Below are 57339 nucleotides of genomic sequence, written 5' to 3'. Positions count from 1 at the left end.
CGTCCTTGTCGCCGCCGGAGGGCTTGACGGCGCCCCGCAGCCGCGACCAGATGTCGTTGTTGGCGACGGTCGCGCAGGCGATCAGCGCGCCGGACGAGGTCGACATGACGGCGGCGAGCGCGGCGGCGAGCACCAGGCCCCGCACACCGATGGGGAGCTCGTCCTTGACGATGGTCGCGAACGCGGCGTCGGCGCTGGGCAGCTTCGGGTACATGACCTTCGCGGCGGTGCCGATGACGGCGCCGGCGACGGCGTAGACCAGGCAGTAGGTGCCGGCGACGGTGCCGCCGACGCGGGCGACCTTGTCGCTGCGGGCGGTGAACACGCGCTGCCAGATGTCCTGGCCGATCAGCATGCCGAACGTGTAGATCAGCACGTACGTGAAGATCGTCTCGCCGCCGATGCCCAGCGGGTCGAAGTACTCGGTGGGCAGCTTGGCCTTCATCTCGCTGAAGCCGCCGGCCTTGATGACGGCGATCGGCAGCAGCAGGAGCAGCACGCCGATGGTCTTCACCACGAACTGCACCATGTCGGTGAGGGTGATGGACCACATGCCGCCGAGCGTCGAGTACGCGACGACGATCGAGCCGCCGAGGATGATCGCGATAGTGCGGTTCATGTCGAACAGCACGTCGAAGATCGTGGCGTAGGCGATGGTCGAGGTGACGGCGAGCATCAGCGTGTACGCCCACATCACGATGCCGGAGATGAGCCCGGACCGGCCGCCGTAGCGCAGGTCGAGCATCTCGGAGACGGTGTAGACCTTCAGGCGGGCGATGCGCGCCGAGAAGAACACGGACAGCGCGAGCAGGCCGAGGCCGATGGTGAAGACCATCCACGCGCCGGACAGGCCGTACTGGTAGCCGAGGCCCACACCGCCGATGGTGGAGGCGCCGCCGAGGACGATCGCGGCCATGGTGCCGGAGTACATCATCGGGCCGAGCCTGCGGCCCGCCACGAGGAACTCGCTCTTGGACTTGGCGCGGCGCATGCCCCACCAGCCCATGGCCAGCATGCCGGCGAGATAGACGACGATCACTGTGTAGTCGACGGCCATAGGGCCCTCCTTCGCGCACCTCGGTGGCGTGACGTGCAGATGGGGGTGGGTGACCGGCCGTGGGGACATCCGCCCGTACCCGAGGCCTGCGGTCGGCACGACCTTAGGTGGCCTGAAAGCAACGCTGAAGTGTACTTTTTATCCACTCTCCCGTGACTGGATGGAGAAAATATCCACCATGCCGGACGCAACCCGGCCTGCGGGGGGCCCGACAGCACCGTCGGGGCCTCCCGCACCGGCCGTTCCGCCGACCCCGCCGGTGCCGCTCACCGCGCTGCTCGCCCGCGAGGACCTGGGCCTGCGCCAGATCGCGGGCCCGCCCGTCGGCCCCGACACGGTGATCCACTGGGCGCACACGTCCGAGATGGCCGACCCGTACCCGTATCTGCTCGGCGGCGAGCTGCTCCTGACCGCCGGCGTGCACGCGACGGAGGCCGCGGGAACAGGCCCGTACTACGACGACTACGTGGCGCGGATCGTCGCGGCGGGCGGGGCGGCGCTCGGCTTCGGGGTCGCGCCGGTGCACGACACGGTGCCGCGCTCCCTGGTCGAGGCCTGCGAGCGGCACGGCCTGCCGCTCCTCGAGGTGCCGCCGCACTCCACGTTCAGCGGAGTGACGCGCGCGGTGTGGCAGCTGATGGCCCAGGCGCGCCACGCGGAACTGCGCCGCGTCAGCGAGGCGCAGCAGGGCCTCGCCACGGCGGCGGCGCGCCCCTACCCGGTGCCCGCGGTGCTGCGGCAGCTGGCGCAGCGCACCGGCGGCTGGGCGGTGCTCACCGCGCCGGACGGCACGGAGGTCGGCCGGGCGGGCCCCGACCCGTCGGCCGAGGTGAGCGCGGCGATGGCGCAGCTGATGCGGATCGTGCGCCCAGGCGAGACCCGCCTCTTCCCCGCGCCCACATCGGCGGCGGACACGGTGGGCGGCGCGCAGCTGGCTGCGTACGCGCTGGGCGGCGGCCAGGGCTACGCGCTGGGGACGGCGGTCGGCCACCGCGACCCCGGCGACCACACCATCGCGGGGGTGGCGGTGGTCCTGCTCTCCCTGCTCACGGGCGAACACCAGACGACGGCCGAGGCGGCGCGCTCGGCGGCCCTGGTCCGGCTCCTGCTCGGCGAGGAGCCGGCCGCCGTAGCGGCGCTGCTCGGCGACGGCACCTGGCGGGTGGTCCACGCCGCACCCGACCGTCCGTCCCCTCCCTCCGTCTCCCTCGGCACGCCCCTCCTCGACGCGACCGACTCCCTCGTACGCGCCCTGCTCCCCGCGGACCAGGAGGTCGTCGCCCAGGAGGGCTGGGTGATGGGGGTGAGCGGCGCGGCGCCCACGGACGACCTGGCGGCGGCCGACGCTCAGGCCTCGCGCGCCCTGACCCGGGCGAAGGCGACCCGCGCCCCGCTCGTGCACCACCACTCGGACGCGCGCGGACTCGCCTCGCTCCTCGACCCCGGGGAGGCGACGGCGCACGCCCGGACGCTCCTCGCCCCGATCGCGCACACGCCCGCGCTGACCGAGACACTGCGTACGTGGCTGTCCCTGCACGGGAGTTGGGACCGTACGGCGACCGCGCTCGCCGTCCACCGCAACACCGTGCGCCAGCGCATCGCGAAGTGCGCCACACTCCTGGACACCGACCTGGACGACCCCGATGTGCGCATGGAGCTGTGGTTCGCCCTGCGCCACGCAGAGTGACGCCCGTCCCACCCCCCGGGACATCGGGGCCCGTCACAGCGCCCGACGGCACAATGGGGGGCATGCCGATACCCGGGATCCCCAGCCGCGCCGCGCTCGTCGACCATCTGATCCGCACCCGCATCGCGGGCGACGTGGCCACACCCCGCGACAACAACCTCTCCCACTACCGCAGGCTCGCGAACGGCGACCGCCACTACTGGTTCGGCCTGGAGCTCGGCGACCGCTGGACCGACGAGCAGGACGTCCTCGCGGTGATGGCGGAGCGTTGCGGCGTGAACGACGACCCCGAGTACCGCTTCGGCCAGGACACCATCGACCCGCAGCTCACGGTCGACGCCCTGGACCGGATGGGCGCCCGGCTGCGCAAGGCGGCAGCCGGCAAGGAGCGCGTCCTGTTCGCGACGGGCCACCCGGGCGGCCTCCTCGACGTGCACCGCGCGACGGCCGCGGCGCTGCGCGCGGCGGGCTGCGAGATCGTCGTGATCCCCGAGGGCCTGTCGACGGACGAGGGCATGGTCTTCCAGTTCGCGGACGTGGCGGTGCTGGAGCGCGGCGCGACCCTTTGGCACACGCATTCCCCGGACCCCATGGCGCGGATCCTGGACGGCCTGGAGCGCGAGGGGCGCCCGCTGCCGGACCTGGTCGTCGCCGACCACGGCTGGGCGGGCTGCGCGGGGCAGCGGGGCATCGACTCCGTCGGGTACGCGGACTGCAACGACCCGGCGCTGTTCATCGGCGAGGCGGAGGGCACCCTTCAGGTGACGGTGCCGCTCGACGACCACGTCACGAGCCCGCGCCACTACGACCCGATGACGGCCTATCTCCTCGACGCGGCGGGCCTCAGCCCCACGGGTTGAGCCCCTCCTCGCGCCGCTGCGCGAAGCCGGGCGTCGGGTCGAGGTAGACCCGGGTCACGTTCGGGAACCGCTCGCGCAGCCGGCGGGCCGCCTCCTCGCAGGCCCACTCGATCTGCGCGGCGGTGGAGGTGTCGCGCAGGTCGACCTTCGCCGCGACGAGCGCCTCGCGCGGCCCCTGGACGAGGGTGGTCAGTTCGAGTACGGCCTCGATGTGCTCGACGCCTGCGAGGATTTTGCGGATCTCCAGGCGGACCGGCTTGGGCAGCGGGCGCCCGATGAGGAGTTCGGCGTTGGACCGTCCGAGGACCCAGGCGACGTACAGGAGCAGCGCGCCGATGCACAGGGAGGCGATGGCGTCCCAGACGCCGGAGCCGGTGAGCTGACCGCCGAGCAGGCCGCCCGCGGCGAGGAGCAGACCGACGAGGGCGGCCGAGTCCTCCATGACGACGGCTTTGACAGCCGTGTCGGGGGTGCGCTGCAGATACCGGCCCACGGGCGCCCCGATGCGCTCGGCCTCGCCCCGGGCCTGCTTGATCCCCGTACGCAGTGAGAAGCCCTCCAGGAGGAAGGCGAGGGCGAGGACGATGTACGAGATGAGCGGGTTGCCGAGCTCCTCGCCGGCGATCAGGGTGTGGATGCCGTCGTAGATCGAGAAGACGGCGCCGCCGACGAACGTGGCGACGGCGGCGAGCATGGCCCAGATGTAGCGCTCGGGCCCGTAGCCGAGGGGGTGTTCCTCGTCCGCGGGCTTCTCGCTGCGCTTCAGCGCGGTGAGCAGCAGCACCTCGGTGACCGTGTCGGCGACCGAGTGGGCGGCCTCCGAGAGCATGGCGCTCGACCCGCTGATGATTCCGGCGACGGCCTTGGCGAGGGCGATCCCGAGATTGGCGGCGGCCGCCACGAGGACGGTGGTGACGCTCTCGCCCCCGCCGTCCTCCCCCGCGTCCCCGGCCGTCCCACTCTGCTCAGCGCTCGTGCCCATGCAGGTGACGGTATGTCCGATCGCCACGCGCCGCGAACCACGCGGGCTCACCGCGGGACGCGGACGACGCCCTCCTGGATCACGGAGATGGCGAGCTGTCCGTCGCGGGTGTAGATGCGGGCCTGGCCGAGGCCGCGCCCGCCCGAGGCCGACGGCGACTCCTGGTCGTACAGGAGCCATTCGTCGGCGCGGAACGGCCGGTGGAACCACATCGCGTGGTCGAGCGAGGCGCCGACCACGTCGCCCACGGCCCATCCCCCGCGCCCGTGCGCGAGCAGCACGGAGTCGAGGAGTGTCATGTCGGAGACGTACGTGGCGAGGCAGACGTGCAGCAGCGGCTCGTCGATGACGCCGTGGAGCTTGCCGTTCGTACGGAACCAGACCTGCGAGCGCGGCTCCTGCGGGGTGCCCACGCTGCCGAACGGCGGCGCGTCCACGTACCGCAGGTCGACGGCCTCGCGCGCTTCGAGGAGCCGCTCGGCGACGCCGGGCTCGACGAACGCGTCGGCGTAGCGCGGCAGCATCTCGGCGGCGGTGGGCAGCGTCTCGGGGTCGGGCGCGGGCGGCATGGCCGCCTGGTGCTCGAGCCCGTCCTCGTACGTCTGGAAGGACGCCGAGAGATGGAAGATCGGCTGCCCGTGCTGGACGGCGACGACGCGGCGCGTGGTGAAGGAGCGCCCGTCGCGGATCCGGTCGACCGTGTAGACGATGGGCGCGCCCGGGTCACCGGGCCGCAGGAAGTACGCGTGCAGCGAGTGGGCGTGCCGGTCGCCGGGGACGGTGCGCCCGGCGGCGACGAGCGCCTGGGCGGCCACCTGTCCGCCGAAGACCCGGGGGACGACGGCGGAACGGGACTGCCCGCGGAAGATGTCCTGCTCGATCTGCTCCAGGTCGAGCAGATCGAGCAGGGACTCCAGTGCCTGATTCATACAGCCAGTTCTACAGAAGGCGGAGGGACGGGTGGGTTACAGGCCCATGTCCTTCGCGATGATCGTCTTCATGATCTCGCTGGTGCCGCCGTAGATGCGGTTGACGCGGTTGTCCGCGTACAGGCGCGCGATCGGGTACTCGTTCATGAAGCCGTAGCCGCCGTGCAGCTGGAGGCAGCGGTCGATGACGCGGTGCGCGACCTCGGTGCAGAACAGCTTGGCGCTGGCGGCCTCGGCGGGGGTCAGCTCGCCCGCGTCGAGGGCCTCGAGGGCGCGGTCGGCGACGGCCTCGGCGGCGTCCACCTCGGCCTGGCAGGCGGCCAGTTCGAACTTGGTGTTCTGGAAGGAGGCGACGGGCTTGCCGAAGACGGTGCGCTCCTGGACGTACTCCTTGGCGAACCGGACGGCGGCCTTGGCCTGCGCGTAGGCGCCGAAGGCGATGCCCCAGCGCTCGGAGGCGAGGTTGTGGCCGAGGTAGTAGAAGCCCTTGTTCTCCTCGCCGAGGAGGTCCTCGACGGGGACCTTCACGTCGACGAACGCCAGCTCGGCGGTGTCGGAGGTCTTCAGGCCGAGCTTGTCGAGCTTGCGGCCTATGGAGTAGCCCTCGGACTTGGTGTCCACCGCGAAGAGGGAGATGCCGTGGCGGCGGTCCTCGGCGGTGGGCGCGTCGGTGCGGGCGCAGACGATCACCTTGTCGGCGTGGACGCCGCCGGTGATGAAGGTCTTGGCGCCGTTGAGGACGTAGTGCGTGCCGTCCTCGGAGAGCTTGGCGGTGGTCTTCATGCCCGCGAGGTCGGAGCCGGTGCCCGGCTCGGTCATCGCGAGGGCCCACATCTCCTCACCGGAGACGAACTTCGGCAGGAAGCGCTTCTTCTGCTCGTCGGTGGCGAGCATCTTGATGTACGGGAGGCCGAGCAGCACGTGCACGCCGGAGCCACCGAACTGGACGCCCGCGCGCGAGGTCTCCTCGTACATCACCGCCTCGAACTTGTACGAGTCGATGCCGGCGCCGCCGAACTCCTCGGGCACGCGGATACCGAAGACGCCGAGCTCGGCGAGCTTGTAGTAGAAGTCGCGCGGGGCCTGTCCGGCCGCGAACCACTCGTCGTAGACGGGAACGACCTCGGCCTCGATGAAGGCGCGGATGGTGTCCCGGAACGCCTCGTGGTCCTCGTTGTAAACGGTACGGCGCACGACCTGCTCCTTCGGAAACGGCATCACTGCACGACTAAGCGCTTGCTCAGCTTAGGTTACCCGCCAGTTTCTGGAGCGTCCAGAGACGCACGTCACGCCTGGGCCGCCTCAAAGGCCCCGCGCGCCATGCGGTGCAGCAGCCCTGCTGTCGCCTCGCGGCCGGGCAGTCCGCCGGACCTGCCGAGGTGCGGGGTCGAATTGAGCAGGCCGAAAACCGCGTGCACCGCGGCCCTCGCGGGCTGCTCGACCAGGCCCGGATAGACCTCGCGCACCGCCTCGACCCACAGCTCGACGTACTGGCGCTGGAGCTGGCGCACCAGCTTGCGGTCGCTGTCGCGCAGGCGGTCCAGCTCGCGGTCGTGCAGGGTGATCAGGGGGCGGTCGTCGAGGGCGAAGTCGATGTGCCCCTCGATGAGCGAGTCGAGCAGCGCCTCGGGATCGCCGCCGTCGGACTCGGCGAGACGGCGCTTGCCGCCGGTCAGGAGCCGCCCGCTGATGCCGACGAGCAGCTCGGCGAGCATCGCGTCCTTGCCCGCGAAGTGGCGGTAGAGCCCGGGGCCGCTGATGCCGACCGCGGCACCTATCTCGTCGACGCCGACCCCGTGGAACCCGCGCTCGGCGAACAGCCGCGCGGCCTCCTTGAGGATCTGCTCGCGGCGGGTGGGGGCGTCGGTTCTGGTGGCCATGAAGGTAATTCTAGACAGCGACGTTAGCGGTCGTTAACCTGAGGGAAACGCGTTAACGCTCATTAACCGAGCGGGAGCCGAACGACGCGAGCCGAATGAGGGGACTGCGCGATGCAGGAGGCACCGGAGCTGACGAGCGCGGCGGACCCCGCGTCGGAGGCCTGGAAGGCCAACGAGGCGGCGCACGAGGCGCTGGCCGACGAGCTGCGCGGCAAGCTGGCCGCGGCCCGGCTCGGCGGCGGTGAGCGGGCCCGCGCCCGGCACACCGCGCGCGGCAAGCTGCTGCCGCGCGACCGCGTGGACACACTGCTCGACCCGGGCTCCCCGTTCCTGGAGCTGGCGCCGCTCGCGGCCGACGGGATGTACGGGGACCAGGCTCCGGCCGCCGGGGTGATCGCCGGGATCGGGCGGGTCAGCGGCCGCGCGTGCGTGATCGTCGCCAATGACGCGACGGTCAAGGGCGGCACGTACTACCCGATGACGGTGAAGAAGCACCTGCGCGCCCAGGAGGTGGCCCTGGAGAACCGGCTGCCGTGCGTCTACCTGGTGGACTCGGGCGGCGCCTTCCTGCCGATGCAGGACGAGGTCTTCCCCGACCGCGAGCACTTCGGGCGGATCTTCTACAACCAGGCGCGGATGTCGGGCGCCGGCATCCCCCAGATCGCGGCGGTCCTCGGCTCGTGCACGGCGGGCGGCGCGTACGTCCCGGCGATGAGCGACGAGGCCGTGATCGTGCGCAATCAGGGCACGATCTTCCTGGGCGGCCCACCCCTGGTGAAGGCCGCCACCGGCGAGGTCGTCACCGCCGAGGAGCTGGGCGGCGGCGAGGTGCACTCCCGGGTGTCGGGCGTCACGGACCATCTCGCGGAGGACGACGCGCACGCGCTGCGGATCGTGCGGACGATCGTCTCGACGCTCCCGGAGCGCGGCCCGCTGCCCTGGTCGGTCACCCCGGCGATCGAGCCGAAGGTGGACCCCGCGGGGCTGTACGGCGCGGTGCCGGTCGACTCGCGCACCCCGTACGACGTGCGGGAGGTCATCGCGCGTGTGGTGGACGGTTCGCGGTTCGCCGAGTTCAAGGCGGAGTTCGGGCAGACCCTCATCACCGGCTTCGCCCGCATCCACGGCCACCCGGTCGGGATCGTCGCGAACAACGGCATCCTGTTCTCCGAGTCCGCCCAGAAGGGCGCGCACTTCATCGAGCTGTGCGACCAGCGCGGCATCCCGCTGGTGTTCCTGCAGAACATCTCGGGCTTCATGGTGGGGCGGGACTACGAGGCGGGCGGAATCGCCAAGCACGGCGCCAAGATGGTCACGGCCGTCGCCAGCACCCGCGTGCCGAAGCTGACCGTCGTCGTCGGCGGGTCGTACGGGGCGGGCAACTACTCGATGTGCGGCCGGGCCTACTCGCCGCGCTTCCTGTGGATGTGGCCCAACGCCAAGATCTCCGTGATGGGCGGCGAGCAGGCCGCCTCCGTCCTCGCGACCGTCAAGCGCGACCAGCTGGAGGCGCGCGGCGAGTCGTGGCCCGCCGAGGACGAGGACGCCTTCAAGGCGCCGATCCGCGCCCAGTACGAGCACCAGGGGAACGCCTACTACGCGACGGCCCGGCTCTGGGACGACGGCGTGATCGACCCGCTGGAGACCCGGCAGGTCCTCGGCCTCGCCCTGACCGCCTGTGCCCACGCGCCACTGCCGGAGAAGTCCGGCGGCTTCGGCGTCTTCCGGATGTGAGGGGAGGGACCCCATGAGCATGTTCGACACCGTTCTTGTGGCCAACCGCGGCGAGATCGCCGTCCGCGTCATCCGTACGCTGCGGGCGCTCGGCATCCGCTCGGTGGCCGTGTACAGCGACGCGGACGCCGACGCCCGCCATGTGCGCGAGGCCGACACGGCGGTCCGCATCGGGCCGCCGCCCGCGGGCGAGAGCTACCTCCGCGTGGACCGGCTGCTCGAGGCGGCGGCGCGCACGGGCGCGCAGGCCGTCCACCCGGGCTACGGATTCCTGGCGGAGAACGCCGCCTTCGCACGGGCCTGCGCCGACGCGGGCCTCGCCTTCATCGGCCCCTCCGCCGACGCGATCTCCCTCATGGGCGACAAGATCCGCGCCAAGGAGACCGTGCAGACGGCCGGCGTCCCGGTCGTGCCCGGCTCCTCCGGCAGCGGGCTCACCGACGCCCAACTCGCCGACGCGGCACGGGAGATCGGCATGCCCGTGCTGCTCAAGCCGTCCGCGGGCGGCGGCGGCAAGGGCATGCGCCTGGTGCGTGACGAGGCGCTGCTCGGCGACGAGATCGCGGCCGCACGGCGCGAGGCCCGCGCCTCCTTCGGCGACGACACGCTGCTCGTGGAGCGCTGGGTCGACCGCCCCCGGCACATCGAGATCCAGGTCCTGGCCGACGGCCACGGGCACGTGATCCACCTGGGCGAGCGCGAGTGCTCCCTCCAGCGCCGCCACCAGAAGATCATCGAGGAGGCGCCGAGCGTCCTCCTCGACGAGGCGACGCGCGCGGCGATGGGCGAGGCCGCGGTGCAGGCGGCCCGCTCGTGCGGGTACCGCGGCGCCGGCACGGTGGAGTTCATCGTGCCGGGCAACGACCCTTCGTCGTACTACTTCATGGAGATGAACACCCGCCTCCAGGTGGAGCACCCGGTCACCGAGATGGTCACGGGGATCGACCTGGTGGAGTGGCAGCTGCGGGTCGCGGCGGGCGAGCAACTCCCTTACCAGCAGGCCGACATCACGCTCACCGGGCACGCGGTCGAGGCGCGGATCTGCGCGGAAGACCCTTCGCGAGGCTTCCTTCCCTCCGGCGGCACGGTCGTCTCGCTGCGCGAGCCGCAGGGCGACGGGGTGCGCACCGACTCCGGCCTCAGCGAGGGCTCGGAGGTCGGGAGCCTGTACGACCCGATGCTGTCGAAGGTCATCGCGTACGGGCCCGACCGGGCGACGGCGCTGCGCAGGCTGCGCGCGGCCCTCGCGGACACGGTGACGCTCGGCGTCGCGACGAACGCCGGGTTCCTGCGCCGGCTGCTCGCCCATCCCGCCGTGGTCGGGGGCGAGTTGGACACGGGGCTCGTGGAGCGCGAGGTGGACGGTCTCGTCGAGAGCGAGGTCCCGGCGGAGGTGTACGAGGCGGCCGCCGCGGTCCGCGAGACCGCCCTGGCACCGTCGGGGTCCGGCTGGACCGACCCGTTCTCGCAGCCGAACGGCTGGCGCCTGGGCGGCACGCCCGCACCGCTCGGCTTCGACCTCAAGGTGCCGGGCCACGAACCCGTCACCCACGCCACGAGCAGCGCCCACACCGTCACCCAGGACCGGGTCACCCTCCACCTGGACGGGCTCACCCACACCTTCCACCGGGCCGGTGACTGGCTCGGCCGTGACGGCGACGCCTGGCACGTGCAGGACTTCGACCCGGTGGCGGCCTCGTTGACCGGCGCCGCGCACTCCGGCGCCGACTCCCTCACCGCGCCGATGCCCGGCACGGTCACCGTGGTGAAGGTGGCCGTCGGCGACGAAGTGGTCGCAGGACAGAGCTTGTTGGTGGTCGAGGCGATGAAGATGGAGCACGTCATCTCCGCCCCGCACGCCGGCACCGTGGCCGAACTGGACGTCACACCGGGCACGACCGTCGCGATGGACCAGATCCTCGCGGTCGTCACACCGCACGAGGAGACGACGGCATGAGCACCCCCGCATCCCCCTCATCCCCCACCTCCCCCGTACCCACCGCCCTGCCCATGGTCGTGCCCTCCCAGGACCTGCCCGCGCGCGTGCGGATCCACGAGGTCGGCGCGCGCGACGGACTGCAGAACGAGAAGGCGACGGTCCCCACAGAGGTGAAGGCGGAGTTCGTGCGCCGCCTCGCTGCCGCGGGCCTGACCACCATCGAGGCGACCAGCTTCGTGCACCCCAAGTGGGTGCCCCAACTGGCGGACGCAGAAGCCCTGTTCCCGCTCCTCCAGGACATCCAGCCCCGCCCGCACCTGCCCGTGCTCGTGCCGAACGAGCGGGGTCTGGACCGGGCCCTCGCGCTCGGGGCTCGCCGCGTCGCCGTGTTCGCCAGCGCCACGGAGTCCTTCGCCAAGGCCAATCTGAACCGGACGGTGGACGAGGCGCTCGCCATGTTCGAGCCGGTCGTGACCCGCGCCAAGGAGAGCCGGGCGCATGTGCGCGGCTATCTCTCCATGTGCTTCGGGGACCCCTGGGAGGGCGCCGTCCCGGTCCACCAGGTCGTCCGGGTCGCCAAGGCCCTGATGGACATGGGGTGTGACGAGCTGAGCCTCGGCGACACGATCGGCGTCGCGACGCCGGGCCACGTCCAGACGCTCCTGGCCGAGCTCAACGAGGAGGGCGTGCCGACGAACGCGATCGGCGTGCATTTCCACGACACGTACGGCCAGGCCCTGTCCAACACCCTCGCGGCGCTCCAGCACGGAGTGACCACCGTGGACGCCTCCGCGGGCGGCCTCGGCGGCTGCCCGTACGCGAAGAGCGCCACCGGAAATCTCGCCACCGAAGACCTCGTGTGGATGCTTTCGGGCCTCGGTATCGAGACCGGGGTCGACCTGGGCCGTCTCACCGCCACCAGCGCGTGGATGGCCGAACAGCTGGGCCGGCCCAGCCCGTCCCGCACCGTCCGCGCCCTCGTGAAGACGGCACAGCCCCTACAGGAGCAGTGAACAAGATGGACCACCGCCTGAGCAGCGAGCACGAAGAACTCCGCCGCACCGTCGAGGAGTTCGCGCACGACGTCGTCGCCCCCAAGATCGGCGACTTCTACGAGCGGCACGAGTTCCCGTACGAGATCGTGCGGGAGATGGGCCGCATGGGCCTGTTCGGGCTGCCCTTCCCGGAGGAGTACGGCGGGATGGGCGGCGACTATCTGGCCCTCGGGATCGCCCTGGAGGAGCTGGCGCGCGTCGACTCGTCCGTGGCGATCACGCTGGAGGCGGGCGTCTCGCTCGGCGCGATGCCCCTCCACCTGTTCGGGACCGAGGAGCAGAAGGCTGAGTGGCTGCCGCGGCTGTGCTCGGGCGAGATCCTCGGTGCGTTCGGCCTGACCGAGCCCGACGGCGGCTCGGACGCGGGCGCGACCCGTACGACTGCGAGGGTCGACGAGGCGACCGGCGAGTGGGTGATCAACGGCACGAAGTGCTTCATCACCAACTCCGGTACGGACATCACCGGTCTGGTCACGGTCACGGCGGTCACCGGCCGCTCCCCCGAGGGCAAGCCGCAGATCTCCTCGATCATCGTGCCGTCCGGCACGCCGGGCTTCACGGTGGCGGCGCCGTACTCGAAGGTCGGCTGGAACGCGTCGGACACGCGTGAGCTGCACTTCGACGACGTACGGGTCCCCGCGGCGAACCTGCTCGGCGAACAGGGCCGCGGATTCGCCCAGTTCCTGCGGATCCTGGACGAGGGCCGCATCGCGATCGCCGCGCTGGCGACCGGTCTGGCGCAGGGCTGTGTGGACGAGTCGGTGAAGTACGCCAAGGAGCGGCACGCGTTCGGCCGCAACATCGGCTCGTACCAGGCGATCCAGTTCAAGATCGCCGACATGGAGATGAAGGCGCACACGTCCCGCCTCGCGTGGCGTGACGCGGCCTCGCGGCTGGTGAGCGGGGAGCCGTTCAAGAAGGAGGCGGCGCTCGCCAAGCTCTACTCGTCGACGATCGCGGTCGACAACGCGCGCGAGGCCACGCAGATCCACGGGGGCTACGGCTTCATGAACGAGTACCCGGTGGCCCGCATGTGGCGGGACTCCAAGATCCTCGAGATCGGCGAGGGGACGAGCGAGGTGCAGCGCATGCTGATCGCGCGGGAGCTGGGCCTGACGGGCTGAGAGGGCGGCGACGAGGGGGCCCTCTGGACAACAACTTAGGTTAGGTTAACCTAAGCCAGAATCCGGCCAGCGGCCCTCCGTTCGTCACGAAAGCAGCCACTGTCATGCCCAATGCCCGTCTCACCACCCCTTCCCGTCGCGGCATCCTCGCCGCGGGCGGCGCCCTCGGCCTCGGGGCCGCACTCGCCGCCTGCGGCAGCGATTCCAAGGACAGCGGCTCGGGCCCCAAGTCGGGCAGCGCCAAGTCCGGCCCCTGGTCCTTCAAGGACGACCGCGGCACGACGGCGAAGAGCGACAAAATCCCGGCGAACATCGTCGCGTTCACCGGTGTCGCCGCCGCCCTGTGGGACTACGGCATCGAGTGCAAGGGCGTCTTCGGTCCGACGAAGACCTCGGACGGCAAGGCCGACGTCCAGGCCGGCGACATCGACGTCGACAAGGTGACGATCATCGGCAACGAGTGGGGCCGCTTCAACATCGAGAAGTACGCGGGCCTCGCCCCGGACCTCCTCGTCACCACCGTGTACGACACCGCCGGCACCCTCTGGTCCGTCCCGCTGGAATCGAAGGACAAGATCCTCAAGCTGGCCCCGAGCGTCGGCATCTCCGTCTACGACCGCCAGATGACGCAGCCGCTGCAGCGCCTGCTCGCCCTCGCCGAGTCGCTCGGCGCCGACGTGAAGGCCGACAAGGTCGTCAAGGCCAAGCAGCGCTTCGAGGCCGCGGCCGCGCGCCTGCGCAAGGCCGCCAAGGCGCACCCCGAGATCAGGGTCCTCGTCGGATCCGCGAGCCAGGACATCTTCTACGTCTCCGGCACGAACCTCTCCGCCGACCTGGAGTACCTCAAGTCGCTCGGCGTGAACTTCGTCGAGCCGTCGGAGAAGGCGAAGAAGGCGTCCGGCGGCTGGTTCGAGAACCTGAGCTGGGAGAACATCGACAAGTACCCGGCCGACATCATCATGATGGACAACCGCACAGCCACCATTCAGCCCGCGGACCTCGAGAAGCCCACCTGGAAGAAGCTGCCCGCCGTCAAGGCCGGCCAGGTCATCCCGCGCGTCACCGAGCCCATCTACTCGTACGCCAAGTGCGCCCCGATCCTCGAGGACCTCGCCGAGGCCATCGAGAAGGCCAAGAAGGTCGGCTGACACACATGACGGCGACGACCGAGTCCCCCGCGATCGCACCCTTCCGATTCTTCGACCTCCAGGTAGCGCGGACGCGGCGGCTCGGTCCGTCGCTGCAGCGCGTGACGTTCACGGGGCCCGACCTCGTGGACTTCCACGCCGGAGGCCGCGACCAGAGCCTGTCGCTGTTCCTGCCGCAGCCGGGCCAGGAGGCTCCCGTCCTGCCGGCCGCCGAGCCGGGCGACGACGGCCGCGCCTGGCACGCCGCGTACCGGGCGCTCCCGGACGACGTGCGGGCCGTGATGCGCTCGTACACGGTCAGCGGGCAGCGCCGCACGCCCGGCGAACCCGGCGAGGTCGACATCGACTTCGTCCTGCACCACGACGGCCCCGGCGGCGCGGGCCCCGCCTGCGTCTGGGCCGAGGCGGCGAAGGCCGGCGACCGCGTGACGGTCCTCGGCCCGGCGGTCGCCGACAACACGGCCGTACGCTGCCGCCCCCACGAGGGCGCCGACCACGTCCTGATGTGGGGCGACGAGACCGCCCTGCCCGCCGCCCTGGGCATCCTCGCCTGGCTGCCGCCGGAACTGCCCGCGCATGTCTGGCTCGAGGTCCCGCACCGCGAGGACATCCCGGCGATCGAGACCTCGGGCGACGTCACCGTCACCTGGCTCGTGCGTGACGAGAATGCGCCGTCCGCGCCGGACGCGATCCGCGCGGCCGAGCTGCCGGACGCGTCGAGTCCGTACGCCTGGCTCGCGGGCGAGTCAGGAACGATGAAGGAGCTGCGCCGCCATCTCGTGCGCGAACGCGCCTACGACAAGCGGTCGGTGACGTTCGTCGGCTACTGGCGCAAGGGGCTCAGCGAGGACGGGCTGCGCGTCACCGAGGCCCAGGAGGCGGCCGCCGAGGACTGACGGGCAGCACCTTCCGGCCACTCGAGAGGGGCGGGGTCGCAAGCACAACTTAGGTTAGGCTAACCTAAGTCAAGTGCTGGGACCTCGCCCCTTTTCCCATGCCGCCCGTCTTCCCCGCTCACCCGCATTCCTGCCCCCACCCGGAGGACCGTTCATGCGCTCGCACCTGCTCAACGACACGACCGCGGAGCACTACCGCCGTTCCGTGACCGAGGGAATCGAGCGGGTGGCGGCCAAACTCGCCACCACCGACCGGCCGTTCACCGGGGTCACGGTCGACGAGCTCACGCCCCGCATCGACGCCGTCGACCTGGACAAGCCCCTCCCCGACACCACCGCGGCCCTGGACGAGCTCGAAGAGGTCTACCTCCGCGACGCGGTCTACTTCCACCACCCGCGCTACCTCGCCCACCTCAACTGCCCGGTCGTCATCCCGGCCGTGGTCGGCGAGGCCGTGCTCTCCGCGGTCAACTCCTCCCTCGACACCTGGGACCAGTCGGCCGGCGGCACCCTGATCGAACGCAAGCTCATCGACTGGACCACGAGCCGCATCGGCCTCGGCCCCGCCGCCGACGGCGTCTTCACCTCCGGCGGCTCCCAGTCCAACCTCCAGGCGCTGCTGCTCGCCCGCGACGAGACCAAGTCCGAGAACGCCGAACACCCCACGAAAATGCGGGTGTTCGCCTCCGACGTCAGCCACTTCAGCGTCAAGAAGTCCGCCACGCTCCTCGGCCTCGGCCCCGACGCCGTCGTCACCATCCCCGTGGACCGCGACAAGCGGATGCAGACCGTCGCCCTCGCGCGGGAGCTGGAGCGCTGCCGCGAGGAGGGCCTCGTACCCATGGCGGTCGTCGCCACCGCCGGAACCACCGACTTCGGCTCCATCGACCCGCTCCCCGAGATCGCCGGGCTCTGCGCCCAGTACGGCACCTGGATGCACGTCGACGCCGCGTACGGCTGCGGACTCCTCGCCTCCGTCAAGAACCGGCACCTCCTCGACGGCATCGAGCGCGCCGACTCCGTCACCGTCGACTACCACAAGTCGTTCTTCCAGCCCGTGAGTTCGAGCGCGGTCCTGGTCCGGGACGCGGCCACCCTGCGGCACGCCACGTACCACGCCGACTACCTCAACCCGCGCCGCATGGTCACCGAGCGCATCCCCAACCAGGTCGACAAGTCCCTCCAGACGACCCGCCGCTTCGACGCGCTCAAGCTGTGGATGACGCTGCGCGTGATGGGCGCCGACGGTGTCGGGCAGCTCTTCGACGAGGTGTGCGACCTGGCCGGCAAGGCCTGGGAGCTGCTCGCCGCGGACCCCCGGTTCGACGTCGTCGTCGAGCCGCAGCTGTCCACCCTCGTCTTCCGCCACATCCCGGCCGGCGTCACCGACCCCGCCGAGATCGACCGCGCCAACCTGTACGCCCGCAAGGCCCTGTTCGCCTCCGGCGACGCCATCGTGGCGGGCACCAAGGTGGGCGGCCGCCACTACCTGAAGTTCACCCTGCTCAACCCCGAGACCACCGTCGACGACATCGTCGCGGTCCTCGATCTGATCGCCGGCCACGCCGAGCAGTACCTGGGAGAGAACCTTGTCGAAGCTTCCTGAGTCCCCTGATCCCCTCGACTTCATCGGGATCGGCCTCGGCCCCTTCAACCTCGGCCTGGCCGCCCTCACCGAGCCGATAGCCGAACTGAACGGTGTCTTCCTGGAGTCCAAGCCGGACTTCGAGTGGCACTCGGGGATGTTCCTCGAAGGCGCCCACCTCCAGACCCCGTTCATGTCGGACCTGGTCACGCTCGCCGACCCGACCTCCCCGTACTCCTTCCTGAACTACCTCAAGGAATCGGGGCGGCTGTACTCCTTCTACATCCGCGAGAACTTCTATCCCCTGCGGACCGAGTACAACGACTACTGCCGCTGGGCCGCCGCGAAACTCACCAGCATCCGCTTCGGCACGACCGTCACGCAGGTCTCGTACGACGAGGCCGCCGAGGTGTACGTCGTGAGCACCGAGGGCGGCGAGACCTACCGCGCGCCGCGCCTCGTCCTCGGCACCGGCACTCCGCCGCACATCCCCGAGCCCTGCCGGGGCCTCGGCGGCGACGCGATCCACAACTCCCGCTATCTGCACCACAAGCAGGAGCTCCAGCAGAAGGGCTCGATCACCCTCGTCGGCAGCGGCCAGTCCGCCGCGGAGATCTACTACGACCTCCTCAGCGAGATCGACGTCCACGGCTACCGCCTCAACTGGGTCACCCGCTCCCCGCGCTTCTTCCCCCTCGAGTACACGAAGCTGACGCTGGAGATGACCTCTCCCGAGTACGTGGACTACTTCCACGCGCTGCCCGAGGAGACCCGCTACCGCCTGGAGACCCAGCAGAAGAACCTCTTCAAGGGCATCGACGGCGACCTCATCAACGAGATCTTCGACCTGCTCTACCAGAAGAACCTGGCCGGGCCCGTCCCCACCCGGCTGCTCACCAACTCAGCTCTGCAGAGCGCGAGTTACGAGAACGGCACGTACACGCTCGGCCTGCGCCAGGAGGAGCAGGGCAAGGACTTCGAGCTGCGCACCGACGGCCTGATCCTGGCCACGGGCTACAAGTACGAGACGCCCGCCTTCCTGGAGCCGGTCCGTGACCGGCTCAACTGGGACAGCCGGGGCCGCTTCGACCTCGCCCGCAACTACTCCGTCGACACCACGGGCCGCGGCGTGTTCGTCCAGAACGCCGGCGTGCACACGCACTCGATCACCTCGCCCGACCTGGGCATGGGCGCCTACCGCAACGCGTACATCATCCGTGAGCTGCTCGGCGCCGAGTACTACCCCGTAGAAAAGACCATCGCGTTCCAGGAGTTCGCCGCATGACCTTCGCAGTCCGCACCCTCGACCCCCTAAAGGACGCCGAGCTCGTCCACGGCTGGGTCACCCACCCCAAGGCCGCGTTCTGGCTGATGCAGGACGCGAAACTGCAGGACGTGGAGCGCGAGTACATGGCGATATCCGCGGCTGCCCACCACGACGCGTTCATAGGTGAACTCGACGGAGTGCCTGCATTCCTGATGGAGCGTTACGACCCGGCGCACGTGGAGCTGGTCGGCCTGTACGACCCCGAGCCCGGCGACATCGGCATGCACTTCCTGGTCGCCCCCACCGACTCCCCGGTGCACGGCTTCACGCGCGCCGTCATCACGGCCGTCATGGAGCACCTGTTCACGGACCCGTCCGTGCGGCGTGTCGTCGTCGAGCCCGACGTGCGCAACACGGCCGTGCACGCCCTGAACGAGGCCGTCGGCTTCGTCCCCGACCGCGAGATACAGAAGCCGGAGAAGATGGCGCTGCTGAGCTTCTGCACGCGCGAGCAGTTCGAGAGCGCCACCGCAGGGAGCACCGTATGACCCTCGCCGACACCGCCACCCACCTTTCCCCCGAGCGCTGGGCTCAGGCCAACCGCCTGCTCATCCGCAAGGCGCTCGCCGAATTCGCCCATGAGCGGCTCCTGACGCCCGAGGAGACCGACGGCGCGGGCCGGTACACGGTCCGCAGCGACGACGGCCTCACGCGCTACCGCTTCACGGCCCGGCGCCTGCGCCTCGACCACTGGCAGGTGGCCGCCGACTCCATCACCCGTCACCGCGACGGCACCGAACTCCCGCTCAGTGCACTGGAGTTCTTCATCGAGCTGAAGACCTCGCTCGGCCTGAGCGACACGATCCTGCCGGTCTACCTGGAGGAGATCTCCTCCACCCTCTCCGGCACCTGCTACAAGCTCGCCAAGACCCCGGTCACCGCGGCCTCCCTCGCCCTCGACGGCTCCTTCCAGGAGATCGAGACGGGCATGACCGAGGGCCACCCCTGCTTCGTCGCCAACAACGGCCGGCTCGGCTTCGGCGTCCACGAGTACCTCTCGTACGCCCCCGAGACCGCGAGCCCGATCCGGCTGATCTGGCTGGCGGCGACTCGGGAGCGGGCCGCGTTCACGGCCGGTGTCGGGCTCGACTACGAGTCCCACCTGCGCGCCGAGCTCGGTGAGGAGACCCTCGCACGGTTCACCGCCACGCTCACGGACCAGGGCCTGGACCCGGACGACTACCTGCTGATCCCCGTCCACCCCTGGCAGTGGTGGAACAAGCTGTCGGTCACCTTCGCGGCCGAGGTCGCCCAGCGCCGTCTGGTGCTCCTCGGCGAGGGCGACGACGAGTACCTCGCGCAGCAGTCGATCCGCACGTTCTTCAACGCGTCGCACCCGGAACGGCACTACGTGAAGACGGCCCTGTCCGTCATCAACATGGGCTTCATGCGCGGCCTGTCCGCCTCGTACATGGAGGCCACGCCGGCCATCAACGACTGGCTCGCGCAGCTCATCGAGAACGACGAGGTCCTCAAGGCGACCGGCCTGACGATCATCCGCGAGCGCGCCGCCGTCGGCTACCGGCACCTGGAGTACGAGGCCGCGACCGACCGCTACTCCCCGTACCGCAAAATGCTCGCCGCCCTGTGGCGCGAGTCGCCCGTCCCGTCCCTGGCCGGCGGGGAGCGCCTCGCCACGATGGCCTCGCTGCTCCATGTCGACGCCGACGGCCGCTCGTTCGCCGCGGCCCTCGTCGAGCGCTCGGGCCTGACGCCCGCCGAGTGGCTGCGCCCGTACCTGCGGTCGTACCTCACGCCGCTGCTGCACAGCTTCTACGCGTACGACCTCGTGTACATGCCGCACGGCGAGAACGTCATCCTGGTGCTCGGCGAGGACGGCACGGTCCAGCGGGCGATCTTCAAGGACATCGCCGAGGAGATCGCCGTCATGGACCCCGACGCGGTTCTCCCGCCGGGCGTCGACCGCATCCGGGTCGAGGTTCCCGACGACCAGAAACTGCTGTCCGTCTTCACGGACGTCTTCGACTGCTTCTTCCGCTTCCTGGCGGCGAACCTGGTCACGGAGGGCGTGCTCGACGAGGACACGTTCTGGCAGGCGGTCGCCGACTGCGTCCGCGACTACCAGGAGTCGGCGCCCCAGCTCGCCGACAAATTCCGGCAGTACGACATGTTCGCCCCGGAGTTCACGCTGTCCTGCCTCAACCGGCTCCAGCTGCGCAACAACGAGCAGATGGTGGACCTCGCGGACCCGGCGGGGGCCCTCCAGCTGATCGGGACACTGCCGAACCCGATCGCGTAGACGTGAGTGGGGCTCCCCAAGACGGTCCTTGGGAAGCCCCACTCGCCTACCGGCGTCCTAGCTCGCCGGCCAGGGCACCTGCGTCGACTTGTAGTAGCCGATGCCGAGCGCGTCCCAGCGCGGAGCCTGCGCCGCGAGCCGCACCTTGTACGTGTTCCAGTCGTGCGTGGCCTGCGGGGACCAGCCGAGTTCGGCGACACCGGGCAGCCTCGGGAAGGCCATGTACTCGACCTGCGCGGAGGTCGACAGGGTCTCCGACCACAGCGGCGCCTCGACGCCCTGGACAGCCGACGCCGGAACGCCCGGAAGGTAGCTGCCCGGGTTCCAGTCGTACGAGCGCTGCACCTCGACGTACCCGGCCCAGGCGAGGCCGAGCGGGGTGTCCTTGTTGTACTTCATGTCGAGGTAGAGACGGTCGGCCGGCGACATGACGATCCCCGTCCCCTTCTGCGCCGCCGCCGCGACCTGCGCCTTCTCGGCCGCGCTGGTCCCGTCGAGACCCCAGTACTGGGCGAGGGCGCCCTTCGCCGGGGTGGCGCCGGTCAGCTGATGCCAGCCGATCACGGTCTTCCCGTACTTGGCGACGATCGGCTGCACCTTGTCCATGAACGCGACGTAGTCCTCATGGCTGGTGGAGTGCGCCTCGTCGCCGCCGATGTGGAGGTACTTGCCGGGCGTGATGGCGGCAAGCTCACGGATCACGTCGTCGACGAAGTCGTACGTGCGGTCCTTGTTGACGCACAGCGAGCTGAAGCCGACGTTCGTGCCGGTGTAGAGCGGCGGCGCGACACCGTCGCAGTTCAGCTCCGCGTACGAGGCGAGCGCCGCGTTCGTGTGGCCCGGCATGTCGATCTCGGGGATGACCTCCAGATACCGCGAGGCGGCGTACTGGACGATCTCCTTGTACTGGGCCTTGGTGAAGTAACCGCCCTGCCCGCCGCCGACCTGCGTGGACCCGCCGTACGTGGCGAGCTTCGGCCAGGAGTCGATGGCGATGCGCCACCCCTGGTCGTCACTCAGGTGCAGATGCAGCTTGTTGACCTTGTACAGGGCGAGTTCGTCGATGTAGCGCTTGACCTTGTCGACCCCGAAGAAGTGCCGGGAGACATCGAGCATGGCGCCGCGGTAGCCGTACCGGGGGCTGTCCTCGATGGTGCCGCCCGCGACGAGCCACGGCCCGGTCTGCTTGCTGCTCTTCTCCACCTCGGCGGGCAGCTGCTGGCGCAGGGTCTGCACGCCGTGGAAGAGACCGGCGGCCTTGTGGGCGGTGATGGTGACGGAGCCGCGGCCGGACACGAGCCGGTACCCTTCGGCCCCCAAGTCCTTTGCCCTGCCGCTGAGTTCGAGACGTATGCCGTCGTCGCCGCCCTGGCCCGTGATGGGCAGCCGGTAGCCGGTGGAGGGCCTGAGCACGCCCGCGAGGTAGTCGGCGACGCGCTGCGCCTCCTTCGAGTCCCGCTCGACGCGGATCCGCGTCTTCGAGGTGATCTCGTACGCCGGTCCGCCCGCGGCCACCGAGGCCGGAGCGGGCACCACCTGGCCCAGCGGGGTCGCGGCGGCGGATCCCGAACCCGGTGACGGGGCGGCGCCGACGGCGGACACCCCCGCGGCCGCGACGAGCAGCAGCGACCCGAACAGCCGGGCGGTCCTGCGGCGCTGCTTCTGTTGCTGTCTCACAAACGGTCCCTTCGACGAGCGACTGGGTCGTGGATCGCGGGGGGTTTCACATCTGTGCAGCCGAACAGTCACCATGGGTACCGTCCGCCCCATGAGCGGGTCAAGGGTGTAGACCAATTCTCACCGGGTGGATGACGGAATCCCGGGAGTGCCCGCCCCTTCGGGAAGGGGCGGGCCCCACAACAGGCCGGCCTCAGCCACGCCGCACCTTGCGCGCGACGACGAAGCGGTCGATCTCCTCACCGGTCTCCGCGAGGCCCCGCACCGTCAGCTTCGCCGTGTGGCCCGCCGGCGCCGGCTCCACGTCGACGCGCAGGAACGAGTAGTTCGTGTAGCGCACGCGCGACCAGTCGACGGTGATGTTCTTCTTGCTGCCGTCGGGCTGGACCACGAAGGACGTGAAGGGATCGATCTCCTTCTCGTGCCCCTCGTACGTGTCGTCGACCGGGAACGCGTACAGGCTCCGGCCCGCGGCGCCCGCGGTGACGTAGACGATGCCGTCGGTCTCGGGGTACGCCGTGCCGCCGATCGGCAGCTCCTTGGTGACCCGGTCGCCCTTGAGCACGTCGGTGCGCTCGTAGACGTGGTTGTGCCCGTTGATGACGAGGTCGACGGTGTACTTCTCGAACAGCGGCACCCACTCCTTGCGCACACCGCCCTCGGAGGCGTGGCTCGTGGCGGTGCAGTACGCGCAGTGGTGGAAGAAGACCACGACGAAGTCGATGTCGCGGTCGGCGCGGAACTTCTTCAGCTGCCGCTCGAACCACGAGGTCTGCGTGCCCCCGGACAGGCCGAGGTTGGCCGGGATCTCCCAGGACACGTCGTTGGCGTCGAGCGAGATGACCGCCGTGTTGCCGTGCACGAAGGAGTAGACGCCGGGCAGGTTCTTCGCGTCGGGGCCGTTGTCCGGCAGGGTGAAGCGGGCCTGCTGGCTGCCGTAGCCGTGCGGCGCGTACCAGGCCTCCATGTCGTGGTTGCCGTACGCGACCATCCACGGCACCTGCTTGGCGACGGACTCCGTCTGGGCGAGGAACTGGTCCCAGGTGCGGGCGTCGAACGTGTCGCCGGTCTGGCCCGAACCCGACGGGTCGGCGTAGGCGATGTCTCCGGCGTGCAGGTGGAACGCCGGGTTCTGCGCCAGGATCAGGCTGTCGTTGGCCAGCGCGTGGTAGCTGACGCCCTGGTCGCCGAAGGCCGTGAAGGTGAACGGCTCGCGGTGCGAGGGCGCCGTCCTGAAGGTGCCGAGCGTGCCGGCCAGGTGCGCGGCCGCCGGGTCGAAGCCGTCGTGGCCGACGCCGTAGTAGTAGGTGGTGCCGGGGCGCAGCCGGGTCAGCTGGGCGTGGAGGTAGTACTGGGTGTGGTCGGCGCCGGTGCCGACCCCGGCCGGGGTGTAGAGGGGCCGGACCTCGGCCTCGATCTTCCGCGACAGGTCCCAGGGGTGGACGCCGACGCGGATGTACGGGTTCTTGACGGCGACCGGGACCTGCCAGGAGACGGTCATCTCGGTACGGGCGTCCGTGCCGTAGGCGAGGTGGCGGGCGAAGGGCGCGACGAGCGCGCCGTCGACCTTCTGGGCGGCGGCTACGTGGCCGGGGGTCCGCCCGGTCTGCGCGGGGACGGCGGCGCTCGCAGCGCCCGGCACGAAGGCGCCGCCCGCTATCGCGCCCAGGGTGACGGCGCCGCCGCGCATCATCGTGCGGCGGGAGAACTTGCTGCGCAGGTACTCGTGCTGCTCGGCCAGGCTCCGGTCGGCAAGCTGCTCGGGTACGCCCATACGGGGAATGTCCATGACCGGAAAAGTTGCTCGGGTCACTCATCCCGGCCGGATACGGCATGTGAACGCAACGGGAACAAGCGGCATGGCGCCCTTCAAACCTTGACCACAGCTGTCCCAAGAACCCCGGCGCCCACGCCGGATGACGCACCCCTGCCCGAAATCGGGCAGAATTCTTGCGAACCGTCCCCTCATCCTCCAGGATCATCCGAGTGCACGACGAACTTGTCGATCATCTGACGCGCAGTTCGCCCCTGAACCGGGGCGAGGCACTGCGGGTGATCCAGGACGTGCTCGCCTACTTCGACGAGACGACCGACGTGTTCGTCCGTCGCCGCCACCGCGAGCTCCAGGGTCAGGGCCTGGTGAACGCGGAGATCTTCGAACGGATCTCGGCAGACCTGAAGTACCGCGCGGTCGCGCCGCCCGAGCTGTCTCTGCGGCAGCTGCGGCGCATCGTCTACGGCTAGAGGGGATCAGTACACATATGTGCGGAATTGTCGGTTACATCGGTAAGCGTGACGTGGCACCGCTGCTGCTCGAGGGGCTGCAGCGCCTGGAGTACCGCGGCTACGACTCCGCGGGCGTCGTCATCACCAGCCCGAAGGCCGGCGGCCTGAAAATGGTGAAGGCCAAGGGCCGCGTGCGCGACCTGGAGGCCAAGGTGCCCGCCCGCTTCAAGGGCACCACGGGCATCGCCCACACCCGCTGGGCCACCCACGGCGCACCGTCCGACGAGAACGCGCACCCCCACATGTCCGCGGACAACAAGGTCGCCGTCGTCCACAACGGCATCGTCGACAACGCCTCCGACCTGCGCGCCAAGCTGACCGCCGAGGGAGTCACCTTCCTCTCCGAGACGGACACCGAGGTCCTCACCCACCTCATCGCCCGCTCCCCCGCCGAGAAGCTCGAGGACAAGGTCCGCGAGGCGCTCCGGCTGATCGAGGGCACATACGGCATCGCCGTCCTGCACGCCGACTTCCCCGACCGCATCGTGGTGGCCCGCAACGGCTCCCCGGTCGTCCTCGGCATCGGCGAGAAGGAGATGTTCGTCGCCTCGGACATCGCCGCCCTGGTCGCCCACACCCGCCAGATCGTCACCCTCGACGACGGCGAGATGGCCACCCTCAAGGCCGACGACTTCCGCACCTACACGACGGAGGGCACGCGCACGACCGCGTCGCCGACGACCGTCGAGTGGGAAGCCGCCTCGTACGACATGGGCGGCCACGACACGTACATGCACAAGGAGATCTTCGAGCAGCCGGAGGCGGTCGACCGCGTCCTGCGCGGCCGCATCGACGAGCGCTTCTCCGCCGTGCACCTGGGCGGTCTCAACCTCGACGCCCGCGAGGCGCGCAGCGTGCGCCGCGTGAAGATCCTGGGCTGCGGCACCTCGTACCACGCGGGCCTGATCGGCGCGCAGATGATCGAGGAGCTGGCCCGCATCCCCGCGGACGCCGAGCCGGCCTCCGAGTTCCGCTACCGCAACCCGGTCGTCGACCCCGACACCCTCTACATCGCGGTCTCCCAGTCCGGCGAGACGTACGACGTCCTCGCCGCCGTGCAGGAGCTGAAGCGCAAGGGCGCCCGCGTCTTCGGCGTCGTGAACGTCGTCGGCTCGGCCATCGCCCGCGAGTCGGACGCCGGCGTGTACGTCCACGCGGGCCCCGAGGTGTGCGTCGTCTCGACCAAGTGCTTCACCAACACCACGGTCGCCTTCGCCCTCCTCGCCCTCCACCTCGGCCGCATCCGCGACCTGTCCGTCGCCGACGGCAAGCGGATCATCGAGGGCCTGCGCAAGCTGCCCGGGCAGATCACGCAGATCCTGGAGCAGGAAGAGCAGATCAAGAAGATCGCCGAGGAGTACGCCGACGCCCGCTCGATGATGTTCATCGGCCGGGTCCGCGGCTACCCCGTCGCCCGCGAGGCCTCGCTCAAGCTCAAGGAGGTCTCGTACATCCACGCCGAGGCCTATCCCGCCTCCGAGCTGAAGCACGGCCCGCTCGCCCTGATCGAGCCGGCGCTCCCCACGGTCGCGATCGTCCCGGACGACGACCTGCTGGAGAAGAACCGCGCCGCCCTCGAGGAGATCAAGGCCCGTTCCGGCCGCATCCTCGCGGTCGCGCACCAGGAGCAGGAGAAGGCCGACCGCACGATCGTCGTCCCGAAGAACGAGGACGAGCTCGACCCGATCCTCATGGGCATCCCGCTCCAACTCCTCGCCTACCACACGGCGTTGGCCCTGGGCCGCGACATCGACAAGCCCCGCAACCTGGCGAAGTCGGTCACGGTCGAGTAGAGCGCTCCGTAAGCATGCGCCCCTGAAAGGGGCGCGGGGCTGTGACATTGTGCGGCTCCGCCGCGTGGGCGCGACCAGCCCCCACACAGCCGCACCAGACAAACCAAACAAGAGAACGGGTCCCCGCACGCGCCACCAAGCGCACAGGGACCCGTTCTTATTGGGGGGCCGGGGCGCCCATTCCCCGGCCCGCAGCTGTCAGCCGGTGGCCGTCACCCCCCGGCCGGCAGCACGCCCCGGCAGGGCCGTGGGCAGCCCGCCCAGCGCGGCCGTCGCCGCGTACCAGGCGAGGAGCCCGCCCACCGCGGCGAACCAGCCGCCGACCTTGGCGAGCCCGGCCGTGTCACCGAACGCGGCCACGGCGAGCAGCAGCAGGGCCACGCACAGCGCCCCGTACGCCCCGCGCACCAGGGTCCCGGAGCCGGACGCCCCGAGGGTCAGGCTCAGCGCGAGCATCGCGAACAGGAGCATGAACAGCCCTTGCGCGTTGGCCGACATGGCGTCGCCGGCCGTGACACCCCAGGTGAACCAGAACGCGCCGAGCGCGGCGAAGGCCGTACCCGTCGAGGCGTCACTGGCGCGGTAGGCGAGCAGACCGGCGACGAACAGGGCGATGCCACCGACGTACGTCGCGAGGGATACGGCATTCGCGGCCGTCACACCGCCGATCACTTCGGTATGACCAAGGCCGAAGGCCAACAGGGTGAGTCCCAGGGCGAGATGGCCGAGAGTGGAGGTCGTGCTTCCCGCGGAGACGTCTTTGTCCACGGCGGGCTCCCTTCATGCGGGTGCAGTTGTGCTGCGCGCGGTACTGGGCCCTGCGATGGTCCAGCGACCGGTATGTACCCTTCACAAAGGCACAAAGCACCTCTACGCGCGAGTAGGATTTACCCATCTCGCCTGGGGCCGAAGGGAGTTAAGGGATGACGATGACCGGGCGCCTGGCGCGCCGCGCGAGCCGTCCCGCGACCGAGCCGAAGATCCGCCCGACGATCCCGTGCGTGGAGCCGACGACGATCGCGTCGGCCTCGTACTCCCGGCCCACCTCTTCGAGTTCGTGGCAGATGTCGCCGCCGCGCTCGACCAGGATCCAGGGCACCTCGGACAGATAGTCCGCACAGGCGAGTTCGAGACCGAGCACCTCGGTGCGGTGGTCCGGCACATCCACGAAGACCGGCGGCTCGCAGCCCGCCCACACCGTGGTGGGCAGCCGGTTGGCGACGTGGACGATGATCAGGCCGGAGCCCGAGCGGTATGCCATGCCGATGGCGTAGGCGAGGGCCCGCTCGCTGGAGGTCGAGCCGTCGAAGCCGACGACCACTCCGTGCTTGAAGGCGGGATCGCAGGACTGACGTGTTTCTTCCGCCGCCTGGGGGGTCGCCGAGGGATCGGCGACCTGCCGCTTGCGGTCCGCGGGTTCAGGGAATTCGTGACCGGCCATGGGTATCTCGGCGATTAGGTCCTCTGGATCCTCGGCGGATCCTCGATGGAGGGACGACAGGGAGCGGCGGAGCTGTGTCCGGGAATCATCTTCCCAAGCCCATACCCCCAAGGGTACGGCGACACTCCTCCTCTGCCCAGAGTCGTCTGCCCGGTTAAGCGCACGCTCCGCGGCGTTCAGGGGAGCATGCCCGAGGCCGCGCCCGTATGGCAATGGTTGCTGCCTCGTACAGACGGTTTGGGTACGGTCCGGGAGCCCCCGGTTCGGCCGAGTGACCGGCCGGACCACCACGCGTTGAACGTGCGTACCCACAGCAACAGGGAGCGCGCCGTGCCCGGACCGTCCATCGTGTACCCGCCCGACGCCGCTTCAAGCGAGCGGCGGCCGCCCGAGGACGCGCACGAGGGCCGGCGGGAGACCACGGAGCCGTCCGGCACGGACACGGTGAGCGACGTCGTCCGCTGGGCCGCGTTCAGCTGCGTCCTGGTCCCGGTCGTCCTGGTGGGATACGGGATCTCACTGGCCGGGGCGGCGGGCGCGGCGCTCGGCCTCGCCGCGGTGACCGGGGCCTGCCGGGCGCTTCTGCGCCAGTCCGAGCGGTGCGCGGCGCGGCCGACTCCGGTACGGTCCTGCGGCCATCGGGGCCGGCGCGGCGGGACGGTGCCGGGGGCGCGCAAGGGCGGTCGCCGCACGGGATGATGTGCGCCGGAGGGCTGACTGGTTTCCGCGCACTACCGCGTATATTTTCAGCCAACTTCGCCCGGCCGTGCATTTCTTGCCGTCACCCGCCTCCAACCCCCGTGCCACCAGGCATGAAAGGACCGCAGAAGGCGCTTGCACCCTACGGGGACCGGCCACTGAGTTGAGGCGCACTTCCCTGCAACGCCCCTGAGTGCCACGCTTCGTGATCGAATGCTTCACGCCAAGTTGCCATGTCGACAATGTGCCGGATCCCCAACTGGTCACGACGGGACCACCGGACGCAGTAGATTCGATCATGACTGTCCATCGGCGGGGGACTCTGCAGGACCGAGGGGAAACGTGCTGGAGCGACAAGCCCGTCACACTACTAAGGGCGCCGCGACCACCGAGGGGGACTTAGCGGGATGAGCCACGACTCCACTGCTGCGCCGGAGGCGGCAGCTCGGAAGCTTTCCGGGCGACGCCGCCGGGAAATAGTCGCGGTGCTGCTGTTCAGCGGCGGACCCATCTTCGAAAGTTCCATTCCGCTCTCCGTGTTCGGCATCGACCGCCAGGACGCGGGGGTTCCGCGTTACCGGCTGCTGGTGTCCGCCGGTGAGGAGGGCCCGCTGCGCACGACGGGCGGCCTCGAACTCACCGCACCCCACGGGCTCGACGCGATCTCGCGGGCGGGCACCGTCGTCGTGCCCGCGTGGCGGTCGATCACCTCGCCGCCCCCGGAGGAGGCCCTCGACGCGCTGCGCCGCGCGCACGAGGAAGGCGCGCGCATCGTCGGCCTCTGCACCGGCGCCTTCGTGCTCGCCGCGGCCGGCCTGCTCGACGGCCGCCCGGCGACCACCCACTGGATGTACGCGCCGACGCTGGCCAAGCGCTACCCGTCGGTCCACGTGGACCCGCGCGAGCTCTTCGTGGACGACGGTGACGTCCTGACGAGCGCCGGGACCGCGGCCGGCATCGACCTGTGTCTGCACATCGTGCGCACGGACCACGGCAACGAGGCGGCCGGAGCGCTCGCCCGCAGACTCGTGGTCCCGCCGCGCCGCAGCGGCGGCCAGGAGCGCTACCTCGACAGGTCTTTACCTGAGGAGATCGGCGCCGACCCGCTGGCCGAGGTCGTCGCCTGGGCGCTGGAGCACCTCCACGAGCAGTTCGACGTGGAGACCCTCGCCGCGCGCGCCTACATGAGCCGCCGCACCTTCGACCGCCGGTTCCGCTCCCTGACCGGGAGCGCTCCCCTGCAGTGGCTGATCACCCAGCGGGTGCTGCAGGCCCAGCGGCTCCTGGAGACCTCCGACTACTCGGTCGACGAGGTCGCCGGGCGCTGCGGCTTCCGTTCACCGGTCGCCCTGCGCGGGCACTTCCGGCGCCAGCTCGGCTCGTCCCCGGCCGCGTACCGCGCGGCCTACCGGGCGCGCAGGCCGCAGCCGGAGAAGCCGGTGGAGATCGCGGCGGCGCCGGGGCCGGAGACCCCGGTCCCGGCCCAGTCACGGCGCACCGCGGCGGCCGGAACCTACCCGGGACCCACCGCCTCACTGCCGACAGATCCGGGCAAACCGAGCTCGGACGCGTATGCGGCGGGGCGCGCGAGTCTGCCGGGGCAGAGGAGTGCGCCGTAGGGTAAGGCGCATGAACGATCGCATGGTGTGGATCGACTGCGAGATGACCGGGCTCTCGCTGGCGAATGACGCGCTCATCGAGGTGGCCGCACTGGTCACCGACTCTGAGCTGAACGTACTCGGCGACGGCGTGGACATCGTGATCCGCCCGCCGGCCGAGGCCCTGGAGACCATGCCCGAGGTGGTGCGGCAGATGCACACCGCCTCGGGCCTCCTCGACGAGCTCGCGGGCGGCACGACGCTCGCCGACGCCGAGGAGCAGGTCCTCGCGTACGTACGCGAGCACGTCAAGGAACCGGGCAAGGCGCCCCTGTGCGGGAACTCGGTCGGCACCGACCGCGGATTCCTGCTGCGGGACATGCCGACGCTGGAGGACTACCTCCACTACCGGATCGTCGATGTGTCCTCGGTCAAGGAACTGGCGCGCCGCTGGTACCCGAGGGCGTACTTCAACAGTCCGGAAAAGAACGGCAACCACCGCGCGCTCGCCGACATCCGCGACTCCATCGTCGAGCTGCGCTACTACCGCGAGGCGGTCTTCGTCCCGCAGCCGGGACCTGACTCCGACACCGCGAAGAAGATCGCGGCCAAGCACGCGCTGCCTGCGGAATAGCGCCTCGCACCGCATTTCCGACCCCTGTGTACGGGGTCCGGAAAAGGGGTGCACGAGCACCCCTTCGGACCCTGTACACTTTTTCTCGGCCGGTCGGAAGAACGACATACGACCGGACATGGTGGGTGTAGCTCAGTTGGTAGAGCACCTGGTTGTGGTCCAGGTGGCCGCGGGTTCAAGTCCCGTCACTCACCCTGAATGATCAAGGCCCCGGTTCGAAAGAACCGGGGCCTTGATCGTTGTGGCGCCCCGCGCCGCTCAGGACGACACGCACGCCTGAGGCCGACGCGCACCCCTCAGGACGAAGCGCGCTCCACCAGTTCGTTCGGGAGGACCAGCCGGCGGCCGTCGAGTGTGCGGGACGCGGCCGGGCGGCGGTCGGCGATCTCGGCGAGGAGCAGGTCGATCATGGCGCGGCCCATCTCCTCGATGGGCTGGCGGACGCTGGTCAGGGGCGGGTCCATGTGCCGGGCGATCGCCGAGTCGTCGTAGCCGACCAGGGCGACGTCGTCGGGGATACGGCGGCCCGCCTCGCGCAGCACCTGGCGGGCACCGGCAGCCATCACGTCCGACCCGGCGAACACCGCGTCCACCTCGGGGCAGCGCTCCAGGAGCTCGGTCATCGCGCGCCGGCCGCCCTCCTCCGTGAAGTCCCCCGGCACGATGAGCCGCTCGTCCACCTCACGGCCGGCCGCCTCGACGGCGGCGCGGTAGCCGTCGACGCGGCGCTGGGCGCCGTACACGTCGAGCCGGCCGGTGATCGTGGCGATGCGGGTACGGCCGCGGCTCAGGAGGTGCTCGACGGCCGAATATGCGCCCGCGAAGTTGTCGGAGTCCACCGAGGGCAGCGTCTCGGCGGCGGAGCGGCGGCCGCTGATGACTGAGGGGATCTCCAGCTGGCTGAGCAGATCGGGGAGCGGGTCGTCGGCGTGGACGGACACCAGCAGGACGCCGTCGACGCGGTGTGCCGCGAGGTACTGGGCGAGGCGCTGCCGCTCCCGGTCGTTGCCCGCGAAGATCAGCAGGAGCTGCATCTCGGTCTCGGCGAGCTCGGCACCAACGCCGCGCAGCATGTCGGAGAAGTAGGGCTCGGCGAAGAAACGTGTCTCCGGTTCGGGCACGACGAGGGCGATGGCGTCGGTGCGGTTGGCGGCGAGAGCGCGGGCCGCCGTGTTCGGCACATAGCCGAGCTCGGCGACGGCGGCCTCGACCGTGGCGCGGGTCGCGTCGCTCACCCGGGGGGAGCCGTTGATCACCCGGGAGACCGTGCCCCGGCCCACGCCCGCCCGGGCCGCGACCTCCTCAAGGGTCGGACGCCTGCCGTGAGTGCCGCGAGCCGCCATGACTCCCACCTCCCCAAGTCTCACGCGGAATCTAACAGCCCGATAACCGCACCAAGTTGCCGCTGCCGGGCGTCTTGACACCCCCGGGCCGAGCGACGACCCTTCAACACATCACCTATGGGAGCGCTCCCACTCTACTGGGCGTATACAGAAGCCGCACGTTCCCCGCCCGAGCCGCACGTGAACGAACGGGCGTGGCAAGGCAGTTGGCCGGGGTTGGCACTTCAGAGCAAGTGAGTACTTTGGAGGACGCAATGCGCACGACTGCCCGCACGTCCCGACGCGCGATGACCTTCGCGGTCGTCGCCGCCCTGGCCACAGGGCTGCTCGCCGGATGCGCGACCGATGACGACTCAGGATCCGACGGCGGTTCGAGCGGGGGTGCCGGCAACAAGGGCGGCACCACGGTCACGATCGGCACGTTCGGCGTCTTCGGCTACAAGCAGGCCGGGCTCTACGACGAGTACATGAAGCTGCACCCGGGCGTGACGATCAAGGAGAACGTCACCACCCGCACCGACGTCTACTGGCCCAAGACCCTCACCCGGCTGCAGGCCGGATCCGGCACGGACGACATCCAGGCGATCGAGGTCGGCAACATCGCCGAGGCCGTCCAGACGCAGGCCGACAAGTTCGTCGACCTCGGCAAGGAGGTCGACACGTCGCAGTGGCTGGACTGGAAGAACGCCCAGGCCACCACCAAGGACGGCAAGCTCATCGGGCTCGGCACGGACGTCGGCCCGATGGCGATCTGCTACCGCAAGGACCTCTTCGAGAAGGCCGGTCTGGAGACCGACCGCACCAAGCTCGCCGCGCAGTGGAAGGGCGACTGGAACAAGTACGTCGACCTCGGCAAGCAGTACATGAAGAAGGCGCCGGGCGGCACCAAGTACGTGGACTCCGCGTCCTCCGTCTACAACGCGGCGCTGGGCGGCGAGAAGCAGCGGTACTACGACAAGGACGGCAGCGTCATCTGGGACAAGTCCACGGGGGTGAAGAAGTCCTGGAACGCCGCCATGGAGGTGGCGACCAGCAACATGTCGGCCAAGCTGAAGCAGTTCGACAAGCCGTGGGACCAGGGCTTCGCCAACGGCACCTTCGCCACGGTGGCCTGCCCCGCGTGGATGCTCGGCTACATCCAGGAGAAGTCCGGTGACTCCGGCAAGGGCAAGTGGGACGTGGCGGCCGCGCCGACCGCGGCCAACTGGGGCGGCTCGTTCATCGGTGTGCCGACGGCGAGCAAGCACCAGAAGGAGGCCATCGCCCTGGCGAAGTGGCTGACGGCGCCCGCGCAGCAGGCCAAGGTCTTCGCCAAGCAGGCCAGCTTCCCGTCGACACCTTCGGCATACGCCGGCCTGAAGCCGCAGGCCGCGACGACCACGTTCTTCTCCGGCGCGCCCCTGACGCAGATCTTCTCCGACTCGGCGAAGACCATCCCGGTCCAGGTCTTCGGCGTCAAGGACCAGCCGATCGGCACCGCGATCACCGACACCGGCATCCTCCAGGTCGAGCAGAAGGGCAAGTCGCCCGCGCAGGGCTGGGACGCGGCCACCAAGGAAGTCAAGGACGTGCTCGACCAGTGACCAGCTCCGACGAGGCTCTCGCGCAGTCCGCGACGAGCGCCGACACCGCGCCCGGCTCCCAGGAGCCGGGCGCGGCCCGGGGCGCTCAGGGTCGCGGCACGGCGCCGACGGGCGCCGGCACCTGGCGCAGCCGGCTGTACCGCTGGGACATGAAGGCGTCCCCGTACGCGTTCATCTCCCCCTTCTTCATCATCTTCGGCGCCTTCTCACTGGTGCCGCTGCTCTACACCGCCTGGTACTCGCTGCACCATGTGCAGCTGTCGAACCTGGACGGCCAGACCTGGGCGGGCCTGGACAACTACACGAACCTCTTCCAGTCGGACTTCTTCTGGAACGCGCTGAAGAACACGTTCACCATCGGCGTGATCTCGACCGTGCCGCAGCTGATCGCGGCGATCTGGCTCGCGCACATGCTCAACTACCGGCTGCGCGGCTCCACCGTGTGGCGCGTCGTCATGCTCACCCCGTACGCCACCTCGGTGGCGGCGGCGACGCTCGTCTTCGTGCTGCTCTTCTCGCCCGACACCGGCATGATCAACTGGGCGCTCGACCTGGTCGGCATCGACCCGGTCAACTGGCGTGAATCCGACTGGGGTTCGCAAGCAGCGGTCTCCTCGATCGTGATCTGGCGGTGGACCGGATACAACGCGCTGATCTATCTGGCGGCGATGCAGGCCATCCCGGCCGACCTGTACGAGTCGGCGGCCCTGGACGGCGCGAACCGCTGGCAGCAGTTCCGGCACGTGACCATTCCGATGCTGCGTCCGACGATCCTGTTCACCGTCGTCGTCTCCACGATCGGCGCGACCCAACTCTTCGGCGAACCCCTGCTGTTCGGCGGTGTCAGCGGCACCAAGGGCGGGTCCGAGCACCAGTACCAGACGCTCGGCCTGTACATGTACGACCAGGGCTGGATCGTCGGCAACCTCGGCAAGGCGTCCGCGATCGCCTGGTCGATGTTCCTGATCCTGCTCATCGTGGCCGCGATCAACCTGCTGATCACCCGACGGCTGAGGAAATCCCAATGACCACCATCACCGACGCGACACCGCCTCAGGTCGCCGGGCAGGACGCCGATCCGCCGCGCAGGCGACGGATCCTGGGCGCCGGCAAACAGTTGCACGCGGGTCCGGTCACCTACGTCGTACTGATCCTGTTCGCCGTGATCTCGATCGCCCCGCTGCTGTGGACGGCGATCGCGGCCTCGCGCACCAACACCCGCCTCGCGCAGACACCACCCCCCTTCTGGTTCGGCGGAAACCTGTTCAAGAACCTGGAGACCGCCTGGAGCCAGGCAGGCATGGGCACCGCGATGTGGAACACCATCCTCGTGGCCGCGACCATCACCGTCGGCACGGTGCTGTTCTCCACACTCGCCGGTTTCGCCTTCGCCAAACTGCGTTTCCGGTTCTCGACCACGCTGCTGCTGATGACCATCGGCACGATGATGATCCCGCCGCAACTGGCCGTCGTACCCCTGTACTTGTGGATGACGGACCTGGGCTGGGCGAACCACCTCCAGACGGTCATCCTGCCGACCCTGGTCAGCGCCTTCGGCACGTTCTTCATGCGGCAGTACCTGGTCCAGGCGCTGCCCACCGAACTGATCGAGGCCGCGCGGGTCGACGGCGCGAGCAGCCTGCGGGTCGTCTGGCACGTGGTCTTCCCGGCGGCCCGCCCCGCGATGGCCGTGCTCGGGCTGCTCACCTTCGTCATGGCCTGGAACGACTTCCTGTGGCCGATCATCGCGCTCAACGGAGAGAACCCGACGGTCCAGGTGGCCCTCAACCAACTGGGCACCGGCTACATCCCCGACGACTCGGTGATCATGGCCGGAGCCCTGCTCGGCACACTGCCCCTGCTGATCGCGTTCCTGCTGTTCGGCAAGCAGATCGTGGGCGGCATCATGCAGGGCGCGGTAAAGGGCTGACGTTTTTCGGGGGGCCGCCGCAAGCGGCGGCCCCACCCCACAACTTCCTACCGATGGGAGCGCTTCCATGCCTAAGCCCATTACGCAGACACCCACAACAGATCCCACCCCCACATCCACCGCCACCTTCCCGCCGAACTTCATCTGGGGAGCGGCGACATCGGCGTACCAGATCGAGGGGGCGGTGCGGGAGGACGGCAGGACGCCGTCGATCTGGGACACGTTCAGCCATACGCCGGGCAGGACGGCGGGCGGTGACACGGGCGACATCGCGGTGGACCACTACCACCGCTACAAAGACGACGTAGCCCTGATGAAGGACCTGAACCTGGGCACGTACCGATTCTCGGTCTCCTGGCCGAGGGTGCAGCCCACGGGCAGGGGCCCGGCGGTCCAGCGGGGCCTGGACTTCTACCGGCGCCTGACGGACGAACTCCTGGCCCAGGGCATCAAGCCGGCCCTGACGCTCTACCACTGGGATCTGCCGCAGGAACTGGAGGACGCGGGCGGCTGGCCGGCACGCGACACGGCGTACCGCTTCGCGGAGTACGCGGGCATGGTCGGCGAGGCGCTGGGCGACCGGGTGGACCTCTGGATCACGCTCAACGAGCCCTGGTGCAGCGCGTTCCTGGGCTACGGCTCGGGTGTGCACGCGCCGGGCAGGACGGAACCGGCGGCAACGCTCCGAGCGGCCCACCACCTCAACCTGGCACACGGCCTGGCAACACAGGCCCTGCGCCAGACGCTGCCACCCCGGGCAGAAGTAGCAGTAAGCCTCAACTCCTCTACAGTCAGGCCCCTTTCACCCACCAATGCCGCCGACAACGACGCCCGCCGGCGCATCGACAACCTGGCCAACGGCGTGTTCCACGGCCCGATGCTGCACGGGGAGTACCCGGCGGACCTGATCACGGACACCGCAGGCATCACGGACTGGTCCTTCATCCACGCCACCGACCTGGCGGCGATCCACCAGCCGCTGGACGCGCTGGGCCTGAACTACTACACCCCGTCCCTGGTCTCCTCGGCCCCGTCAGCCCCGACAACCCGATCCGACGGCCACGGCGCGAGCGACCACTCCCCCTGGCCAGGAGCGGACGACGTCGCCTTCCACCAATCCCCGGGCGAGCGCACGGAGATGGGCTGGACCATCGACCCAACGGGCCTGCACGACCTGATCATGCGCTACACCAGGGAGGCGCCGGGCCTGCCGCTGTACATCACGGAGAACGGCGCGGCGTACGACGACAAGCCGGACCCGGCAGGCCGGATCCACGACCCGGAGCGCATCGCGTACCTCCACGGCCACCTGTCCGCCGTACACCGCGCGATCAAGGACGGCGCGGACGTCCGCGGCTACTACCTCTGGTCGCTGATGGACAACTTCGAGTGGGCGTACGGCTACGAGAAGCGCTTCGGGGCCGTCTACGTGGACTACGCGACCCAGAAACGTACGCCGAAGTCGAGCGCGCACTGGTACGCACAAGCGTCACGCACCAACCAACTCCCACCGGCGAACTAGCAGCACCACCGGCGATCATCCGCGTACGAGACGCGGCCCGAGGGCCGGGAGCCCCACCGAGCGGACAGCCGCGTACGAGACGGGAGGGGACGTGGGGGCATGTGCGCGCGCAGCCACCAGCACCACGTACAGGCAATTAACTAGCTGACGGTGGCCCATAGAACAGCGAGCACGTACATGCCCCCGCGGCCCCGCACCCGAAAACGAACCTGAGCGGCCCGCACCGAGCCCGCACCCGAAAGCGAACCGAGCGAAACGGCGGCGCACCCAAAAGAACGCGCGCCCCGGCCGAGTGGGGGGACAAGGATCCGGCCGGGGCGCGCAGCTTCCCGCGGGGGGAGGGCTACTTGAAGGAGGCGAAGGCCTTCTGGAAGGCGTTGGCCGACTGCTCGATCGAGGAACAGGTCGGCTGGGCCGAGTTGGACGCCCCGCCCTCACACGCCTTGTCGCGGGTGGCGGACCACATCGACAGACCGCCCAGTCCCTTCTCCTTGGCGAAGGCGACCAACTGCGTGGCGTCGTCGACCTTGAAGACCTCGGACGAGACGTCGTTGACGCCGATCATCGGGGTGATCGCGACGGCCTTCCAGGCAGCGGCGTCGGACAGCCCGAGCGCACTCTTGATCTGCGCCTGCGTGGCGGTGGCGGCCTGCTCGGCGTACGTACCCATGTCGCCGCTGTAAGAGGCGCCGTAGTCCATCGCCATGATGTTGACGAGGTCGGTCGAAACGCCGTTGGACTTGGCGTTCTTCAGGAAGTTCACGCCGTCCGAGGTGAGGCCCTCGGGCATCACCGGGAGCGTGAAGGAGACGTTCAGTTCCGGGTTGTTCTTCTGCAGCGTGGCGATGGCCTGGGCACGCTTGGTGTTGGCGGCGGTGTCCGGCAGGGCGCCACCCTCGACGTCGAAGTCGACCTTGGTGAGCTTGAACTGGTCGATGACCTTCTGGTACGCCGCCGCGAGGTCGGTGGCCGAGGAGCAGGCCTGCGCCAGCTCGGTGCCGGACGCGCCACCGAACGAGACTCGCACATCGCCGCCGGCGGCCCTCAAGTCGCCGATCTGGGCGGCGACTTCGTCACTGCCGAGGTCGGTCACGCCGCCCCACTTCGGGGTGCAGGAGCCACCGGAGGTGATGAAGGCGAGGTTGAACTCCTTGACGCCGGTGGCCTTGGAGGAGGCGACCAGGTCGAACTTCGGGTAGAGCGACGTGTCGACGTAGGGGGCGAAGCCGGCCGCCGCGGCGGAGCCCGAACCGGTGCCGGAGGACGAGGACGGCGACGGGCTCGCCGTCGACGTGGCGGTCTCGGTGGGCTTGGCGGTGGCCGAAGCGGAGGCGCCGGCGCCGGCGCTCGGGGTGGGAGTCGCAGACTCCGTGGGGCGTCCGCTGGGCTCAGGCGTGGCCCCGTCGTCCACGGAGCACTTGGCGCCGTTGATGAGACACCCGGCCGGATCGGCGTCGCCGGTGACGACGAACCCGACGGTCACGGACTTCCCGGCGGCGATGCCTCCCTTGTCCCAGGAGGCGGGCTGCACGGTGACATGCGAGCCGGACACGGACGACTCGGCGTTCCACAGGGAGCCGAGCTTAGTGCCGGACGGCAGGTCGAACTCAAGCTTCCAGTCCGACTGGGCCTTGTCCGAGTCGTTCTTGACGACGTACTGGGCGGTGTAACCGCCGGACCACTCGCTGGTCTTGGTGTACGCGGCGCCGACCCCCGCGGCCTGCGCCGTGCCGGAGAACAGGAAGGCGCCGCCGCCCACGACGGCCGCGGCGACGAGCCCGCCTATCGCCTTGTTCCTGCCACTGACCCTGCGCCGGTGCGTGCTGCTCATCGCGTGCCTGCCTTAGCTGTACGGGGGTGGGGGTGCGGCAGCACGCTAGCGATCCGGAACCCGGCAAATGGGGCACCAGCACCGATGGTTGAGGTTCTTATGGAGGGCTTAAGGAAGCCATCGGAACGGATTAAAGGTAGAGACCAACCCCGAAACGGATCCGGACCGGCCGGTTACGCAGAGGCACCCGACGACGACGGGCGGCGTCGGCGCCGTACCGCGCTGCGGTGCCCGCGCCGCCCCTCGGCGGGCCCCCGCCCGTCCAGCTGCACCCAGATCCGCACCTCGGTCCCCCCGAGCACGGAGGACCCGATGCGCACATCGCCCCCCGTCGACTCGGCGAGCCGACGGACGATGTCGAGCCCGAGCCCGGTGGACCCGTCGCTGCCGGACCCTCGCCCGCGGGCCATCGCGGCGTCCGGGTCCAGAATCCCGGGCCCGGCGTCGGAGACGAGCACGATCACGGCGTCCTCGCCGCTGTGCACGTCGACGGCGAAGGCGGTGCCTTCGGGCGTATGCCGGAAGACATTCCCGAGGAGCGCATCAAGCGCGGCCGCCAACTCCCCCCGGACCACAGGGATGCGTACAGGCCGGTCGACCCCGGCGACGCGCACCTTGCGCCCCTCGTCCTCGGCGAGCGCGGACCAGAAGTCCATGCGCTCGCGGATGACCTCGGCGGCATCGCACCCGGCCCCGGGCCCCGCGGCGGCGGTCTGCGGCTTGGCGTCGCGGGCGGTACGGATGATGGTGTCGACCTCGCGCTCCAGCTGCTCGACGGCGGCGCGGGTCTGCTCGGCGGCGGTGCCTTCGCCCAACGAGACGGCGTTGAGCCGCAGAACGGTGAGGGGCGTACGCAGCCGATGCGAGAGGTCGGCGGCCAGCTCCCGCTCGTTGGCGAGAAGCTGGACGACCTGATCGGCCATGGAGTTGAACGCGACGGCGGCGAGCCGGAGTTCCGTAGGCCCCTCCTCCGGCACCCGGGCCCCGAGCTTCCCCTCGCCCAGATCGTGCGCGGCGGAGACGAGACGCTGGGCGGGCTGCACCATGCGTACGCCGAGCCGGTCGGCGACGGCCACGGACCCTATGACGAGGGCGATACCGACACCGGCCAGCACAAGCCACGCCGTGGCGACCCCGTTGGTGACCTCGGACTCCGGCACGAACACTTCGACGACGGCGATGCCGGAGCTGACGGCGATGGGCTGGAGCCACACGGACCCGCCGGGCACATCGGCGACGGTGGCCTGCCGGAGGCCGACGTGCCCGTCACCGGCGCGCGACGTGCCGACCTGGATCGCCGGGGCGCCGCCGGAGGCCGGGATGTACACGGCCATGCGGCCGTCGGCGCCGGCCTCGGTGGAGGCGACGGCGCGGGTCAGTTCGTCACGGTCGGTGGTGATGGAGAGGGTGGGCCCGATCGCGGCGGCGGTCCGCTCGGCATTCGAGAAGGCGCGGTCCCTGGCCATCTCCTTGATGACGAGGCCGAGAGGAACCGCGAAAGCCACCACAACCATGGCGGTGACGGCGAGGCACACCTTGACCAGGGCCCACCTCATGCCGGCCCGCCCTCCGCCCGCGGCGGCTCCAGCTTCACACCGACGCCCCGCAGAGTGTGCAGATAGCGCGGCCGTGCGGCCGTTTCGCCCAATTTCCTGCGCAGCCACGACAGATGGACGTCGATGGTCTGATCGTCCCCGTACGACTGCTGCCACACCTCGGCGAGGAGTTCCTTGCGGGGTACGACGACGCCGGGCCGGCCCGCGAGGAAGGTGAGCAGGTCGAACTCGCGCCGGGTGAGATCGAGCCGCGCCCCGTCCAGCTCGGCCTGGCGCCGCAGCGGGTCTATCGCGAGGCCGCCGACCTGGAGGAGGCGCGAGGGCGGCTCGGCAGCGGCGCTGGAGCGCGCGCGGCGCAGCACGGCGGCCATGCGCGCGGACAGGTGCTCGGGCGAGAACGGCTTGGTGAGGTAGTCGTCGGCGCCGTCGTTGAGGAGCCGGACGATCTCGGCCTCGTCGTCGCGGGCCGTGGCGATGATCACGGGTACGTCGGTGATACCGCGCAGCATCTTCAATGCCTCGGATCCGTCCAGATCGGGCAGTCCGAGGTCGAGAATCACGACGTCGAAACGGAAATGGGCGACCTCGCGCAGCGCCTCCAGGGCCGTGCCGACGCTCCGTACGGTGTGGGAGGCCTCGGTCAGGTGCCGGATGAGGGCCGAGCGCACGAACTGGTCGTCCTCGACCACGAGCACACTTGCCATGGGCGGCACCGTACGCCATACGGGGGACCCCGGTCCTCCTTCCGCCCAGGTCCGGGGCAACCCCGGTCCCCCCGGGACACGGGTGGGGCGGGTGCGGCAGTATGGCCGCGATGCACCCCATGCGCAGAGGACTTGTTCACACGGCGGCCTGGCTGCTGGCCACCGGCGCGGCCGTCACGCTGTCGTGGTGGGGCGTGCACACGGTGATGGCGGGCACGGCGTACGACCCGCCGCGCGCGGTGCCGATCGCCGCGGGAGCGGTGGACGCGCGGGCGTCGTCGACGCACCGCCCGGAGCCGTCGCCGCCGGCGTCGCCGTCCCGCTCCGCATCGCAGAAGCCGTCACACTCCCCCGGCTCGGCCACCCCGTCCCCGAGCCGCCCGGCGAAACCGAGCACCTCCGCGAAGCCGCCCGCGTCGCCGTCGGCGTCCGGCACGGTGAAGGGCTACGCGACGGAGGGCGGCCGTGCCGTGTTCGACCTGGGCAAGGACTCGGCGTCGCTGGTGTCGGCGACGCCCGCGGCCGGCTGGTCGGTGCAGGTGTGGAAGGACTCGACGTGGATCAGGGTGGAGTTCACCTCGGGCACGGACAAGGTCTCGGTGTTCTGCACGTGGCACGACCACGCACCGAGCGTGGAAGTGGCGAAGTACTGACCACCGGCACGACCACCCACCCACCCAGGCCTACCCGGAACGCCCCCTCGGCCCCACCCCCGTCATCGAAATACGGACGGCGGAGGAGCAGGCGAAGCAACGGCATGCGAGTCGCTGACGGCACCGGCGCCCCCGGTGAAGTCCGAGAGGGCCTTGCCGTGTTCGACGCGGGCGGGATGCGGATCGCCGGCCGCGCGCCGGGTCAGTTCGGCTACGGGCAGGACCCGGTCGGAGGCGACAAGCACCGCGTTGCCGAAGCGCTTGCCGCGCAGGACGGCCGGGTCGGCGACGAGGGCGAGCTCGGGGAAGACGGCCGCGGCGGTGGCGATCTGGCCGCGCAGATGCGCGAGGGGCGGCCCGTCGGCGAGGTTGGCGACGTAGCACCCGCCGGGCTTGACCACCCGGCGCACCTCGGTGAGGAACTCCGTGCTGGTGAGGTGCGCGGGCGTACGCGCTCCGCTGAACACGTCGGCTATCAGGAGGTCGGCCCAGCCGTCGGGGAGTTTCGCGAGGCCCTCGCGGGCGTCGCCGGCGCGGACGCGGATCCGGCCGCCGGGGTCCAACGGCACTTCGCGGCGCACCAGTTGGACGAGCGCCTCGTCGCGTTCGACCACCTGCTGGGTGGAGCGGGGGCGGGTCGCGGCGATGTAGCGGGCGAGAGTGAAGGCGCCGCCTCCCAGGTGCACGGCGTGCACGGGGCGGCCCTTGTCCACGGCGAGGTCGATGACATGGCCGATCCTGCGCTGGTACTCGAATTCGAGGTGCCCGGGATCGTCGAGGTCGACGTGCGACTGCGGGGCACCGTCCACGAGCAGCGTCCAGGCGCGCGGCCGGTCCCGGTCGGGTATCAGCTCGGCGAGCCCGCCGTCGACGGCCTCGACGACGGCCTCCCGGCCGCCGCGGGCCGCTCCGGCCTGCTTGTTCTTTGCCCTTGACCTTGCCATCCGTCCATTATCGACGGGCGGCGACGAGTCGGCCCAGCGGCCGCGGGGCCAGGGACCGCAAGGGCCCGGCGGCCGGCCTCAGCGGCAGTTGTCCGCGGCTTCGATCATGCGGGCCGCCTCGTCGAGCGCCGCCCGCAGGACCGCCGGGTCGGTGACGAGCTCGGCCTCGCCGGGAGGGAGCAGCCAGCCGCCGCCCTCGACGGGGGCGGGCGGCACGGGGCCCGCACCGGGGCCGCGCTCCGGCGAGGACGACGCGGGGGTGTGGGTGCAGGCGCTGCCGGGGACGTCCCAGGCGTCGGCGGTGCCGGGCGGCACGAGGAAGCCGAGGGTGTCGCAGTCCCCGTCGTGCAGGACCGGACCGACGGCCTCGGTGGCGCCGCGGCGCAGGATGTCGACGGCTTCGAGGCCCTGCCGGGCCGGGACGGTCACCACGTCGCAGGACGCGCTGTCACGGGGTGGCGCGCTGTGGTCCTGGGTCGGCCGGTGCCGCGCCGTCGAAAGTGATGCCTCCAACACGTCAGCCCCTCCTCGCTCTCGCGTACGGGTTGCACGACCGGAACGCGACCGCTCCGGCCCCGCAAGGTTCAACGCCCGTAAGCGTCAACAGCTACGGCGGCACGCCGCCGCAAAGGATGGCACTTCATGGCGGATGCGGGGTGAGATATCCCGTTTGTAGCTAAACACTGTGTGTCGGAGTCGTTACAGCAGGTACCTTCGTGCCCCGTCGGAACAGGGGTTGCACCAGGGCTCACAGAGACCCAACTCCCCGGTGATCCGGCACGGTTCGCACGAGAGGGCCCGGTCATGACGCCGTCACCGGTGGCATCGTCAGCGCAGTCCCCGCGGCCGAATCTCGCCTTCAGGCGGCTGCGTGGGCAGCGCTCTCCGGGCGAGTTCGCGGCCGCGGTGCGACGCGCCGCCCGGGAGATCGGCGAGCGGGTCAGCTGCGACGCGCGCTACATCGGGCGGGTGGAGGCCGGCGAGATCCGCTGTCCCAACTACGCGTACGAGCGGGTGTTCCTGCACATGTTCCCCGGCCGCTCGCTCACGGAGCTGGGGTTCGCGCCCCGCTCGGCCGTACGCGGCCGGGCGGCACGCCCCGCGGAGCCCGTACCCCTCGCGCACACCGAGTTCGAGTTCCCGCACCACGACGAGGAGAGCGACGTGCGGCGTCGCGCATTCATGACCGGAGGGACGGCCACCGTGGCCGTCGCCTCCCTGGCGCCCTTGGCCATCGCGGCCGACGGCACGGCCTATCGCGCGGTCGGCCGCGCTGCGAAACATCCGGCCGCGGGCCACGGCGGGCGCGCGGCGCCCGGGGCCGGTGTCGGCGCGGTCGAGGAGGCCATCCGCCGGATCCGGCTGCTCGACGACCGGCACGGCGCCGACGGGCTCTACAAGAGGGCCGCGGCCCCGCTGCGTACGGCGTTCGCGCTGCTCGACGCGGGGACGGCGGCGCCCGGCACGGCCGAGCGGCTCCAGGCCGGGGCGGGTGAACTGGCCATCTCCGTCGGCTGGTTGGCGCACGACTCGGGCCGCTTCGACGATGCGCGCTCGCACTACGCGGAGGCGCTGGCCACCGCGCGCGTGGCGAGCGACCCGGCTCTGGAGGCGCACGCGTTCTGCAACACGGCGTTCCTGGCGCGGGACGCGGGGCGCCCGAGGGAGGCGGTGCGGGCGGCGCAGGCGGCCACGCGCGTCGCGGCCCAGCTTGCGTCGCCACGACTGCTGTCGCTGCTGGCGCTGCGCGAGGCGGGCGGCTGGGCGGGGCTCGGGGACCGTACGGGGTGCGAGCGGGCGCTGGCCCGGGCGCAGGCCCTCTTCGCGCGCGGACGGTCGGACGACGACCCGGAGTGGATGACGTTCTACGGCGAGGCCGAGCTGGAGGGCCTGGAGGCGCAGTGCTACTCGGCGCTCGGCGACTGGACGCGCGCCGCCCGGCACGCGCGTCGCGCCGCGGCCCTCCAGGACCCGCACTTCACCCGGAACATCGCCCTGTACACGGCGGAGCTCGCCGACGACCTGGCGCGCGCGGGCCAGCCCGACGAGGCCGCGTCCGCGGGGATGCGGGTCCTGCATCTGCTGACCGAGGTCCAGTCGTCGCGCATCCAGTCGATGCTGGCGACCACCGCGCGCGTGCTCCTTCCGCACCGCAGGGCGTCGGGTGTCTCGGCGTTCCTGGAGCAGCACGCGTCGGCGCCGCGCACGGCGTGAGCTCCCTGCTCGCGCGCCCGGCCCCCTGGGCCCTAGCCCTCGTGGCCCGCGAGGTGGCCGATGTCGTTCCACGACTCGATCGCCGGTTCCCCGTAGGCCCAGCCGAGGACCGACAAGGACGTCGGGTTGAGGCGGATGCGGGCCGCGAAGTCCAGCGGGAGGCCCAGCCAGCGGGCGCCGATGGAGCGCAGCATGTGGCCGTGCGCGAAGACCAGGGCGTCGCGGTTCTCGGATCTGGCCCAGGCGACGACCTCGTCGGCGCGGGCGGTCATCTGCTCCAGGGTCTCCCCCTCGGGGACGCCGTCGCGCCAGATGAACCAGCCGGGGCGCCGCTCCTGGATCTGGGCGGGGGTCAGCCCCTCGTACGCGCCGTAGTCCCACTCCATGAGCGCGTTCCACTCCGTGGCCCGGTCGCCGAAGCCGGCGAGTTCGCAGGTCTCGCGCGCGCGGGAGAGCGGGCTGGTGCGGACCTCGGCGCCGGGGAGTCCGTCGAGGGGCGCCCGGTGCAGACGTTCGCCGAGGAGCTTCGCGCCGCGCCGTCCCTCTTCGAGGAGGGGGATGTCGGTCCTGCCGGTGTGCCGCCCGGACAGTGACCATTCCGTCTGTCCATGCCGGGCCAACAGGATGCGCGGTGCCATGGGTGACCTTTCCGAGGGCGGGTGAAAAGGGCTGCCATGTACCGATAAGTCAGGCCAGGCGCGCCCGCTCGTTCCATCATCGCTCACCCGGGATTCAGGCAACCCACCGGGCGATCGTTGCGTCTTCGTGGGTCGGAGGCGCCCCTTCCAGGCGGACACATACACCGTAAAGTGGTCCACGTGGCCACGGGCCGCCGTACAGGGAGTTAAGGGGGAGCGGCCTGATGTCGCAGACCGAGGCACCGTCCACTGCGGCGACAGGCGACCGGCTGCGCTGGTGGACCGAACTGCCGCTGATCGTGCTGGTGTACGCCGCCTATTCGGCGGGCCGGCTCATGGTGCGCGGGGACGAGGCGCACGCCGTCGAGCACGGCCTCGCGATACTCCGGGCCGAGAAGGCACTCCGTCTCAACCTCGAACACCCGCTGAACCGTCTCTTCACCGCCGAGGCCTGGATCGGTGTCCCCGCCGACTTCTGGTACGCCTCACTGCACTACCTCGTCACTCCGGGCATCCTGATCTGGCTCTTCCGCAGCCGCGCCGTCCACTTCCGCGCCGCCCGGACCTGGCTGATGACCTCCACCCTGATCGGCCTGATCGGCTTCACCCTCGTACCGACCTGCCCGCCGCGCCTGCTGTCCCCCGGCCACGGCTTCGTCGACACCATGGCCCAGTACAGCTCGTGGGGCTGGTGGGGCGGCGAGGCGAGCGCTCCGCGCGGGCTCGGCGGCATGACCAACCAGTACGCGGCGATGCCCAGCCTGCACGTCGGCTGGGCGATGTGGTGCGGAGTCATGCTGTGGCGCCACGGCCGTACGCCGCTGGTCCGGGCGGCCGGTATCGCCTACCCGCTGATCACCACCTTCGTGGTGATGGGCACCGCGAACCACTACTTCTTCGACGCGCTCGCCGGGGTCGCGGTGATGGGCCTCGGATTCCTGGTGAGCCGGCGCGTTGTGCGGGCCGCGGACCTCGTACGGGCCCGGGTGCGCAGCGCGCCCGCGGCCGGTTCCGCACGGCCCGGCCGCACCTCTCCCGCCCCGGCATCCACGGCGGCGTCCTCGATTGTCAGTGGGGAGTGCCAGACTTCGGCGGGTGAGCGAATTCCCCGACAGCGCAAGGTCAGTGCAGGACCGGGCGGCGGCCCGGGTGCCCGCTCCTCCGACGCGGGGGACGGCGCTGCGGCAGCAGCTCGCTGAGCTGCGCGGCAGTGACATAGCGCCACGGGCGCTCGACGCGCGGGCCCTGGCCGCGCTCGCGGCGAACCCCGGGTGCCGGCGGCGCGCGCTGCTCGACGGGGCGGGCGTCGACAAGGCGCGGCTCGCGGACGCGCTCGGGGCGCCGTCCGGATTCGGCCAGTCGCAGTTCGCATTCATGCGGGGGAACGCGTTCGAGGCGAAGGTCAAGGCCGACGGGGGCGCGGAGCTGCTCCGGCTCGTGCACGAGCGCATGGGCGGCGGCCCGGAGCCGGTGCCGGGCGAGGCCCGTACGCCGGATCTGACGGCGGTCGGCCCCGAGGGCCGCACCGCCCGTACGGCGCTCGCGCTGCGTGAGGCGACGGCGGAAGCGGCCGCCTCCGGCGCCTGGACGTTCCTGGAGCACCCGATGCTCGCCCTGGACGTCGCGGGCACCCCGGCCTTCCTCGAACCGGACGCGGTGGTCGTGCACCCCGACGGGACGTGGACTGTCGTCGAGATCAAGTCCTTCCCGATGATCGACGGCAGCGCGGACGCGTCGAAGGTCGGCGCCGCGGCCCGCCAGGCCGCGGTGTACGTGCTGGCGCTCGAGCGGGTCGCCGGGCACCTGGACCCGGCGCCCGAGGTCAGGCACCGGATCCTGCTCGTCTGCCCCAAGGACTTCAGCAACCTTCCGGCGGCGTCCGCCGTCGACGTACGCAAGCAGCTGTCGGTGACGCGGCGGCAGCTGGAGCGGCTCACCCGCATCGAGAACATCGCGGACGCGCTGCCCGAGGGCACCTGCTTCGACGTCACGCGGCCCGCGGACGAGCTGGCGGAGGCGGTCGAGTCGGTGCCGGCGACGTACGCGCCGGAGTGCCTGGCCGCGTGCGAGCTGGCGTTCCACTGCCGCGACCGGGCCCGTGAGGAGGGCGCGGTCACCTCGCTCGGCCGCGGCCTGCGGGCCGAGCTGGGCGGTCTGACCACGGTCGACGAGGTCCTCTCGGCCGCCCATGGCCACTCCGGCGATCCGCTGGACCCGGCGGTCGCCGCCCTGCGCCGGGCGGCCCGGCTGCGGGCCGAGGCGCTCGGCGCGCGCGGAGAGGCGGCGCCGGCATGCCGCTGATCAACGATCTGGCCCGCCTGGAGGCCGTGCAGAGCGGGCGCGCCCAGCCGGTCGCGACCGTGCGGCACCGCCATCTGTCGCAGCGCCCCCTCGTCCTCGTCCCGCTCATCACGGCCGGTGAGGCGGGCGCCCCGCTCGGCGCGCTCGTCGGCACGGAGCGCACCTCGCCCCGGCTCCTCGTGGTGCCCCAGCCCCGCGACCGGGACCTGCGCTTCGCCTTCCTCGCCGAGCTGGCAGGGATCGTCCTGCCGTACGTCGACGGGTTCGCGGCCGACGTCGAGGCCGCCGAGCGCGCCGAGACGGACCCCGCGACCGGCAAGCGGGTCAAGGTGGAGGTCGAGCTGTGCGCGGACGCGCCCCAGCTGATCCTGCCGAGCCGCTCCGGCATCGAGTTCGTACGGCTTCTGGGGCGCTCGATGCGGTTCCGCCGCACCGCCGAGCAGGAACCCGAGGCGCCCCATCCCGCGCCGCCGCACGTCCCGCTCCTGGGCCGCTGGCTGACGCACTTCGGGGAGCGGGCCAGGGTTCCCGGTTCCGCGCTGCTGCTCGCCATGACGGACCTGCTGGCCCGGCACTGGGCGACGGGCCAGTCCACCCTGGAGGACCAGCACCTGGGCGCGCTGCTCGCCTGGATCGAGGCCCCGGAGGGCACGTCGGGCGCCGAGGCCGCGCTCCGCGCCGAGCTGGCCCGGGACGGGGACGGCCAGCTCGTCTGCCCGCCCGCCGGCCCGGCCACCGACCCCGCGTTCGACAACAAGCTGCTCGCGCCCGCGATCGAGCGCTACGACAAGGCCCGCACCCTGCTGGCCGCCGCCGAGGACGGCATCGAGGCGGACGCGAGGCTGGCCGCGCTGACGGCGGCCGAGCGCGAGATCCACGCGCTCGTCGAGAGCCGGACCCGGCCTACGTGGGACGCGGTGTGGCGCGGCCTGGACGCGCTGTGCACGCTCCCCGAGGGGCCGCGCGCCGCGGAGCGCTGGACGCGCGACCGCTGGTCGTTCACCGGCCACCGGGACCGCGTGGCCGCGGGCGAGCCGCCTCAGCCGCGCCGCGACGACGCGGTGACGGCGGCCAACAAGCTGGCGACGCGCGAGCGCGAGCAGGCAAGGCTGGACGCGCAGGAGGCCCTCGACGACCCGCTGGTCATGGCGGGCCGCCGGCTCACCGGGGAGGCGTTCGCGGGCGAGGTGACCGAGTCGGTGCCGGCGTACAACGAGAAGAACCGGCCGCGCCCCCTGATCACCGTCCGCACCGACGACGTGCCGCATCTCGGCGAGCGCACGAAGGTGTACCGCTCGCTCGACGGCAAGCCGCAGGCCGCGGAGTTCGTGTCGTACGACGCCGGGGGCGGGGTCGTCCTGCGCGTCCTGGACAAGATGGGCCGCGGCAAGGAGCCGGAGCCGGGATCCGTCCCGGAGAAGGGTGACCAGGTGTGCTTCACGCTCTTCGAGCACGAGCAGCGGGGCGGCCCGAAGCTGCCGGACCCGGAGGAGACGCCGTGGACACACGGCGGCCCGCCGCGTACGGACGGCTCGGGTGCGCCGGTGCCTGAGGCGCCGGACGCCGTGACCACGGAGGATCTGCTGTGACGGCCGCAGCGCATCGGCCCGGCCGCTCCGGCACGAGCGGCGACACCCCGTTCGACCCGGGGGCGGCGGCCGGCCGCGCCACCGACGCGATCCTCCGCGACACCCTGCACGGCACGGCCCGCGGCACCGTCGTGGACTCCCCGCCCGGCGCCGGGAAGTCGACACTCGTGGTGCGGGCCGCGCTCGAACTGGCCGAGGCGGGGCGCCCGTTGATGGTCATCGCCCAGACGAACGCGCAGGTCGACGACCTCGTCCTGCGCCTCGCCGAGAAGAACCCCGAGCTGCCCGTCGGGCGCCTGCACAGCAGCGACCCCGACCCGTACGACAAGGCACTCGACGACCTGGTCAACGTGCGCAAGTCGACCAAGGCCGGTGACCTGGCGCCGCTGCCGGTCGTCATCTCGACGGCCGCGAAGTGGGCGCACGTCAAGGACATCGACCCCTGGCAGCACGCCATCGTCGACGAGGCGTACCAGATGCGTTCGGACGCACTGCTCGCCGTGGCGGGCCTGTTCGAGCGGGCACTGTTCGTGGGCGATCCGGGCCAGCTGGACCCGTTCGCGATCGTCGGGGCCGAACAGTGGGCGGGCCTGTCGTACGACCCTTCGGCGTCCGCCGTGACGACGCTCCTGGCGCACAACCCCGAGCTGCCGCAGCACCGGCTCCCGGTCTCCTGGCGTCTCCCGGCGTCCGCCGCGCCGCTGGTCTCCGGCGCCTTCTACCCGTACACGCCGTTCCGCAGCGGTACGGACCACGGCGACCGCAGCCTGGGGTTCACGGTGGCCTCCGACGGCTCGGGCCCGGACCGGGTGATCGACGAGGCGGCGGAGTCGGGCTGGGGCCTGCTCGAACTCCCGGCCGGGCACACGCCCCGCACGGACCCCGAGGCGGTACGGGCCCTGGCCCAGGTGGTGCGGCGCCTGCTCGACCGCGGCGGCGTCACGCTCTCGGAGCGCGGCCCCGACCCGTCCCCCCTCACGGCGGACCGCATCGCGGTCGGCACGGCGCATCGCGACCAGGCGGCGGCGGTGCGCTCGGCGCTCGCGGACCTCGGCGTCACGGAGGTCACCGTGGACACGGCGAACCGGCTGCAGGGCCGCGAGTTCGACGTCACGGTCGTCCTGCACCCTCTCTCGGGCCGCCCCGACGCGACGGCGTTCCACCTGGAGACGGGCCGCCTGTGCGTCCTGGCCTCCCGCCACCGCCACGCGTGCATCGTGGTCTGCCGCGCGGGCGTCCCCGACCTGCTGGACGACCACCCGTCGACGGAACCGGTCCAACTGGGAGTGACGGTGAAATTCCCGGACGGCTGGGAGGCAAATCACGCGGTACTGGCCCGCCTCACGGAACACCGGGTGGCGTGGACGCCTTGAACAACGGGGCGCTCTTGCGGGCCTGCGGAGAATAGAAGGTGACCCCGGCGGCGACGTGGGGCTGCACACCGTACGAGGAGGAACATCATGGCCGAGCCCGAGCGGGCCCGTACCGAGAGGCGGATGCGTCCGGCCCCGCTGCTCTTCGAGCCGGCCGAGGCCGCCGCGGACCCGGAGCACTTCTTCGACCTGGAGGCGATCGAGGACCCGCGTGAGCTGCTCGCCCGCGCCACGGAGCTGACCCTCGCGTTCCGTGCCGCGACCGACCGGTCCGTGGAGTTCCAGGCCATGGCGGCGGCCCAGCTCGCCGACCCGCGCCGCTTCGACCGCCTGACGGCCGCGGCGATCGCCGAGCAGGCGCAGTGGACCGAGGACTACGCGAAGAGGATGGTCGAGTTCGGCCGCGACCTGATGCGCGGGCCGGCCGAGAACCGGCCCTAGCAACGCCGTAGCAACCACACCCGTAAAGATCATTTGGCATATGCCAGAGGGCAGGTTACTCCACCCCGCCCCCTCCTGTCCCGATTTCCGGCAACCCTGGGAAGTCGCGCGCTCACGGCCGGTAGATGTAAATGCCATGAGCGCCACACACCCCCAGAACAGCACCGGCCCGCTGACCCGGTACGACCGGTTCGACATCGCGGGCGCCACCCGGGAGGGCGCCGCGTGGCTCGCCTCGGCAGGAACGCATCCGCGCAGCACCCTCGCGTTCTGGGAGTCACGGCCCGGCGCCCCCGTGGTGCTGCCCTGCGGCACCATCTTCGACGTGGTGAACGTGCCGTCGATGTTCGGGCGCCGGGTGTTAGACGCGCTGTGGGAGGACGGCCCCGGCACGGGCCCGGTCGCCGCGCACCGCGGCCGCATGCTCCTGTTCACGGCCCCCGGCACCGCCCACCGGCTGCCCTCCCTCCTGGAGTGGGAGGAGTGGGGCCCCGCCGTGCCGCCTCTCCTGTGCCATGGAAGCGGTGACGCCGTGACCGTCCCGCCGCCGGCCGGGGGCACCGACCACACCGGGGGACCCCGCGCCGACTCGCGCTGGGTGGTCGCCCCCGACACCCGCCACCCGTGGCTGCCAGGACCCGAGGTACTGCTCTGGGCCTGCGTCCGGGCGGCCCGCGCGAGCGCCAAACCTGCGGTGCGGATATCGATTTTTCCTGGCCCGGATCAGGATGCTAAGGTCTACGACGTCAGCAGGCGCCGCTAGCTCAGTTGGTTAGAGCAGCTGACTCTTAATCAGCGGGTCCGGGGTTCGAGTCCCTGGCGGCGCACAGACACCAAGAAGCCCCTCGCGAGAGCGAGGGGCTTCTTGCGTTATGCCGGTGCGGCGGGCGCCCAGAAGACGTGCCGCTCCTTGCGACGCCGGTACGCCGGTACGCCGACACAGCCACCTCCACAGGTGTTCAGCCCGTCTCGACCTTGACCGTCCAAGACCCCGACCGCGTGCGTCCCTCGACCTTCACCCGTACGTTCTCGCCCGGCACCCTGAAGCTCTCGCCCACCTGTACCGGTGCGTCCGCGAGCGGCGGATAGACCGAGTCGCCGGTGCACGCGTCCGTGTCGGGGTGTGCGTCGAGCACCACGACCGGGCCGCTGCCGGAGGGGGTCTCGTTGCGCACGCGGTAGACGAGGACGCCCTCGGAGCACGTCGCCGCGTCGTTGCCGTCGGCGCTGCGGGCCTCCAGGGCGATCGCGCTGTCCTCCCCGGTGCGTACGACGGCGAGCTTCGTCCCGCGGCCCGCGCCGAAGGGCGCACCGCTGTTCCCCGGCGCCGCCCCCGCCCGCGCGGGCGCGGACGTCAGGGGTTCGAGGGTGAGCCGCCGGCTGCTCGTCACGCACACCACCTGCCGCCGGTCCAGCCACCCCAGCTTCCACTTGTGCCAGCCGAAGAAATCGGGCGCGAGCCCGAACTGACTGCCCATGACGTCCCAGTCACCGACATACGTGTCCCAGTCGCCCTTGCCGTCGGTCGGCCGGTCGTAGAGGTCCGGCAGGTCGAAGACGTGGCCCGTCTCGTGGGCCAGGACGTTGCGGTCGGGCGGATGCTGCTCGAAGACGGTGACGATGCGCTTGATGTCCGTACCGTCGGCCCGCATCGGCCGGTCGAAGTTGACGACTTTGGTGGCGTCCGAGTCGACGCCCGGGGCGTCGGGGTCGGCGACGAAGTAGACGATGTCGTACTTGCTGAAGTCGATGTGCGGGTCGGCCGTGGCGAGGGCGTCGCGCAGATAGGCGCCGCGGTGCGCGGCGTCCCAGTCGCGCCCTATGGCGTACGAGGTCGAGGCGTGCGGCATGCGGAGCCAGCGGCGCTGCGGGTGCGGGACCAGGTGGAACTTCCCGTAGGAGGCCCGGTCATAGAAGTCGCTGGTGGCGGGGAAGTAGTCGGCCGTGAGCTCCTTCGGGGTGGCCGTCGGCCGGGAGTCGGGGAAGGAGAGGAAGACCATCACCGCGTTGAGGGTCCGGACCGGGCGCGGATAGGCCCTGTTCCAGGTGTCGAGACCCTCCGAGTGATGGGCCGCCGTGCGCTCCAGCGCGCAGGGCCCCGCGTAGGGGGCGGAAATCGCGGGGCCCGCGACCAGGGACGTGGCGGCCATGGCGGTGAGCGCGGTGAGGGCCGCACCGACGGAGCGCAGGCGCGGTCTCTCCACTCCCCCGGGTGGCAGCGGACGCGGCAAGTCGACCTCCGGATGGGGAAAGCGGGACACCCAACCCAGAGTGTGATGATTTGTAGTACTTCGCCCTGTTTATCTGGCCCGGTCGGGTGAGGGGGCGACACCCCGGGCGGTCACAGAACGTCACGCATGATCGCGGGAGACCAGAAGCAGTGCCAGGCACGAGCAGAAACGATCTGCCGGCTACCCCGGGATGCCGCCGAACCGGCGGATCGGGCGGGCAAGGCTGGATCGCGCCTCGGGGCTGCCTCTATGATCGGCACACTTTCCTGCGCGGGCCCGGCTGCGAAGGCCGTTCGCCACCCAGACTGTGATGACCCGGGAGCAACCCTCCCGGACCCCCGGAACGACTGCACTGCGGGAGCGAGCGGTGAGCGGAATGTCCGAAGGGCCGATGACCGCGGCCGACGCGGCACCCGACTCCACCCGCCGCGCCGTCACGGAGAGTTCCGCAGCGGTGGCGGCGCCCCCGCACGCCCCCGCCCCCGACTCCGTACGCACGGGCCCGGACGCCCGGGCCCACGAGGTGCTCGGCGTCGAACCCCCTCCCCCGCCGGCGTCCCAGCCCGCCCCCTACCTCTCTGCCTTCCTCGCCGCACCCCTCGCCCTGGCCGTCGTGGACCGCCGGGGCCAGGTGGTCACCGCGAACGCCGCGCTCGCCGTGATGCTCGGCGTGGAGGACCCCGGCCGCCTGACCGGGCTCACGGCGGCGGAGCTGGTGGACCTGGCGTCCGACTCCCGCACCTGGCACACGTACCAAGAGGTGCTGCGCGGGCGGCAGGCGCGGCTGACGTGCACCCGCAGGATCAAGCACCCCGACGGGCACTCCGTGTGGGTCCAGGTCACCGTCTCGCCGGTGCCGGGCGGCCGTACGGTGCTGCTCTCTCTCACCGACATCAGCGCCCGCCGTGAACTCCAGGCGCGGCTGCGTCACTTGCAGATGCACGACCCGGTGACCCGGCTGCCGAACCGCACGCTGTTCTTCGAGCGGCTCTCCGCCGCCCTGGAGGCGGGCGCGTACGACGGGGCGGGCAGCGGCCGGATCGGGCTGTGCTATCTCGACCTCGACGGGTTCAAGGCGGTCAACGACACGCTCGGGCACGGCATCGGGGACCGGCTGCTCGCCGCCGTCGCGGAGCGCCTGACGCGCTGCGCCGACCGGATCGGCTACGGCCGGGGGGCCGGGGCGCCGCTGGTCGCGCGGCTCGGCGGCGACGAGTTCGCGCTGCTCGTGGAGGACTCGGCCGGTACGGAACAGCTCGCGGGGTTCGCCGAGTCGGTGCTCCGCGCACTCCAGGAACCGTTCGACCTGTCGGGGCAGCGGCTCGCCGTGTCGGCCTCGATCGGGGTCGTGGAGCGGCACATGGAGGGCACGACGGCGACGGGTCTGATGCAGGCCGCGGACACCACGCTGTACTGGGCGAAGGCCGACGGCAAGGCGCGCTGGACGCTCTTCGACCCGGAGCGCAACGCGCACCGGGTGACCCGCCAGGCCCTGTCGTCGGGCCTGCGTCCCGCGGTGGAGCGCGGAGAGTTCGTGCTCGAGTACCAGCCGCTGGTGAATCTGGGCGACGGGGTGCTGCGCGGCGTCGAGGCGCTCGTGCGCTGGGATCACCCCCAGTTCGGAATGCTCACGCCGAATCGGTTCATCGGACTGGCCGAGGAGGACGGCTCGATCGTGCAGCTGGGCCGGTGGATCCTGCGCACGGCGTGCCGGCAGGCGCGCAGCTGGCAGCTGGAGCACCCCGAGGCGCCGCCGGTCTACGTGAGCGTGAACGTGGCGGTGCGTCAGGTGTGGGACTCGGACCTCGTGGCGGATGTCGCCGAGGTCCTCGCGGAGACCGGACTCGCCCCGGAACTCCTCCAGTTGGAGCTGACGGAGTCGGCGGTGATGGGCTCGGCGGGCCGCCCCCTCCAGGCCCTGCAGTCGCTCAGCGACATGGGCGTGCACATCGCCATCGACGACTTCGGCACCGGCTACTCGAACCTCGCGTATCTGAGCAGGCTCCCGGTGTCGGTCCTGAAGCTGGACGGCTCGTTCGTGCGCGGCTTCCAGTACGACGACGGGGGCGAGCACGCGACCCCCGCGGACGCCGTCATCGTCGAGGCCATGGTGCAGCTCGCGCACCGGCTCGGCCTCACGGTCACCGCTGAGTGCGTGGAGACGGCGGCGCAGGCGGCGCGCCTGCGCCAGATCGGCTGCGACACGGGCCAGGGCTGGCTGTACTCACGTCCGGTGGCGCCGGATCGTATCTCCGCGCTGCTGACGGCTTCCTGACGGCTTCCCGGCGGGTTGGGAAGGAACGCGGGGTGCCGCCTCCTCCCGTGCGAGGCGGCACCCGGTCGGCCGGGTCAGGCCTGCGGCAGCCCGTACGCGTCGGCGACGAGTTCGTAACTGCGCAGGCGGATCTCGGCGGTGTGGGCGTTGGCGGTGAGCATCAGCTCGTCGGCGCCGGTGCGCTTCTGGAGGTCGTCGAGGCCCGCGCGGACCTCGTCGGCGGTGCCGTGGATGACATTCGAGTTCCAGCTGTCGACGAACTCCCGCTCCATCGGGCTGAATTCGTAGGCCTCCGCCTCCTCGGGGGTCGGGACGAGGCCGGGGCGGCCGGTGCGCAGGCGGACCATGTTGAGGGCGGCCGCGAGGACCTGGCGGCGGGCCTCCTTCTCCTCGTCCGCGGCGAGCGCGGAGACGCCGATGAGGGCGTACGGGGAGGACAGGACCGCGGACGGCTTGAAGGACTCGCGGTAGAGGTCGAGGGCCGGGACCGTGTTCTGCGCGGAGAAGTGGTGCGCGAACGCGAAGGGCAGGCCGAGGACACCGGCGAGGCGGGCGCTGAAGCCGGAGGAGCCGAGGAGCCAGATCGGCGGGCGGTGCGGGGACTGCACGCCGCCGGGGGACGTCGCCTGGACCGGGCCCGGGACCGCGTGGATGCGGGCGTAGGGGTGGCCGTCCGGGAAGTCGTCGTCGAGGAAGCGGGTCAGCTCGGCGAGCTGCTCGGGGAAGTCGTCGGCGCCCTCGTTGAGCCGCTCGGTACGGCGCAGGGCGGCGGCCGTCGCGCCGTCGGTGCCGGGGGCGCGGCCGAGGCCGAGGTCGATGCGGCCCGGGGCCATCGCCTCCAGGGTGCCGAACTGCTCGGCGATGACCAGGGGCGCGTGGTTGGGCAGCATGACGCCGCCCGAGCCGAGGCGGATGCGCTCGGTGTGGGCGGCGAGATGCGCGAGGATCACGGCCGGGGACGAGGACGCCACGCCGGGCATGGAGTGGTGTTCGGCGACCCAGTAGCGGTTGAAGCCGCGGTTCTCGGCGAGCTTGGCGATCTTGACGCTGGTCCGCAGGGCGTCGGTGGCGGTGCGGCCGGCGCCGACGGTCACCAGATCGAGGACCGAGAGGGGCACGGGGGCGGTGCCCTGGGCGCTTGCCCGGATCTCGTCGTTACCGGCCACGGAGTCCTCCTGTAAGTACGGTGCTGTCTGCGCCCGGACTTAACGGAGGATGGCTCCGGTTTATTCCGGACGCCTTGTTCCGAAGGCCTGACCAGGGTCACACCTGCACCAGCGGCTCCTTCGTGAAGAGCGCGCCGAGCGCCGGTGCGTTCACGCGCCGCCCCGCAAGCCGCAGCGCCTCCCACACGGTGACCTGGTTCGCCGTCAGGACCGGCTTGCCCAGCTCCTGCTCCAGGTCACGGACGTAGGCCGCCGTGTGCAGGGCCGTGTCCGGCAGGAGCAGCGCCTGCGCGTCCGCGTGATCACCCGCCTCCGCCATCGCCCTGACCTCCGGCCACCCCCAGGTGCCGACCTCGGCCGCCGTGATGATGCCGCTGCCGCGCACCGAGACCACCTCGATGCCCGCCGCCTTCAGGAACGTGCGGAAGTGGTCCGCCACGTCCTCCGGATACGT

Annotated in this window: 49 protein-coding genes and 2 tRNA genes (2 of these 51 cut by a window edge); 32 read left to right on the top strand and 19 right to left on the bottom strand. The window is 71.1% G+C overall.

Annotation, left to right across the window (positions count from 1 at the left end; genetic code table 11):
• On the bottom strand, positions 1 to 1057 hold the 5' portion of the coding sequence (locus tag OHA58_RS22975; RefSeq protein ID WP_405481030.1) for a sodium:solute symporter. It extends 434 nt beyond the left edge of the window; 1057 of the gene's 1491 nt are visible here — the first part of the coding sequence; it begins with the start codon at positions 1055 to 1057; its stop codon lies off the left edge, out of view.
• 178 nt (positions 1058 to 1235) lie between these two features.
• On the opposite strand from OHA58_RS22975, the gene OHA58_RS22970 reads away from it, so the two are divergent.
• On the top strand, positions 1236 to 2744 hold the full coding sequence (locus tag OHA58_RS22970; protein WP_405481029.1) for a PucR family transcriptional regulator ligand-binding domain-containing protein: 1509 nt from the start codon (positions 1236 to 1238) through the stop codon (positions 2742 to 2744).
• A gap of 62 nt (positions 2745 to 2806) precedes the next feature.
• Positions 2807 to 3604: a phosphatase gene (locus tag OHA58_RS22965; RefSeq protein ID WP_405481028.1), complete on the top strand. Its 798-nt coding sequence runs from the start codon at positions 2807 to 2809 to the stop codon at positions 3602 to 3604.
• Here the strand turns inward: OHA58_RS22965 and OHA58_RS22960 are convergent.
• The 4 genes from OHA58_RS22960 to OHA58_RS22945 form a co-directional block, all read right to left on the bottom strand.
• Positions 3588 to 4586: a cation diffusion facilitator family transporter gene (locus tag OHA58_RS22960; protein ID WP_405481026.1), complete on the bottom strand. Its 999-nt coding sequence runs from the start codon at positions 4584 to 4586 to the stop codon at positions 3588 to 3590. The genes OHA58_RS22965 and OHA58_RS22960 overlap by 17 nt on opposite strands.
• Before the next feature lie 47 nt (positions 4587 to 4633).
• Positions 4634 to 5515, bottom strand: a complete 882-nt coding sequence (locus OHA58_RS22955) for an acyl-CoA thioesterase II (protein ID WP_116512863.1) — start codon at positions 5513 to 5515, stop codon at positions 4634 to 4636.
• Between the two features lie 36 nt (positions 5516 to 5551).
• Positions 5552 to 6709 (bottom strand): acyl-CoA dehydrogenase family protein, encoded by a 1158-nt coding sequence (locus OHA58_RS22950; RefSeq protein WP_116513646.1) that lies wholly within the window; start codon positions 6707 to 6709, stop codon positions 5552 to 5554.
• Between the two features lie 92 nt (positions 6710 to 6801).
• Complete coding sequence (locus OHA58_RS22945) at positions 6802 to 7395, bottom strand: TetR/AcrR family transcriptional regulator (RefSeq protein ID WP_227294797.1); 594 nt, start codon at positions 7393 to 7395, stop codon at positions 6802 to 6804.
• 111 nt (positions 7396 to 7506) lie between these two features.
• Here OHA58_RS22945 and OHA58_RS22940 point away from each other — a divergent pair, with 111 nt between their 5' ends.
• The 10 genes from OHA58_RS22940 to OHA58_RS22895 all read left to right on the top strand — a co-directional run bounded on the left by OHA58_RS22940 (position 7507) and on the right by OHA58_RS22895 (position 20463).
• Complete coding sequence (locus OHA58_RS22940) at positions 7507 to 9129, top strand: carboxyl transferase domain-containing protein (protein ID WP_405481025.1); 1623 nt, start codon at positions 7507 to 7509, stop codon at positions 9127 to 9129.
• Positions 9130 to 9148: 19 nt separating this feature from the next.
• Positions 9149 to 11086 (top strand): acetyl/propionyl/methylcrotonyl-CoA carboxylase subunit alpha, encoded by a 1938-nt coding sequence (locus OHA58_RS22935; protein WP_405485119.1) that lies wholly within the window; start codon positions 9149 to 9151, stop codon positions 11084 to 11086.
• The gene (locus tag OHA58_RS22930) at positions 11083 to 12081 is read left to right on the top strand and encodes a hydroxymethylglutaryl-CoA lyase (protein WP_405481024.1); all 999 of its coding nucleotides are present in this window, start codon (positions 11083 to 11085) and stop codon (positions 12079 to 12081) included. Before OHA58_RS22935 ends, OHA58_RS22930 begins: the two co-directional genes overlap by 4 nt.
• A gap of 5 nt (positions 12082 to 12086) precedes the next feature.
• The gene (locus OHA58_RS22925) at positions 12087 to 13247 is read left to right on the top strand and encodes an acyl-CoA dehydrogenase family protein (RefSeq protein WP_116513644.1); all 1161 of its coding nucleotides are present in this window, start codon (positions 12087 to 12089) and stop codon (positions 13245 to 13247) included.
• A gap of 104 nt (positions 13248 to 13351) precedes the next feature.
• Positions 13352 to 14395 carry an ABC transporter substrate-binding protein gene (locus OHA58_RS22920; RefSeq protein ID WP_405481022.1) on the top strand — a complete coding sequence of 348 codons (1044 nt, stop codon included), beginning with the start codon at positions 13352 to 13354 and terminating at the stop codon, positions 14393 to 14395.
• 5 nt (positions 14396 to 14400) lie between these two features.
• The gene (locus OHA58_RS22915; protein ID WP_405481020.1) at positions 14401 to 15291 is read left to right on the top strand and encodes a siderophore-interacting protein; all 891 of its coding nucleotides are present in this window, start codon (positions 14401 to 14403) and stop codon (positions 15289 to 15291) included.
• Between the two features lie 154 nt (positions 15292 to 15445).
• Entirely contained in the window at positions 15446 to 16897 is a 1452-nt protein-coding gene (gene desA, locus OHA58_RS22910; protein ID WP_405481018.1) for a lysine decarboxylase DesA, read from the top strand.
• Positions 16881 to 18161, top strand: a complete 1281-nt coding sequence (locus OHA58_RS22905) for a lysine N(6)-hydroxylase/L-ornithine N(5)-oxygenase family protein (RefSeq protein ID WP_405481017.1) — start codon at positions 16881 to 16883, stop codon at positions 18159 to 18161. The genes desA and OHA58_RS22905 overlap by 17 nt, the downstream gene beginning before the upstream one ends.
• Positions 18158 to 18691 carry a GNAT family N-acetyltransferase gene (locus OHA58_RS22900; RefSeq protein WP_405481016.1) on the top strand — a complete coding sequence of 178 codons (534 nt, stop codon included), beginning with the start codon at positions 18158 to 18160 and terminating at the stop codon, positions 18689 to 18691. Before OHA58_RS22905 ends, OHA58_RS22900 begins: the two co-directional genes overlap by 4 nt.
• On the top strand, positions 18688 to 20463 hold the full coding sequence (locus OHA58_RS22895; RefSeq protein WP_405481015.1) for an IucA/IucC family protein: 1776 nt from the start codon (positions 18688 to 18690) through the stop codon (positions 20461 to 20463). The genes OHA58_RS22900 and OHA58_RS22895 overlap by 4 nt, the downstream gene beginning before the upstream one ends.
• 57 nt (positions 20464 to 20520) lie before the next feature.
• Here OHA58_RS22895 and OHA58_RS22890 read toward each other — a convergent pair whose 3' ends face one another.
• Both OHA58_RS22890 and OHA58_RS22885 read right to left on the bottom strand, forming a co-directional pair.
• A complete protein-coding gene (locus tag OHA58_RS22890) occupies positions 20521 to 22215 on the bottom strand; it encodes a beta-N-acetylhexosaminidase (protein WP_405481014.1) in 1695 nt (564 codons plus the stop codon).
• 118 nt (positions 22216 to 22333) lie between these two features.
• Positions 22334 to 23914 carry a purple acid phosphatase family protein gene (locus OHA58_RS22885; RefSeq protein WP_405485117.1) on the bottom strand — a complete coding sequence of 527 codons (1581 nt, stop codon included), beginning with the start codon at positions 23912 to 23914 and terminating at the stop codon, positions 22334 to 22336.
• 212 nt (positions 23915 to 24126) lie between these two features.
• On the opposite strand from OHA58_RS22885, the gene OHA58_RS22880 reads away from it, so the two are divergent.
• Positions 24127 to 24384, top strand: coding sequence for a hypothetical protein (locus OHA58_RS22880; RefSeq protein WP_405481013.1), 258 nt, complete (start codon positions 24127 to 24129; stop codon positions 24382 to 24384).
• A gap of 17 nt (positions 24385 to 24401) precedes the next feature.
• Positions 24402 to 26219 (top strand): glutamine--fructose-6-phosphate transaminase (isomerizing), encoded by a 1818-nt coding sequence (glmS, locus tag OHA58_RS22875; RefSeq protein WP_405481011.1) that lies wholly within the window; start codon positions 24402 to 24404, stop codon positions 26217 to 26219.
• Positions 26220 to 26417: 198 nt separating this feature from the next.
• Here the strand turns inward: glmS and OHA58_RS22870 are convergent, their stop codons facing one another.
• Together OHA58_RS22870 and OHA58_RS22865 are read right to left on the bottom strand one after the other, a co-directional pair.
• Entirely contained in the window at positions 26418 to 26987 is a 570-nt protein-coding gene (locus OHA58_RS22870; RefSeq protein WP_405481010.1) for a GPR1/FUN34/YaaH family transporter, read from the bottom strand.
• A gap of 148 nt (positions 26988 to 27135) precedes the next feature.
• On the bottom strand, positions 27136 to 27660 hold the full coding sequence (locus OHA58_RS22865) for a universal stress protein (protein WP_405481009.1): 525 nt from the start codon (positions 27658 to 27660) through the stop codon (positions 27136 to 27138).
• 444 nt (positions 27661 to 28104) lie between these two features.
• Here OHA58_RS22865 and OHA58_RS22860 point away from each other — a divergent pair, with 444 nt between their 5' ends.
• The 4 genes from OHA58_RS22860 to OHA58_RS22845 all read left to right on the top strand — a co-directional run bounded on the left by OHA58_RS22860 (position 28105) and on the right by OHA58_RS22845 (position 30785).
• Positions 28105 to 28359, top strand: coding sequence for a hypothetical protein (locus OHA58_RS22860; RefSeq protein ID WP_405485115.1), 255 nt, complete (start codon positions 28105 to 28107; stop codon positions 28357 to 28359).
• 407 nt (positions 28360 to 28766) lie between these two features.
• Positions 28767 to 29978 carry a helix-turn-helix domain-containing protein gene (locus OHA58_RS22855; protein WP_326775640.1) on the top strand — a complete coding sequence of 404 codons (1212 nt, stop codon included), beginning with the start codon at positions 28767 to 28769 and terminating at the stop codon, positions 29976 to 29978.
• Between the two features lie 10 nt (positions 29979 to 29988).
• Entirely contained in the window at positions 29989 to 30591 is a 603-nt protein-coding gene (gene orn, locus OHA58_RS22850) for an oligoribonuclease (RefSeq protein WP_383982880.1), read from the top strand.
• 121 nt (positions 30592 to 30712) lie between these two features.
• A tRNA-His gene (locus tag OHA58_RS22845) sits at positions 30713 to 30785 on the top strand.
• 102 nt (positions 30786 to 30887) lie between these two features.
• Here OHA58_RS22845 and OHA58_RS22840 read toward each other — a convergent pair.
• Positions 30888 to 31934: a LacI family DNA-binding transcriptional regulator gene (locus OHA58_RS22840; RefSeq protein WP_405481008.1), complete on the bottom strand. Its 1047-nt coding sequence runs from the start codon at positions 31932 to 31934 to the stop codon at positions 30888 to 30890.
• Positions 31935 to 32188: 254 nt separating this feature from the next.
• On the opposite strand from OHA58_RS22840, the gene OHA58_RS22835 reads away from it, so the two are divergent.
• The 4 genes from OHA58_RS22835 (at position 32189) to OHA58_RS22820 (ending at position 36969) form a co-directional block, all read left to right on the top strand.
• On the top strand, positions 32189 to 33517 hold the full coding sequence (locus OHA58_RS22835) for an ABC transporter substrate-binding protein (RefSeq protein ID WP_405481007.1): 1329 nt from the start codon (positions 32189 to 32191) through the stop codon (positions 33515 to 33517).
• On the top strand, positions 33514 to 34545 hold the full coding sequence (locus tag OHA58_RS22830) for a carbohydrate ABC transporter permease (RefSeq protein WP_375982727.1): 1032 nt from the start codon (positions 33514 to 33516) through the stop codon (positions 34543 to 34545). Before OHA58_RS22835 ends, OHA58_RS22830 begins: the two co-directional genes overlap by 4 nt.
• The gene (locus tag OHA58_RS22825; protein WP_405481006.1) at positions 34542 to 35447 is read left to right on the top strand and encodes a carbohydrate ABC transporter permease; all 906 of its coding nucleotides are present in this window, start codon (positions 34542 to 34544) and stop codon (positions 35445 to 35447) included. The genes OHA58_RS22830 and OHA58_RS22825 overlap by 4 nt, the downstream gene beginning before the upstream one ends.
• A 67-nt stretch (positions 35448 to 35514) precedes the next feature.
• Positions 35515 to 36969, top strand: a complete 1455-nt coding sequence (locus tag OHA58_RS22820; protein WP_405481005.1) for a GH1 family beta-glucosidase — start codon at positions 35515 to 35517, stop codon at positions 36967 to 36969.
• A 343-nt stretch (positions 36970 to 37312) separates the two neighbouring features.
• On the opposite strand, the gene OHA58_RS22815 is transcribed toward OHA58_RS22820, so the two are convergent.
• From OHA58_RS22815 to OHA58_RS22805, 3 genes are all read right to left on the bottom strand, one after another.
• Positions 37313 to 38800 (bottom strand): cellulose binding domain-containing protein, encoded by a 1488-nt coding sequence (locus OHA58_RS22815; protein ID WP_405481004.1) that lies wholly within the window; start codon positions 38798 to 38800, stop codon positions 37313 to 37315.
• Positions 38801 to 38973: 173 nt separating this feature from the next.
• The gene (locus OHA58_RS22810; RefSeq protein ID WP_405481002.1) at positions 38974 to 40356 is read right to left on the bottom strand and encodes a sensor histidine kinase; all 1383 of its coding nucleotides are present in this window, start codon (positions 40354 to 40356) and stop codon (positions 38974 to 38976) included.
• On the bottom strand, positions 40353 to 41060 hold the full coding sequence (locus OHA58_RS22805) for a response regulator transcription factor (RefSeq protein WP_405481001.1): 708 nt from the start codon (positions 41058 to 41060) through the stop codon (positions 40353 to 40355). The genes OHA58_RS22810 and OHA58_RS22805 overlap by 4 nt, the downstream gene beginning before the upstream one ends.
• A 119-nt stretch (positions 41061 to 41179) precedes the next feature.
• On the opposite strand from OHA58_RS22805, the gene OHA58_RS22800 reads away from it, so the two are divergent.
• Positions 41180 to 41713 carry a hypothetical protein gene (locus OHA58_RS22800; protein ID WP_405480999.1) on the top strand — a complete coding sequence of 178 codons (534 nt, stop codon included), beginning with the start codon at positions 41180 to 41182 and terminating at the stop codon, positions 41711 to 41713.
• A gap of 62 nt (positions 41714 to 41775) precedes the next feature.
• Here OHA58_RS22800 and OHA58_RS22795 read toward each other — a convergent pair whose 3' ends face one another.
• Together OHA58_RS22795 and OHA58_RS22790 are read right to left on the bottom strand one after the other, a co-directional pair.
• Positions 41776 to 42657, bottom strand: a complete 882-nt coding sequence (locus OHA58_RS22795; RefSeq protein WP_405480998.1) for a spermidine synthase — start codon at positions 42655 to 42657, stop codon at positions 41776 to 41778.
• Between the two features lie 78 nt (positions 42658 to 42735).
• A complete protein-coding gene (locus OHA58_RS22790; protein WP_405480996.1) occupies positions 42736 to 43173 on the bottom strand; it encodes a hypothetical protein in 438 nt (145 codons plus the stop codon).
• Positions 43174 to 43461: 288 nt separating this feature from the next.
• Here OHA58_RS22790 and OHA58_RS22785 point away from each other — a divergent pair, with 288 nt between their 5' ends.
• Positions 43462 to 44871 (top strand): tetratricopeptide repeat protein, encoded by a 1410-nt coding sequence (locus OHA58_RS22785; RefSeq protein WP_405480995.1) that lies wholly within the window; start codon positions 43462 to 43464, stop codon positions 44869 to 44871.
• Positions 44872 to 44903: 32 nt separating this feature from the next.
• Here the strand turns inward: OHA58_RS22785 and OHA58_RS22780 are convergent, their stop codons facing one another.
• A complete protein-coding gene (locus OHA58_RS22780) occupies positions 44904 to 45509 on the bottom strand; it encodes a histidine phosphatase family protein (RefSeq protein WP_405480993.1) in 606 nt (201 codons plus the stop codon).
• A gap of 224 nt (positions 45510 to 45733) precedes the next feature.
• On the opposite strand from OHA58_RS22780, the gene OHA58_RS22775 reads away from it, so the two are divergent.
• The 7 genes from OHA58_RS22775 (at position 45734) to OHA58_RS22745 (ending at position 52040) form a co-directional block, all read left to right on the top strand.
• Positions 45734 to 46708 carry a phosphatase PAP2 family protein gene (locus OHA58_RS22775; RefSeq protein ID WP_405480992.1) on the top strand — a complete coding sequence of 325 codons (975 nt, stop codon included), beginning with the start codon at positions 45734 to 45736 and terminating at the stop codon, positions 46706 to 46708.
• On the top strand, positions 46659 to 47810 hold the full coding sequence (locus tag OHA58_RS22770) for a hypothetical protein (protein ID WP_405485113.1): 1152 nt from the start codon (positions 46659 to 46661) through the stop codon (positions 47808 to 47810). The genes OHA58_RS22775 and OHA58_RS22770 overlap by 50 nt, the downstream gene beginning before the upstream one ends.
• Complete coding sequence (locus tag OHA58_RS22765; RefSeq protein ID WP_405480990.1) at positions 47801 to 49399, top strand: hypothetical protein; 1599 nt, start codon at positions 47801 to 47803, stop codon at positions 49397 to 49399. Before OHA58_RS22770 ends, OHA58_RS22765 begins: the two co-directional genes overlap by 10 nt.
• Positions 49396 to 50772 (top strand): AAA domain-containing protein, encoded by a 1377-nt coding sequence (locus tag OHA58_RS22760; protein ID WP_405480989.1) that lies wholly within the window; start codon positions 49396 to 49398, stop codon positions 50770 to 50772. The genes OHA58_RS22765 and OHA58_RS22760 overlap by 4 nt, the downstream gene beginning before the upstream one ends.
• An 87-nt stretch (positions 50773 to 50859) precedes the next feature.
• Positions 50860 to 51213 carry a hypothetical protein gene (locus OHA58_RS22755; protein ID WP_405480988.1) on the top strand — a complete coding sequence of 118 codons (354 nt, stop codon included), beginning with the start codon at positions 50860 to 50862 and terminating at the stop codon, positions 51211 to 51213.
• A gap of 136 nt (positions 51214 to 51349) precedes the next feature.
• Positions 51350 to 51976, top strand: coding sequence for a bifunctional DNA primase/polymerase (locus OHA58_RS22750; protein WP_405480987.1), 627 nt, complete (start codon positions 51350 to 51352; stop codon positions 51974 to 51976).
• A tRNA-Lys gene (locus OHA58_RS22745) sits at positions 51967 to 52040 on the top strand. Before OHA58_RS22750 ends, OHA58_RS22745 begins: the two co-directional genes overlap by 10 nt.
• A 132-nt stretch (positions 52041 to 52172) precedes the next feature.
• Here the strand turns inward: OHA58_RS22745 and OHA58_RS22740 are convergent.
• Positions 52173 to 53444 (bottom strand): M6 family metalloprotease domain-containing protein, encoded by a 1272-nt coding sequence (locus tag OHA58_RS22740; RefSeq protein ID WP_405485111.1) that lies wholly within the window; start codon positions 53442 to 53444, stop codon positions 52173 to 52175.
• A gap of 376 nt (positions 53445 to 53820) precedes the next feature.
• On the opposite strand from OHA58_RS22740, the gene OHA58_RS22735 reads away from it, so the two are divergent.
• Complete coding sequence (locus OHA58_RS22735) at positions 53821 to 55719, top strand: putative bifunctional diguanylate cyclase/phosphodiesterase (RefSeq protein WP_405485109.1); 1899 nt, start codon at positions 53821 to 53823, stop codon at positions 55717 to 55719.
• Between the two features lie 74 nt (positions 55720 to 55793).
• Here the strand turns inward: OHA58_RS22735 and OHA58_RS22730 are convergent, their stop codons facing one another.
• Positions 55794 to 56885, bottom strand: a complete 1092-nt coding sequence (locus OHA58_RS22730) for an LLM class flavin-dependent oxidoreductase (RefSeq protein WP_405480986.1) — start codon at positions 56883 to 56885, stop codon at positions 55794 to 55796.
• A 97-nt stretch (positions 56886 to 56982) separates the two neighbouring features.
• Positions 56983 to 57339: the end of a decarboxylase gene (locus OHA58_RS22725; protein ID WP_405480985.1), read on the bottom strand. Its footprint extends 375 nt past the window's final position; 357 of the gene's 732 nt are visible here — the last part of the coding sequence; its start codon lies off the right edge, out of view — the gene reads right to left on this strand; the stop codon is at positions 56983 to 56985.

It is taken from the genome of Streptomyces sp. NBC_00009, assembly GCF_045040855.1.
Classification (GTDB): Bacteria; Actinomycetota; Actinomycetes; order Streptomycetales; family Streptomycetaceae; genus Streptomyces; species Streptomyces aureus.
The sequence above is the reverse complement of the archived record's forward strand: the minus strand, read 5'-3'. Positions and strand labels throughout refer to the sequence as shown.

Bases quoted from the DNA above. Each gene is read 5' to 3' on its own strand.
- OHA58_RS22825 (WP_405481006.1), top strand. From the start codon at position 34,542: ATGACCACCATCACCGACGCGACACCGCCTCAGGTCGCCGGGCAGGAC.
- OHA58_RS22835 (WP_405481007.1), top strand. From the start codon at position 32,189: ATGCGCACGACTGCCCGCACGTCCCGACGCGCGATGACCTTCGCGGTC.
- OHA58_RS22785 (WP_405480995.1), top strand. From the start codon at position 43,462: ATGACGCCGTCACCGGTGGCATCGTCAGCGCAGTCCCCGCGGCCGAAT.
- OHA58_RS22735 (WP_405485109.1), top strand. From the start codon at position 53,821: ATGTCCGAAGGGCCGATGACCGCGGCCGACGCGGCACCCGACTCCACC.
- OHA58_RS22815 (WP_405481004.1), bottom strand. From the start codon at position 38,800: ATGAGCAGCACGCACCGGCGCAGGGTCAGTGGCAGGAACAAGGCGATA.
- OHA58_RS22885 (WP_405485117.1), bottom strand. From the start codon at position 23,914: ATGGGCGTACCCGAGCAGCTTGCCGACCGGAGCCTGGCCGAGCAGCAC.
- OHA58_RS22970 (WP_405481029.1), top strand. From the start codon at position 1,236: ATGCCGGACGCAACCCGGCCTGCGGGGGGCCCGACAGCACCGTCGGGG.
- OHA58_RS22795 (WP_405480998.1), bottom strand. From the start codon at position 42,657: ATGGCAAGGTCAAGGGCAAAGAACAAGCAGGCCGGAGCGGCCCGCGGC.
- OHA58_RS22865 (WP_405481009.1), bottom strand. From the start codon at position 27,660: ATGGCCGGTCACGAATTCCCTGAACCCGCGGACCGCAAGCGGCAGGTC.
- OHA58_RS22965 (WP_405481028.1), top strand. From the start codon at position 2,807: ATGCCGATACCCGGGATCCCCAGCCGCGCCGCGCTCGTCGACCATCTG.
- orn (WP_383982880.1), top strand. From the start codon at position 29,989: ATGAACGATCGCATGGTGTGGATCGACTGCGAGATGACCGGGCTCTCG.
- OHA58_RS22755 (WP_405480988.1), top strand. From the start codon at position 50,860: ATGGCCGAGCCCGAGCGGGCCCGTACCGAGAGGCGGATGCGTCCGGCC.
- OHA58_RS22895 (WP_405481015.1), top strand. From the start codon at position 18,688: ATGACCCTCGCCGACACCGCCACCCACCTTTCCCCCGAGCGCTGGGCT.
- OHA58_RS22925 (WP_116513644.1), top strand. From the start codon at position 12,087: ATGGACCACCGCCTGAGCAGCGAGCACGAAGAACTCCGCCGCACCGTC.
- OHA58_RS22890 (WP_405481014.1), bottom strand. From the start codon at position 22,215: ATGGTGACTGTTCGGCTGCACAGATGTGAAACCCCCCGCGATCCACGA.
- OHA58_RS22840 (WP_405481008.1), bottom strand. From the start codon at position 31,934: ATGGCGGCTCGCGGCACTCACGGCAGGCGTCCGACCCTTGAGGAGGTC.
- OHA58_RS22765 (WP_405480990.1), top strand. From the start codon at position 47,801: ATGCCGCTGATCAACGATCTGGCCCGCCTGGAGGCCGTGCAGAGCGGG.
- glmS (WP_405481011.1), top strand. From the start codon at position 24,402: ATGTGCGGAATTGTCGGTTACATCGGTAAGCGTGACGTGGCACCGCTG.
- OHA58_RS22810 (WP_405481002.1), bottom strand. From the start codon at position 40,356: ATGAGGTGGGCCCTGGTCAAGGTGTGCCTCGCCGTCACCGCCATGGTT.
- OHA58_RS22945 (WP_227294797.1), bottom strand. From the start codon at position 7,395: ATGGCCACCAGAACCGACGCCCCCACCCGCCGCGAGCAGATCCTCAAG.
- OHA58_RS22960 (WP_405481026.1), bottom strand. From the start codon at position 4,586: ATGGGCACGAGCGCTGAGCAGAGTGGGACGGCCGGGGACGCGGGGGAG.
- OHA58_RS22955 (WP_116512863.1), bottom strand. From the start codon at position 5,515: ATGAATCAGGCACTGGAGTCCCTGCTCGATCTGCTCGACCTGGAGCAG.
- OHA58_RS22915 (WP_405481020.1), top strand. From the start codon at position 14,401: ATGACGGCGACGACCGAGTCCCCCGCGATCGCACCCTTCCGATTCTTC.
- OHA58_RS22855 (WP_326775640.1), top strand. From the start codon at position 28,767: ATGAGCCACGACTCCACTGCTGCGCCGGAGGCGGCAGCTCGGAAGCTT.
- OHA58_RS22750 (WP_405480987.1), top strand. From the start codon at position 51,350: ATGAGCGCCACACACCCCCAGAACAGCACCGGCCCGCTGACCCGGTAC.
- OHA58_RS22775 (WP_405480992.1), top strand. From the start codon at position 45,734: ATGTCGCAGACCGAGGCACCGTCCACTGCGGCGACAGGCGACCGGCTG.
- OHA58_RS22780 (WP_405480993.1), bottom strand. From the start codon at position 45,509: ATGGCACCGCGCATCCTGTTGGCCCGGCATGGACAGACGGAATGGTCA.
- OHA58_RS22820 (WP_405481005.1), top strand. From the start codon at position 35,515: ATGCCTAAGCCCATTACGCAGACACCCACAACAGATCCCACCCCCACA.
- OHA58_RS22900 (WP_405481016.1), top strand. From the start codon at position 18,158: ATGACCTTCGCAGTCCGCACCCTCGACCCCCTAAAGGACGCCGAGCTC.
- desA (WP_405481018.1), top strand. From the start codon at position 15,446: ATGCGCTCGCACCTGCTCAACGACACGACCGCGGAGCACTACCGCCGT.
- OHA58_RS22930 (WP_405481024.1), top strand. From the start codon at position 11,083: ATGAGCACCCCCGCATCCCCCTCATCCCCCACCTCCCCCGTACCCACC.
- OHA58_RS22800 (WP_405480999.1), top strand. From the start codon at position 41,180: ATGCGCAGAGGACTTGTTCACACGGCGGCCTGGCTGCTGGCCACCGGC.
- OHA58_RS22920 (WP_405481022.1), top strand. From the start codon at position 13,352: ATGCCCAATGCCCGTCTCACCACCCCTTCCCGTCGCGGCATCCTCGCC.
- OHA58_RS22940 (WP_405481025.1), top strand. From the start codon at position 7,507: ATGCAGGAGGCACCGGAGCTGACGAGCGCGGCGGACCCCGCGTCGGAG.
- OHA58_RS22935 (WP_405485119.1), top strand. From the start codon at position 9,149: ATGTTCGACACCGTTCTTGTGGCCAACCGCGGCGAGATCGCCGTCCGC.
- OHA58_RS22805 (WP_405481001.1), bottom strand. From the start codon at position 41,060: ATGGCAAGTGTGCTCGTGGTCGAGGACGACCAGTTCGTGCGCTCGGCC.